General features: G+C 72.2%; 46 protein-coding genes and 2 pseudogenes (2 of these 48 only partly in view). 27 read left to right on the top strand and 21 right to left on the bottom strand.

Annotation, left to right across the window (positions count from 1 at the left end):
- The 5 genes from AB0K14_RS09100 to AB0K14_RS09120 all read left to right on the top strand — a co-directional run.
- Positions 1–894: the 3' portion of a LacI family DNA-binding transcriptional regulator gene (locus AB0K14_RS09100; protein WP_360451217.1), read on the top strand. 135 nt of this gene lie to the left of the window's left edge; the window shows 894 of its 1,029 coding nt (coding positions 136–1,029); its start codon lies off the left edge, out of view; it ends in the stop codon at positions 892–894.
- A gap of 227 nt (positions 895–1,121) precedes the next feature.
- Positions 1,122–4,148: a glycoside hydrolase family 2 TIM barrel-domain containing protein gene (locus AB0K14_RS09105; RefSeq protein WP_360451220.1), complete on the top strand. Its 3,027-nt coding sequence runs from the start codon at positions 1,122–1,124 to the stop codon at positions 4,146–4,148.
- The gene (locus AB0K14_RS09110; RefSeq protein ID WP_360451222.1) at positions 4,148–6,859 is read left to right on the top strand and encodes a Tat pathway signal sequence domain protein; all 2,712 of its coding nucleotides are present in this window, start codon (positions 4,148–4,150) and stop codon (positions 6,857–6,859) included. The genes AB0K14_RS09105 and AB0K14_RS09110 overlap by 1 nt, the downstream gene beginning before the upstream one ends.
- A 298-nt stretch (positions 6,860–7,157) precedes the next feature.
- Positions 7,158–7,835, top strand: a complete 678-nt coding sequence (locus tag AB0K14_RS09115; protein ID WP_360451224.1) for a response regulator transcription factor — start codon at positions 7,158–7,160, stop codon at positions 7,833–7,835.
- Complete coding sequence (locus AB0K14_RS09120; protein ID WP_360451227.1) at positions 7,832–9,265, top strand: HAMP domain-containing sensor histidine kinase; 1,434 nt, start codon at positions 7,832–7,834, stop codon at positions 9,263–9,265. The genes AB0K14_RS09115 and AB0K14_RS09120 overlap by 4 nt, the downstream gene beginning before the upstream one ends.
- Here the strand turns inward: AB0K14_RS09120 and AB0K14_RS09125 are convergent.
- The 3 genes and pseudogenes from AB0K14_RS09125 to AB0K14_RS09135 form a co-directional block, all read right to left on the bottom strand.
- Positions 9,262–9,696, bottom strand: a pseudogene (locus tag AB0K14_RS09125) (response regulator transcription factor); the annotation flags it as partial. The gene AB0K14_RS09120 and the pseudogene AB0K14_RS09125 overlap by 4 nt on opposite strands.
- 384 nt (positions 9,697–10,080) lie before the next feature.
- Positions 10,081–10,287, bottom strand: a pseudogene (locus tag AB0K14_RS09130) (response regulator transcription factor); the annotation flags it as partial.
- Entirely contained in the window at positions 10,284–11,450 is a 1,167-nt protein-coding gene (locus AB0K14_RS09135) for a sensor histidine kinase (protein WP_360451229.1), read from the bottom strand. The gene AB0K14_RS09135 and the pseudogene AB0K14_RS09130, both read right to left, overlap by 4 nt.
- 167 nt (positions 11,451–11,617) lie before the next feature.
- Between AB0K14_RS09135 and AB0K14_RS09140 the strand changes: the two genes are divergently transcribed.
- The 3 genes from AB0K14_RS09140 to AB0K14_RS09150 all read left to right on the top strand — a co-directional run bounded on the left by AB0K14_RS09140 (position 11,618) and on the right by AB0K14_RS09150 (position 15,071).
- Positions 11,618–12,550 (top strand): ATP-binding cassette domain-containing protein, encoded by a 933-nt coding sequence (locus tag AB0K14_RS09140; protein ID WP_360451232.1) that lies wholly within the window; start codon positions 11,618–11,620, stop codon positions 12,548–12,550.
- A gap of 287 nt (positions 12,551–12,837) precedes the next feature.
- Positions 12,838–14,298, top strand: coding sequence for an ABC transporter permease subunit (locus AB0K14_RS09145; RefSeq protein ID WP_360451235.1), 1,461 nt, complete (start codon positions 12,838–12,840; stop codon positions 14,296–14,298).
- A complete protein-coding gene (locus AB0K14_RS09150; RefSeq protein WP_360451237.1) occupies positions 14,295–15,071 on the top strand; it encodes an ABC transporter permease in 777 nt (258 codons plus the stop codon). The genes AB0K14_RS09145 and AB0K14_RS09150 overlap by 4 nt, the downstream gene beginning before the upstream one ends.
- Positions 15,072–15,080: 9 nt before the next feature.
- Here AB0K14_RS09150 and AB0K14_RS09155 read toward each other — a convergent pair whose 3' ends face one another.
- The 5 genes from AB0K14_RS09155 to AB0K14_RS09175 form a co-directional block, all read right to left on the bottom strand.
- Positions 15,081–15,461 (bottom strand): hypothetical protein, encoded by a 381-nt coding sequence (locus AB0K14_RS09155; protein WP_360451240.1) that lies wholly within the window; start codon positions 15,459–15,461, stop codon positions 15,081–15,083.
- 144 nt (positions 15,462–15,605) lie between these two features.
- Positions 15,606–15,962: a hypothetical protein gene (locus AB0K14_RS09160; RefSeq protein ID WP_360451242.1), complete on the bottom strand. Its 357-nt coding sequence runs from the start codon at positions 15,960–15,962 to the stop codon at positions 15,606–15,608.
- 3 nt (positions 15,963–15,965) lie between these two features.
- A complete protein-coding gene (locus AB0K14_RS09165) occupies positions 15,966–17,798 on the bottom strand; it encodes a hypothetical protein (protein WP_360451245.1) in 1,833 nt (610 codons plus the stop codon).
- Positions 17,795–20,587 carry an ATP-binding protein gene (locus AB0K14_RS09170; protein WP_360451247.1) on the bottom strand — a complete coding sequence of 931 codons (2,793 nt, stop codon included), beginning with the start codon at positions 20,585–20,587 and terminating at the stop codon, positions 17,795–17,797. Before AB0K14_RS09170 ends, AB0K14_RS09165 begins: the two co-directional genes overlap by 4 nt.
- 5 nt (positions 20,588–20,592) lie before the next feature.
- Entirely contained in the window at positions 20,593–22,449 is a 1,857-nt protein-coding gene (locus tag AB0K14_RS09175; protein WP_360451249.1) for a hypothetical protein, read from the bottom strand.
- Between the two features lie 169 nt (positions 22,450–22,618).
- On the opposite strand from AB0K14_RS09175, the gene AB0K14_RS09180 reads away from it, so the two are divergent.
- Positions 22,619–23,737: a glycosyltransferase gene (locus AB0K14_RS09180; protein ID WP_360451252.1), complete on the top strand. Its 1,119-nt coding sequence runs from the start codon at positions 22,619–22,621 to the stop codon at positions 23,735–23,737.
- Between the two features lie 7 nt (positions 23,738–23,744).
- Here AB0K14_RS09180 and AB0K14_RS09185 read toward each other — a convergent pair whose 3' ends face one another.
- Complete coding sequence (locus AB0K14_RS09185; protein ID WP_360451254.1) at positions 23,745–24,575, bottom strand: response regulator transcription factor; 831 nt, start codon at positions 24,573–24,575, stop codon at positions 23,745–23,747.
- Entirely contained in the window at positions 24,572–25,708 is a 1,137-nt protein-coding gene (locus AB0K14_RS09190) for a sensor histidine kinase (RefSeq protein ID WP_360451256.1), read from the bottom strand. Before AB0K14_RS09190 ends, AB0K14_RS09185 begins: the two co-directional genes overlap by 4 nt.
- A gap of 134 nt (positions 25,709–25,842) precedes the next feature.
- On the opposite strand from AB0K14_RS09190, the gene AB0K14_RS09195 reads away from it, so the two are divergent.
- The 4 genes from AB0K14_RS09195 (at position 25,843) to AB0K14_RS09210 (ending at position 29,960) form a co-directional block, all read left to right on the top strand.
- Entirely contained in the window at positions 25,843–27,036 is a 1,194-nt protein-coding gene (locus tag AB0K14_RS09195; protein WP_360451259.1) for a serine hydrolase domain-containing protein, read from the top strand.
- A gap of 46 nt (positions 27,037–27,082) precedes the next feature.
- Positions 27,083–27,454: a S4 domain-containing protein gene (locus tag AB0K14_RS09200; protein WP_360451262.1), complete on the top strand. Its 372-nt coding sequence runs from the start codon at positions 27,083–27,085 to the stop codon at positions 27,452–27,454.
- Between the two features lie 132 nt (positions 27,455–27,586).
- Positions 27,587–28,378: a pectate lyase gene (locus AB0K14_RS09205; RefSeq protein WP_360451265.1), complete on the top strand. Its 792-nt coding sequence runs from the start codon at positions 27,587–27,589 to the stop codon at positions 28,376–28,378.
- 226 nt (positions 28,379–28,604) lie between these two features.
- Entirely contained in the window at positions 28,605–29,960 is a 1,356-nt protein-coding gene (locus AB0K14_RS09210; RefSeq protein WP_360451268.1) for a tetratricopeptide repeat protein, read from the top strand.
- Here the strand turns inward: AB0K14_RS09210 and AB0K14_RS09215 are convergent.
- From AB0K14_RS09215 to AB0K14_RS09245, 7 genes are all read right to left on the bottom strand, one after another.
- Positions 29,950–32,211 (bottom strand): PQQ-dependent sugar dehydrogenase, encoded by a 2,262-nt coding sequence (locus tag AB0K14_RS09215; RefSeq protein ID WP_360451269.1) that lies wholly within the window; start codon positions 32,209–32,211, stop codon positions 29,950–29,952. The genes AB0K14_RS09210 and AB0K14_RS09215 overlap by 11 nt on opposite strands.
- 273 nt (positions 32,212–32,484) lie before the next feature.
- The gene (locus tag AB0K14_RS09220; protein ID WP_360451272.1) at positions 32,485–33,219 is read right to left on the bottom strand and encodes an ABC transporter ATP-binding protein; all 735 of its coding nucleotides are present in this window, start codon (positions 33,217–33,219) and stop codon (positions 32,485–32,487) included.
- Positions 33,209–33,940, bottom strand: coding sequence for an ABC transporter ATP-binding protein (locus tag AB0K14_RS09225; protein ID WP_360451274.1), 732 nt, complete (start codon positions 33,938–33,940; stop codon positions 33,209–33,211). Before AB0K14_RS09225 ends, AB0K14_RS09220 begins: the two co-directional genes overlap by 11 nt.
- Positions 33,937–34,959, bottom strand: coding sequence for a branched-chain amino acid ABC transporter permease (locus tag AB0K14_RS09230; RefSeq protein ID WP_360451276.1), 1,023 nt, complete (start codon positions 34,957–34,959; stop codon positions 33,937–33,939). The genes AB0K14_RS09225 and AB0K14_RS09230 overlap by 4 nt, the downstream gene beginning before the upstream one ends.
- Positions 34,943–35,821, bottom strand: a complete 879-nt coding sequence (locus tag AB0K14_RS09235) for a branched-chain amino acid ABC transporter permease (protein ID WP_360451279.1) — start codon at positions 35,819–35,821, stop codon at positions 34,943–34,945. The genes AB0K14_RS09230 and AB0K14_RS09235 overlap by 17 nt, the downstream gene beginning before the upstream one ends.
- Positions 35,822–35,827: 6 nt before the next feature.
- Positions 35,828–37,054 carry an amino acid ABC transporter substrate-binding protein gene (locus tag AB0K14_RS09240; RefSeq protein WP_360451282.1) on the bottom strand — a complete coding sequence of 409 codons (1,227 nt, stop codon included), beginning with the start codon at positions 37,052–37,054 and terminating at the stop codon, positions 35,828–35,830.
- Positions 37,055–37,139: 85 nt separating this feature from the next.
- The gene (locus AB0K14_RS09245) at positions 37,140–38,072 is read right to left on the bottom strand and encodes an EamA family transporter (protein ID WP_360451284.1); all 933 of its coding nucleotides are present in this window, start codon (positions 38,070–38,072) and stop codon (positions 37,140–37,142) included.
- 39 nt (positions 38,073–38,111) lie between these two features.
- Here AB0K14_RS09245 and AB0K14_RS09250 point away from each other — a divergent pair, with 39 nt between their 5' ends.
- The 13 genes from AB0K14_RS09250 to AB0K14_RS09310 all read left to right on the top strand — a co-directional run bounded on the left by AB0K14_RS09250 (position 38,112) and on the right by AB0K14_RS09310 (position 52,428).
- A complete protein-coding gene (locus AB0K14_RS09250) occupies positions 38,112–38,642 on the top strand; it encodes a CGNR zinc finger domain-containing protein (protein ID WP_360451287.1) in 531 nt (176 codons plus the stop codon).
- A 155-nt stretch (positions 38,643–38,797) separates the two neighbouring features.
- Complete coding sequence (locus AB0K14_RS09255) at positions 38,798–40,762, top strand: NPCBM/NEW2 domain-containing protein (protein ID WP_360451290.1); 1,965 nt, start codon at positions 38,798–38,800, stop codon at positions 40,760–40,762.
- A gap of 147 nt (positions 40,763–40,909) precedes the next feature.
- Complete coding sequence (locus AB0K14_RS09260; protein ID WP_360451293.1) at positions 40,910–42,166, top strand: ATP-grasp domain-containing protein; 1,257 nt, start codon at positions 40,910–40,912, stop codon at positions 42,164–42,166.
- Entirely contained in the window at positions 42,163–42,999 is an 837-nt protein-coding gene (locus AB0K14_RS09265) for a DUF364 domain-containing protein (protein WP_360451296.1), read from the top strand. Before AB0K14_RS09260 ends, AB0K14_RS09265 begins: the two co-directional genes overlap by 4 nt.
- Positions 42,996–44,054: a PLP-dependent cysteine synthase family protein gene (locus AB0K14_RS09270; RefSeq protein WP_360451299.1), complete on the top strand. Its 1,059-nt coding sequence runs from the start codon at positions 42,996–42,998 to the stop codon at positions 44,052–44,054. The genes AB0K14_RS09265 and AB0K14_RS09270 overlap by 4 nt, the downstream gene beginning before the upstream one ends.
- Positions 44,051–45,061 carry an enolase C-terminal domain-like protein gene (locus AB0K14_RS09275; protein ID WP_360451302.1) on the top strand — a complete coding sequence of 337 codons (1,011 nt, stop codon included), beginning with the start codon at positions 44,051–44,053 and terminating at the stop codon, positions 45,059–45,061. Before AB0K14_RS09270 ends, AB0K14_RS09275 begins: the two co-directional genes overlap by 4 nt.
- Positions 45,058–46,239 (top strand): MFS transporter, encoded by a 1,182-nt coding sequence (locus AB0K14_RS09280; protein ID WP_360451304.1) that lies wholly within the window; start codon positions 45,058–45,060, stop codon positions 46,237–46,239. The genes AB0K14_RS09275 and AB0K14_RS09280 overlap by 4 nt, the downstream gene beginning before the upstream one ends.
- Positions 46,236–47,042, top strand: coding sequence for a class I SAM-dependent methyltransferase (locus AB0K14_RS09285; protein WP_360451306.1), 807 nt, complete (start codon positions 46,236–46,238; stop codon positions 47,040–47,042). Before AB0K14_RS09280 ends, AB0K14_RS09285 begins: the two co-directional genes overlap by 4 nt.
- A 122-nt stretch (positions 47,043–47,164) precedes the next feature.
- Positions 47,165–48,703 carry an ABC transporter substrate-binding protein gene (locus tag AB0K14_RS09290; protein ID WP_360451309.1) on the top strand — a complete coding sequence of 513 codons (1,539 nt, stop codon included), beginning with the start codon at positions 47,165–47,167 and terminating at the stop codon, positions 48,701–48,703.
- Positions 48,700–49,644 (top strand): ABC transporter permease, encoded by a 945-nt coding sequence (locus AB0K14_RS09295; RefSeq protein WP_360451312.1) that lies wholly within the window; start codon positions 48,700–48,702, stop codon positions 49,642–49,644. The genes AB0K14_RS09290 and AB0K14_RS09295 overlap by 4 nt, the downstream gene beginning before the upstream one ends.
- Entirely contained in the window at positions 49,641–50,411 is a 771-nt protein-coding gene (locus AB0K14_RS09300) for an ABC transporter permease (protein WP_360451315.1), read from the top strand. The genes AB0K14_RS09295 and AB0K14_RS09300 overlap by 4 nt, the downstream gene beginning before the upstream one ends.
- Positions 50,408–51,880, top strand: coding sequence for an ATP-binding cassette domain-containing protein (locus tag AB0K14_RS09305; RefSeq protein WP_360451318.1), 1,473 nt, complete (start codon positions 50,408–50,410; stop codon positions 51,878–51,880). The genes AB0K14_RS09300 and AB0K14_RS09305 overlap by 4 nt, the downstream gene beginning before the upstream one ends.
- The gene (locus AB0K14_RS09310; RefSeq protein WP_364337779.1) at positions 51,877–52,428 is read left to right on the top strand and encodes a GNAT family N-acetyltransferase; all 552 of its coding nucleotides are present in this window, start codon (positions 51,877–51,879) and stop codon (positions 52,426–52,428) included. Before AB0K14_RS09305 ends, AB0K14_RS09310 begins: the two co-directional genes overlap by 4 nt.
- A gap of 36 nt (positions 52,429–52,464) precedes the next feature.
- Here the strand turns inward: AB0K14_RS09310 and AB0K14_RS09315 are convergent, their stop codons facing one another.
- Positions 52,465–53,313 carry an SDR family oxidoreductase gene (locus AB0K14_RS09315; RefSeq protein ID WP_360451324.1) on the bottom strand — a complete coding sequence of 283 codons (849 nt, stop codon included), beginning with the start codon at positions 53,311–53,313 and terminating at the stop codon, positions 52,465–52,467.
- A gap of 168 nt (positions 53,314–53,481) precedes the next feature.
- Between AB0K14_RS09315 and AB0K14_RS09320 the strand changes: the two genes are divergently transcribed.
- On the top strand, positions 53,482–54,693 hold the full coding sequence (locus AB0K14_RS09320) for a pectate lyase (protein WP_360451327.1): 1,212 nt from the start codon (positions 53,482–53,484) through the stop codon (positions 54,691–54,693).
- A gap of 49 nt (positions 54,694–54,742) precedes the next feature.
- Here the strand turns inward: AB0K14_RS09320 and AB0K14_RS09325 are convergent, their stop codons facing one another.
- The 3 genes from AB0K14_RS09325 to AB0K14_RS09335 form a co-directional block, all read right to left on the bottom strand.
- The gene (locus tag AB0K14_RS09325) at positions 54,743–55,990 is read right to left on the bottom strand and encodes a hypothetical protein (protein WP_360465222.1); all 1,248 of its coding nucleotides are present in this window, start codon (positions 55,988–55,990) and stop codon (positions 54,743–54,745) included.
- Positions 55,987–56,493 carry a SigE family RNA polymerase sigma factor gene (locus AB0K14_RS09330; RefSeq protein ID WP_360465219.1) on the bottom strand — a complete coding sequence of 169 codons (507 nt, stop codon included), beginning with the start codon at positions 56,491–56,493 and terminating at the stop codon, positions 55,987–55,989. Before AB0K14_RS09330 ends, AB0K14_RS09325 begins: the two co-directional genes overlap by 4 nt.
- Before the next feature lie 191 nt (positions 56,494–56,684).
- A protein-coding gene (locus AB0K14_RS09335; protein ID WP_360465216.1) for an ABC transporter permease crosses the window boundary here: on the bottom strand, positions 56,685–57,671 show its 3' portion. It continues 123 nt past the right edge of the window; 987 of the gene's 1,110 nt are visible here — the last part of the coding sequence; the start codon falls outside the window, past its right edge; the stop codon is at positions 56,685–56,687.

A 57,671-nucleotide genomic window follows, 5' to 3' on the forward strand; every position in this document is an offset into this window, starting at 1 on the left:
GGCTACCGGCCCAACGTGCTGGCCCGCAACCTGGCCAACGGCCGGTCCGGGCAGATCGCCGTGGTCGTGCCCTACCTGGACACGCCCTACTTCGCCGAGCTGTTGCAGGCCATCATCCCCAGGGCGCGGGAACGCGGCTACAACGTGCTGATCGACCAGACCGACGGCGACCCGGCGCACGAGCGCGAGCTGATCCGGCGCGGTGCGCGGGCGCTGCTGTTCGACGGCATGATCTTCAGCCCGCTCGGGTTGGCCCAGGAGGACCTGGACGACGGTGATCCGACGCTGCCGCTCGTGGTCCTCGGCGAACGGTCGTCCAACGGCACGTTCGACCACGTCGGCATCGACGACGTGGCGGCGTCCCGCGAGGCCACCGCGCACCTGATCGGCCTGGGCAGGCGCCGCGTCGCGGCGATCGGCGACCAGCCGTACCCGACCGGCGAGGCCGCCCAGCTGCGCACGCTGGGCTACCGGCAGGCCCACGCCGACGCCGGGCTGCCGGTGGACGAGTCGCTGATCATCCACACGCCGAGGTTCAACCGGGCCGACGGCTCGGGCGCGATGCGCGCGCTGCTGGACCGGGACGACCCGCCGGACGCCGTGTTCTGCTACAGCGACCTGGTCGCGCTCGGCGCGCTGCACGAGGTGCTGGATCGCGGGCTGCGCGTGCCCGAGGACATCGCGCTCATCGGGTACGACGACATCGAGGAAGGTCGCTACTCCAACCCGACGATCAGCACCATCTCGCCGGACAAGGTCACCATCGCGACCACGGCGGTGGAACGGCTGCTCGCGCGCATCGGCAGCGCCGAGCCGGTGCCCGGGATCGAGGTGCGCGCCGCGCACGAGCTCATCGCGCGGCAGAGCACCCTCGGACGCGTCGCCGCGCGGTGAACCCGGCCCGTCGCGCCACGCCGCGTGACCAGCCGCCCGAAGAAAGCGCTTTCCCGGCCTATTGACACCCACCTCTCGCGCCGGGAGCATCCTGTGTCGTCCTGTCGCTCTGCGAAGTTCTCTGATCGGTGTTGTTGATTACAACGCGTAGAACCGGGGTCCAAGTGGACAGACACAGGCATGTGCGCTTAGCCGCGGCCGTCGCGCTCCTCGTGGCATCAGGCCTGGTGACGATCCCGGCGGCGACCGGTGAGCCGGCCGCCGCGGCGCACCCGGTCCGCAGCGAGAACTTCGACGGGTCGTGGAAGTTCGCCCTGGCCAACACCACCGGTGACGACGACCCGGCGTTCGCCGAGGCGGACGAGCCGGGCTTCGACGACTCGTCGTGGCGCGCGCTGAACCTGCCGCACGACTGGTCGATCGAGCAGCCGATGAGGCCCGAGGCGGGCAGCGCCACGGGCTACTTCCCCGGCGGTCTCGGCTGGTACCGCAAGACGTTCACGCTGCCGCGCTCGACCGCGGGCAAGAAGGTCTCGCTCGAGTTCGACGGCGTCTACATGGACTCCGAGGTCTACCTGAACGGCGCGCTGGTCGCCGCACACCCGTACGGCTACACGGGTTTCGCGGTCGACCTGACCCCGTTGGCGCACACCGACGGCCGCACGCCGAACGTGGTCGCGGTGAAGGTGCGCAACAAGCTGCCGAGCAGCCGGTGGTACTCCGGCAGCGGCATCCACCGGCACGTCGACCTGGTCGTGACCGAACGGGTGCACGTCGCCCGGCACGGCACGTTCGTCACCACCCCGGACGTCGAGCGCGAGGTGCGGTCCGGCCACGCCACCGCGCACGTCCGCACCGACGTGGTCAACGACAGCGGCGCGCGGGACGTGACCGTGCGGTACCGCATCAAGAACGCCGACGGTCGCGTGGTGGCACATCACCGGACCGAGGTGCGCGGGACGACCGTCGAAGCCGACATCCGGGTGCCCGAGCCGACCCTGTGGTCGATGGCGGACCCGCACCTCTACACCCTGGAGACCGAGGTCGCGGTGGCGGGCAGGCGCGTGGACGCCACCAGCACCCGGTTCGGCTTCCGCTGGGTCCGGTTCGACGCGAACGAGGGCTTCTTCGTCAACGGCGAGTACCACAAGATCCAGGGCGTCGACCTGCACCACGACCAGGGCGCGCTGGGTGCCGCGGTGAACCGCGACGCGCTCGCGCGGCAGTTCGCGCTGATGAAGGGCATGGGCGTCAACGCCTTCCGCACGTCGCACAACCCGCCGTCGCCCGAGCAGGTCGAGCTCTGCGAGGAGCTCGGCATCGTGATGATGGTCGAGGCGTTCGACACGTGGCGCCGGCCCAAGCTCACCTACGACTACGGCCGGTTCTTCGAGGCCAACAGCACCGCGGACATCAAAGAAATGGTGCACGCGGCGAAGAACTCCCCCGCCGTCGTGCTGTGGTCGGTCGGCAACGAGATCCCGGACTTCTGGACCGTCCCGTTCGGCCCGGACACCGCCAAGCGCCTGGCCGCCGACATCCGCTCGATCGACACCAGCCGTCCGGTGGTGTTCGGCTCGGACGCCTACCGCCGGGTGCCCGCCACGGGTTCGGGCCCGGACCAGATCCTCAACGCCCTCGACGGCCTGGGCCTGAACTACAACACCGCGGGCGCGGTCGACGCTTTGCACGCCAAGTACCCGGACAAGTTCATCTTCGAGTCCGAGTCGTCGTCCTCGACCTCCACCCGCGGCTCGTACCAGGACCCGTCGCTGGTCAACACCGGCGAGAACCAGACGCCCGGCAAGCGCGAGGTGTCGTCGTACGACAACAACATGGCGTCCTGGACGTTGAGCGGCGAGTACGGGTTGAAGAAGGACCGGGACCGCAAGTTCTTCCTCGGCCAGTTCCTCTGGGCGGGCATGGACTACATCGGCGAGCCGACCCCGTACGACGGGATCTTCCCGGTCCGGACGTCGCACTTCGGCGCCATGGACACGGCGGGCTTCCCGAAGGACCTCTACTACCTGTTCAAGAGTCAGTGGACCACCGACCCGATGGTGCACGTGGTGCCGATGAACTGGACCGACCACCGGGTCGGCGACCCGGTCGAGGTCTGGGCGTACGCGAACGTCGACACCGTCGAGCTGTTCCTCGACGGCAGGTCGCTCGGGGTGCGGACGTTCGACCGCAAGAAGACGACCTACGGCAAGGAGTACCTGGAGACGACCGAGCCGTCCGGTGACGACAAGAACGTCACCACCGGCCCGTTCCCGGGCAGCTACACCAGCCCGAACGGCAGCGCGGGCAAGCTGCACCTCACGTGGACGGTGCCGTTCGCGCCCGGTGAGCTGGTGGCGGTGGCGCGCAAGGACGGCAAGGAGGTCGCGCGGGACACCGTGCGCACGGCCGGTGCGGCGTCGGCGGTGAAGCTGACGCCGGACCGCAAGGTCGTGACGGCCGACGGCAAGTCGCTGACCTACGTCACCGCCGACGTGGTCGACCGCCGCGGCGTGGTCGTGCCGGGCGCGGCGAACCGGGTCACGTTCTCCGTCACCGGCGGCAGGCTCGTGGGCGTGGACAACGGTCGGCCGGAGAGCGTGGAGCCGTACAAGGCGGACGGCATGACCGCGTTCCACGGCAAGGTGCTGGCGATCGTGCAGTCGGACGCGCGCAGCGGGCCCATCACCATCGAGGCGACGTCACCGGGCCTGCGGTCCGGCCGCACGTCCGTGCTCGCCCTCTGGCGCGGTGCGAAGGGGCCGGGAGGGTTGTCGCCGGTTCCGCCCGCGCCCGTGCCGAGCAGCGCTCCGGGCGTGGACGCGAGTTACAGCGGCCGGACGACCACGGTGCCTGCCGCGATGGTGGACGGCGACCTCACCACCCGGTGGTCGAACGCCTACGCCAAGCAGGCGACCCAGGTGCTGCCCGCCGTGTCGTCGGCGCACGCGAGCGACTGGGTTTCGGTGGCGTGGCCGCAGGCGCGGGAGGTCGACGGGGTGACGTCGTACTTCACCGTGGACGGCTCGCACCAGTTGCCCGCCTCGGTCCGGGTCGAGCACTGGGACGGCGTCGCGTGGGCGCCCGCGTCGAACGTCCGGGTCGAGTGGGCCACCGGCGCGGGTCAACCGAGCCGTGTCGCGTTCGACCCGGTGACCACGAGCCGGGTCCGGCTCACCATGACCAGCCGTGCGCCGGGGACCCCCAACGGGTTCCTCGGCATCGACGAACTCCAGGTGATCGGGGGCCCGTGATGGCGAAGGTGAACCGCCGGACGTTCCTGGGCGGGGTGGCCGCGGCCTACGCGCTCCCGCTGGGCACGGGCGGTGCGGCCGCGGCGCAGGCGGCCGAACCACCGCGCCAGGCCGCACTCGCGTGGCTCGAAGACGGTGCGCCCGCCACGCACGCGGGCACCACCTGGGGCGTGCCGTGGCCGCGCGGCGCGTTCGCCAAGGACCAGACGTTCTCGCTGGTCACGTCCTCGGGCGAGCAGGTGCCGGTGCAGACGTGGGCCACCGGCGTCTGGCCGGACGGCTCGCTGAAGTGGAGCGCGCACGCGATCAGCGGACCGACCGCCGCCGCCGGGTACCGGCTGGAACCGGGCCCGGCACAGGCGCCCGCGCAGGCGGTCACGGTGGAGGACAAGGCGCAGCACGTCGTCGTCCGCACGGGCGTGATCGAGGTGACCGTGCGCAAGAGCGGCCGGGACCTGGTCGAGCGGATCGTGCGCGGCGGTCAACCGGTGGTGCGGCGCGGGCACCTGGTCTGCCTGCGCCAGGACCACGACGAGGACGAGGACACCGGCGGCGCGAAGCGGGAGAAGTTCGTCAGCGCCGTGCGCAACGTCATCGTGGAGCAGAGCGGTCCGGTGCGGGCCGTGCTGCGCGTCGACGGCGTGCACCGGGGCGTGTCGAAGCGGCGTGAGTGGCTTCCGTTCACCGTGCGGTTCTACTTCTTCGCGGGCACCGACAGCATCCGGATGACGCACACGTTCGTGTGGGACGGCACGGAGGACGACTACCTGCGCGGCCTGGGCATCCGGTTCGAGGTGCCGATGCGGGACGAGCTGTACGACCGGCACGTCCGGTTCGGCGGCGAGGAGGGCGGGTTGCTGCGCGAAGCCGTGCGCGGCGTCACCGGGCTGCGGCGCGATCCCGGTGCGGCGGTGCGCAACGCCCAGGTGGCCGGCCGGAAGCTGCCGCCGACGTCCACTTGGGACACGCGCGTGAGCGGCCGGCTGCACCTGATCCCGGCTTGGGGCGACTACAGCCTCAGCCAGCTCACCGCGGACGGGTTCGCGATCCGCAAGCGCACCAAACCCGGCCACACGTGGGTGGACGTGGACGCGGGACGGCGGTCGCCCGGTTTCGGCTACGTCGGCGGCGCGAGCGGCGGGATCGCGTTCGGGCTGCGCGACTTCTGGCAGCTGCACCCGACCCAGCTCGACGTCCGCGGTGCCGCGGGTGACGCGGCCGAGGTGACGGTGTGGCTGTGGTCGCCGGAAGCGCGGCCCATGGACCTGCGCTTCTACCACGACGGCCTGGGCATGGACACGTTCCCGGAGCAGTTGGAAGGCCTCCAGATCACCTACGAGGACTACGAACCGGGCTTCGGCACCGCCTACGGCGTGGCGCGGACCAGCGAGCTCACCCTGTGGGCGCTCGGCGCCACGCCGGACGACGCGAGCCTGGCCGCGATGGTGCAGGCCGTGCGGACGCCGCCGTTGATCGTCGCGCCGCCGGAGCACCTGCTGGCGGCGGGCGTGTTCGGCGACTGGTCGTTGGTGGACCGCTCGACCCCGGCGCGGGCCGCGATCGAGGACCGGCTCGACTTCCTGTTCGACTACCACCGCGACCAGGTCGAGCAGCGCCGCTGGTACGGGTTCTGGAACTACGGCGACGTGATGCACACCTACGACGCCGACCGGCACCAGTGGCGCTACGACGTCGGCGGCTACGCGTGGGACAACTCGGAGCTGTCCACGGACCTGTGGCTCTGGTACGCCTACCTGCGCAGCGGGCGGGCGGACGTGTTCCGGATGGCCGAGGCGATGACCCGGCACACCGGTGAGGTGGACGTCTACCACCTCGGTCCGTGGAAGGACCTCGGCACCAGGCACAACGTGCTGCACTGGGGGTGCAGCGCGAAGCAGCTGCGGATCAGCACGGCGGCGAACCGGCGGTTCTACTACTTCCTCACCGCCGACGAGCGGGTCGGGGACCTGCTGCGCGAGCTGGTCGACGCGGACCGCACGTTCGTCGCGCTCGACCCGCTGCGCAAGATCCGGACCGAGCCCTACACACCCGACCCGAAGGCGCTCGCGGTGGGTCTCGGCACGGACTGGGGCGCGCTGGCGGCGGCGTGGCTGACCGAGTGGGAACGCGGCGGCGACCCGGTCGCGCGGCAGAAGCTGCTGGGCACGGTGGAGGACATCGGTGCGCTGAAGAACGGCTTCATCACCGGCGAGGCGTTGTACAACCTGGAGACGGGGCGGTTCGCCACCGACCGGGTGCAGGTGAGCGTGTCGCACCTGTCGGCGGTGTTCGGGTTGGCGGAGGTGTGCAGCGAGCTGGTCGACCTCCTCGGGCAGCCGGCGTTCGAGCGGGCGTGGTTGCAGTACTGCCGGTTGTACGGCGCGACCAGGGAGGAGCAGCAGGCCGAGGTCGGCGGCTCGTGGAGCATCGGTTTCCGCCAGATGCACTCACGGCTGACCGCGTACGCGGCGGCGCGGACCGGGGACGACGCGCTGGCCCGACGCGCGTGGGACGAGTTCTTCGCGGGCCAGGACGGCTACGGTCCCGGGCTGCCGTGGCGGTCGACCAGGGTCGAGGGCCCGAACGCGCTGCGGCCGGTGGACGAGGCGGCGTTCGTGTCGACCAACGCCTCCGCCCAGTACGGGCTCGCGGCGATCCAGAACCTGGCCCTGGTGGGCGACAAGCTCCCGCCGCAACGGGTGGACCGGTAGGGGGCCGGAACGAGGGTCCGCTATTCGCAGGTTCGCCGCTCGCGGGTCCGCCGCTCGCGGGTCCGCCGCTCGTGGGTCCGCCGCTCGCGGGGCCGTTCGTTCGTGGGTCCGCCGTGCCCCGGGTGCGCTGGGAAACACCCGGGGCACGGCCGGTCGCCGCCCCCCTTGCCTTTCGGCGACCGGCGTGGACCCCCTCCGGACCACTGACACGACTATGGGGCACGGCTGCTGAAGCAAACCTGAAGGAACCTGAAGCGGACTTCAGCTCCGCCGGTCCACGCCACGGCATAGTTGGCGCATGCGGGTACTGGTGGTCGAGGACGACCGGCGCTTGGCCGAGCTGCTCAGCCGCGGTCTCACCGCGGAGGGGTTCGCCGTCGACGTCGAGCACGACGGCCGCGACGGGCTGTGGCGGGCCACCGAGCACGCCTACGACGTCATCGTGCTCGACGTAATGCTGCCGTCCCTGAACGGGTACCGCGTGTGCGAACGGCTGCGTGCCGCCGGGGTGTGGACGCCGATCCTCATGCTCACGGCCAAGGACGGCGAGCTCGACGAGGCCGAAGGGCTGGACACGGGCGCGGACGACTACCTGACCAAGCCGTTCTCCTACCTCGTCCTGGTCGCCAGGCTGCGCGCCCTGGTCCGCCGGGGTGGGGTGGCTCGGCCGACCGTGCTGCGCGCCGGCGACCTGGAACTGGACCCGGCGCTGCGGTCGTGCCGCCGCCGTGACGTGCCGATCGCGTTGACCGCCAAGGAGTTCGCGGTGCTGGAGTACCTGGTCCGCCACCGCGACCAGGTGGTCACCAAGGCGGAGATCATCCAGGGGGTGTGGGACTCGGCGCAGGACCCGGACCCGAACCTGGTCGAGGTCTACATCTCCACCCTGCGGCGCAAGGTCGACGCCCCGTTCGGGCGGCGGAGCATCACCACCGTCCGGGGTGTCGGGTACTGCGTGCGGGGTGACGGCGAGTGAGCGGCCGGCGGTCGCTGCGGGTCAGCGTGACGGTGGTCGCGACGGTGGTGATCGCCCTGCCGCTGCTCGGCATCGCCGCCGTGGCCGCGGTGTTCCTGCGGGACCAGGCGATGCGGTTCGACACCTCGCCCGCGAAGATCAGCCTGATCTGCGTGGCGGGCAGGCTCACCAGCCCGTTCCCGCCGCCGGAGAAGCGGCAGGTCGCGGCCCCCGTGTCGCTGGGGGCGCGCTGCGCGGGCGGCGCGCACGAGATCGCGATCACGTCGGAGCGGATCGGGACCTTCGCCGTGGAGGGCATCGCGGACAGCGACAAGGTGGTGACCTACGAGGCCGAGTACAGCTCCGTGGCGCAGATCCCGGAGCTGTCGCTGTGGCCGTTCACCGATCCGCGCGGCATCAGCTACCGGCAGGTGCTCGACACCGGCGTGAGCCTGCCGAGCAGGCCGGTGTCGAGCCTCGGCGCGTGGCGGCAGGACCTGATCGACGCCCAGACGTCGCTCAACCAGCACGTGCTCGGTCTGGTTGCCGGAGCGTTGCTGCTCACCGGGCTGTTCGCGATCGTGGTGTGGTTGGCCACTGGGCGGGTGCTGCGGCCCGTGGAGGCCATTCGGCGGGAGGTCGCCGACATCACCGAGCACGACCTGTCGCGCCGGGTGCCCGTGCCGGGGACGCGCAACGAGATCGCCCGCCTGGCCGGCACGGTGAACACCACGCTGGACCGGTTGCAGGCGGCGGTGGAGGACAACCGGCGGTTCGTCGCCGACGCGTCGCACGAGCTGCGCAGCCCCATCGCCGCGCTGCGGGCCGAACTGGAGATCGCCCACGCCCACCCGGACCTGACGGACTGGCGAGCGGTGGTGGACGGCGCCCTGCACGACACCTACCGCCTGCAGCAACTGGCCGGTGACCTGCTGATGCTGACGCGGCTCGACCACACGGCGTCGATGGCCTCGAACAACGTGGTCGACCTGGCCGAGCTGGTGCGCGCGGAGGCCGCGCGCCGCCGTTCCGACCACGTGCTGACCACCGACCTCGTCGAGCGGCCGGTTCCGGTGCGCGGCAGCCGGTCCCTGCTGGCGCGGTTGTTGGGCAACCTGCTGGACAACGCCGAACGCCACGCCACCTCCCGGATCACGGTGCGTTTGGCCGTGGTCGGTCCGCTCGCGCGGCTGGACGTGGTGGACGACGGGCCGGGGATTCCGCCCGAGCACCGCGAGCGCGTCTTCGAACGCTTCACCCGCCTGGACGACGCTCGCACCAGGGAGACCGGGGGCACCGGCCTGGGTCTGCCCATCGCGCGCCGCATCGCCCAGCTGCATCGCGGAGCGCTGGACGTGGTCGACGCGCCGGGCCACCGCGGCACGCGGCTGACCGCCGCGTTGCCCGTGCTGCCGGTGTCGTCGGTGTCGTCGGTGACACCTGACGCCTAGCTGCGGGAGCGCGGCACGACCAGTCCCGACTCGTAGGCCGCGACCACCGCCTGGGTGCGGTCGCGCAGGCCCAGCTTGTTCAGCACCCGGCTCACGTGCGTCTTCACCGTCTCCTCGGTGACCACGAGCCGGGCCGCCACCTCCGTGTTCGACAGGCCCTCCGCGATCAGCCGCAGCACCTGCGTCTCCCGTGGAGTGAGGGCCGACAGGCCGGACCCGGACGTGGCCGGCTCGGGCCGCAGGCGGGTGAACTCGCTGATCAGGCGACGGGTCACCGTCGGCGCCAACAACGCCTCCCCGGCCGCGATGACCCGCACCGCGTCGAACAGCTGCTCCGCGGTCACGTCCTTGAGCAGGAAGCCACTGGCACCCGCGCGCAACGCGTCGTAGACGTACTCGTCCAGGTCGAACGTGGTGAGAATGAGAATCCGCGGCCCATCCTTGCCGCTCTCACCACCCTCGCCACTCCTCCCGCCCTCGCCGCTGCCACCGCTCCTCCCTCGCTCGCCGCTGCCACCGCCTCCTCCTCCCCCGCCGCCACCGGCCTCATCACTCCCCCCGCTCCTGCCGCTTCCGCTCTCGCCGCTTCTCCCGCCCTCTCCGCTGCCACCGTTCTTCCCTCGCTCGCCGCCGCCTCCCCCGCCGCCACGGGCCTCAACGCTCCTCCCGCTTCCGCCGTCCCCGCCGCTCCTTCCTCTCTCGACCTCCCCGCCTTCGCCGCTTCTCCCGCTCGCGCCCTCACCGTTCCGCCAACCCGGGCCGCTGTCACCGCTTTTCCCGCTTCGCCCGCCCCTGCCGCTCGCGGCACAGAGTCGGCGGGTGGCTTCGATGCCGTCCACACCCGGCATCCGCACGTCCATGAGCACGACGTCAGGTGTCAGCTCGCGGCAGATCTGCACCGCCTCGCCGCCGTCGGAAGCCGTGCCGACGACCGTGAAGTCCGGTTGGGTGTCGAGCAGCGCGGCGTACCCGGTGCGGATCACCTGGTGGTCGTCGGCGACCACGATTCGGACGGCGCTCATCCGTCCGCCCTCGCCGGGAGGCAGGCCTCGACCACGAACCCGCCCCCGCCCGCCGGCCCTGTGCGCAACCGACCCCCAACAGCCGCCGCGCGTTCGCGCATACCAGTCAACCCGTGCCCGCCGGGCGGTGTCGTGGCGGGCGGACCGGGCCCGTTGTCCCTGATGCGCAACCGCAAGGCCTCCTCGGTGTAGTGCAGCTCCACGTCGACCGCCGCGCCGGGCGCGTGCCGTCGCGCGTTGGTGAGGGCTTCCTGGATGATCCGGTAGGCGGCCAGCTCGACCCCCGGGTCGAGCCCGGCCGGTGCGCCGGAGACGATGAGCCGCGCACCGGCGCTGGACGTGTCGCGTGCGTTGTCTAGCAGTTCGGTGAGCTGCTGCAACCCGGGCTGCGGGTGCCGTTGCGCGACCTCCTCCGGCGCGTCCTCCCGCAGCACGCCCAGCAGCCGCCGCATCTCGGTCAGCCCGGCGCGCGCGGTGTCGCCGATCTCCGACAGCCGCTGGGCACCGGCGGCCGGCATGCCGGGCGTGGTCAGCCTGGCCGTCTCCGCCTGCACGGCGATCATCGAGATGTGGTGCGCCACGACGTCGTGCAGCTCTCGTGCGATCCGGGCCCGTTCACCGCGCGCGGTGTGCTCCCGCAGCCTCCCGGACACGGCCTGCCGGGCGGCGCGGTGCACGAGCGCCTCACCACGTGCCCACCGGGCCATCCCGACCCAGGCCGCCGCCGGTCCCAGCGATGCGGCCAGCACGGTCAGACCCGCTTCCCACGAGGCCTCACCCCAGAGGGCGAGCACCAGGTACGGCGCGGCCAGGCAGGTGGCCAGGACCTGCCCGCCGGCTCGGCCGAGCCGGTACAGCACGACCAGCTGCGCGCCCAGCCCGGCCACGGTGAGGCTGTGGAACAGCCCGAGCGACAACATGCCCGCGGCCGAGACGGCGATCGCGGCCGACCTCGGCGGCAGGAACACCGACGGCCCGGTGGTGGCCAGGGCGAGCAGGCCGAGCACCAGGACCAGCTGCGCGTCCACGCCGCTGGTGACCGCGCGCAGGGCCGACTCGGTGACCGCCGCCGAACCCAGCAGCGCCCCGGCCACGACCGGGGCGTGCGGGATCGCGGCGATCCGCCGTGTCCAGCCGCCGTACCGGTCGCTTCCTCCGCTCACGTGGATCATTGTGGTCGCCGGCCCGGGTCTGCGCGTCACTCGCAGGTGGTGAAGTTGCCATCCCCCACGAGAGGGACTGCAACGCCGGTCATCCCCCACGCCAGCCACTCCGAAAACGGCTCTCCGGCGTGACGACCACGAACACCCCGCTGCCTAGCCTTTCTCCCATGGAAGCAACCATCGAAGTCTCCGGGCTGCGCAAGCGGTACGGGCCGACCGTGGCGCTGGACGGGATGACGTTCACCGTCGCACCGGGGAAGGTCACCGGGTTCGTCGGCCCCAACGGCGCCGGGAAGTCCACCACCATGCGGGTGGTCCTGGGCCTGGACTCGGTCGACGAGGGCCATGCGCTGGTCGGCGGCCGGCCGTACCGGAGCCTGCGGCACCCGTTGCGGCAGGTCGGTTCCCTGCTGGACGCCTCCGCGTTGCAACCGAGCCGCACCGGCCGCAACCACCTGCTGTGGTTGGCGCACTCGCAGGGTCTGGGCGCCCGGCGGGTGGACGAGGTGGCCGAGCGGGTCGGGCTCACGTCGGCGGTCCGGCGCAAGGCGGGCGGCTACTCGTTGGGCATGCGGCAGCGGCTGGGCATCGCCGCGGCGCTGCTCGGCGACCCGCCGGTGCTGGTGCTGGACGAGCCGGTCAACGGCATGGACCCCGAGGGCATCCGGTGGATGCGCGGTTTCCTGCGGTCGCTGGCCGCCGAGGGTCGGGCGGTGCTGGTGTCCAGCCACCTGATGAGCGAGTTGCAGGACACCGCCGACCACGTGGTGATCGTCGGCCGGGGCAAGGTAATCGCCGACGTCGGCGTGGCGGAGCTGATCGAGGCCGCGTCCGGTGAACGGGTCACCCTGCGCACCAGCGCCCGCACGCAGGCGGTGACGGTGCTGGCGCGGGCGGGCGCGACGGTCGCCGTCACCGGGCCCGAGGCACTCACCGTCTCCGGGTTGTCCGGTGAACGCGTGGTGGCGCTGCTGGGCGAGAACGCGGTGCCGTTCTCCGAGGTGTCCGCACACCGCGCGTCCCTCGAAGAGGCCTACATGGAGCTGACCAGGGACGCGGTCGAGTTCCACGCGACCTCGACCGAGGAGGCGGCAGGATGACCTACCAGTCGCGGGAACGCGCCGATCAGGACGGCTCCGAGCAGGACGGCTCCGGACAGGACGGACATCAGCGGAACAGGTCCGGGCAAGACGAGTCCGGGCATGACAGCTCCGAGCAGGATGGAAGTCAGCGGTACAGATCCGGGACAGACGGGCTCGGGCGGGACAGGTCCGGTCAGGATGAGTTCGGGCAGGACGGATCCGACCGGAACCGATCCGACCGGAACGGATTCGGGCGGAACGGATTCGGGCAGGCGCTGCGCGCCGAGTGGACGAAGCTGCGCACAGTGCGCGGCTGGGTGTTCGGCTTGGTGGCGGCGGGGTTGGTGATCGTGCTGATGGGGTTGTTCGCCGCGGCGGCGAGCAACTTCTCGTGCAGCGGCCCTGAAGGCAAGCCGTGCGCCGGCCGCACGCCGACGCTCGGCCCGGGTGGCGAGCCGGTGATCGACAACTTCTCGTTCGCGCACCAGGCGTTCACCGGTGACGGCAGCATCACCGCCCGCGTGCGGTCGCTGACCGACGTGTCCATTCCGGACGGCGAGGAGCCGGTGGAGGACATCCAGCCGTGGCGCAAGGGCGGCATCATCATCAAGCAGAGCACCACCCCCGGGTCGCCCTACGCCGCGTTGACGCTGACCGGCGGCCACGGCGTTCGGCTTCAGCACAACTTCACCGGCGACGTCGCCGGCACGCTGCACGCGATGCCGAGTTGGCTCCGTCTTACCCGGTCGGGTGACACGATCACCGGCCACGAATCGCCCGACGGGGTGAACTGGCACCTCGTCGGCGCGGTCACCCTGCCCGGGCTGCCCTCGACCGTGCGGGCCGGGCTGTTCGCCACCTCACCCCAGTACGAGGTGATCAGCCAGTCGTTCGTCAGCACCACCGGCAACAGTTACCCGACGCGGGCGACGGCCGAGTTCGACCGGATCGACCTCCAGGGTTCGTGGCCCGCCCGGGAGTGGACCGCCGAAACCATCGGCGCCCTGGGCGGGCCGGGAGCGGCACCGGGTGTCGACATCGAGGAGACCGCCGACGGCGTCACGGTGAGCGGGTCGGGCAACATCGCACCGATCGTGGCCGGTCGCGGTGGGCTGGGCAGGACGATCGAGCGCCGGCTGGTGGGCGCGTTCGCCGGGCTGATCGCGATCATCGTGGTCGCGGCGACCTTCATGACCTCGGAGTACCGGCGCGGTTTGATCCGCACCAGCCTGACCGCGAGCCCGCGGCGTGGCCGGGTGCTGGCGGCGAAGTCGGTGGTGATCGGGGTGGTCACGTTCATCACCGCGCTGGCCGCCGCACTGGTCGCGGCGCCGCTGGTCCGGGCGGTGGAGCTGGACAAGGGGTTCTTCCTGTTCCCGGTGCCGACCGCGACCGAGCTGCGGGTCATCGTCGGCACGGCGGCGTTGCTCGCGGTGGCGGCGGTGTTCAGCCTGGCCGTCGGCACGGTGCTGCGGCGCAGCGCGGGTGCGGTGGCCGCCGTGGTCGTGGCGATCGTGCTGCCGTACGTCCTGGCGATCGCGGGTGTGCTGCCGGTCGGACCGTCGGATTGGCTGCTGCGGATCACACCGGCCGCCGCGTTCGCCGTGCAGCAGAGCCTGCCGGAGTACGCGCAGGTCGCCGCGAGCTACACGCCCGCGGACGGCTACTTCCCCCTCAGCCCGCTCGGCGGTTTCGCGGTGCTGTGCGGCTACACGGCGGTCGCGCTCGGCGTGGCGGTCTTCGTGCTGCGGTGGAGGGACGCGTGACCGAGGTGTTGCGCGTGGAGTGGACGAAGCTGCGCACCGTGGCGGGAACGGCGTGGCTGCTGGCCGCCGTGGTGCTGCTGACCGTGGCGCTGGGCGTGGTCGCGTCCACGTCGGTCGGCTGCTCGGGCCTGGGCTGTGGGCAGGACCCGGCGAAGATCAGCCTGACCGGGATCGCGTTCGGGCAGGCCGTGGTCGTCGTGCTGGCCGTGCTGGCGGTCGGCGGCGAGTACAGCACCGGGATGATCCGGGTGACGTTCGCGGCGGTGCCGCGCCGGTCCGCGGTGCTGATCGCCAAGGCAACCGTGGTCGGTGCGCTGGTGCTCGTCGCGGGAGCAGTGGCGGTGCTCGTGTCGGTGCTGGCCGGGCGGCTGATCCTGCCGGGCAACGGTTTCACCGAGGCAAACGGTCACGCGGTGCTGTCCCTGGCCGACGGGTCGGTGGTCCGTGCGGCCGTCGGCTCGGTGCTGTACCTGGTGCTGGTGGGGCTGCTGAGCCTGGGAGTGGCCACCGCGGTGCGTGACGCGGCGGCGGCCATCGGCATCATGCTCGGGCTGCTGTACCTGTTCCCGATCGTCGCCGCCGTGGTGTCCGATCCCGACTGGTTCAAGCGCTTGCAGCGGATCAGCCCGATGACTGCGGGCCTGGCGATCCAGGCCACCAAGGACGTCGACAGCCTGCCGATCAGCCCGTGGGCAGGACTGGGCGTGCTCGGCCTGTGGGCTGTGGGAGCGCTGCTCGCGGGCGGCCTGCTGCTCCGGCTGCGCGACGCCTGACCGCAGTCGCTACTCGGGCCGCCGGTTCGGCCTGGGCAGCAGCAGGTGCACCGCGAAGGCCGCCACGGTCGTCAGGACGACTTGGTAGAGGATCGAGAGCCGCGGGTCGCTGCCCACGGTGAACACCGCGTCCAACCCGGTCGTCACCACACCGGCCAGGGTCAACATGCCGGTGACGTGCCAGCCGAAGAAGCCCGCCGTCCAAGCCACCAGCGGCCACCGGTTGCGGTCGGGGCGTCGCAGCACCAGGTAGGTGGAGAACGCCGCGGCGGCGTTGAAGGCCACGCCGACGATCTGCAATTCGACGGGTTCACCCGACAACAGCGTGGCAAGCGTTTGCGCCACCACCAGCGCGATCACCGACCAACATCCGACCTGAGTCTTGTCCACCTCCGGGATGCTAGGTCAACACGGCCGTCGGCGGACGAACGCCCGCGTTTGTCCGCCGTTCGGCGCACGGCATCCCGGCCATGCAAGTCCGACCTCGGCACGGCATAGCCGACCGGTCAACGCGCCTGAGGGCGTCGGGCGAGGTCAGGCGCGGCCGTAGGACTTGTCCTTCACCACGACGCCCTGTTCGTCCCATTTCCGGTGGAGGAGCAACTTGCCGTCGTCGGAGAAGTGGCGTTCTTCGGCCGGGGTGCCGTCGGCGTACCAGGTGCGGTACAAGCCGACCGGCTTGCCGTGATCGACGTGCCACTCGGCCGACAACCGGCCATTGGCGTGCCAGGACTGCCCTTGACCGTGCTCGACACCGTCCAGGTATGACGTGACCGAGGTGATGCGACCGTCCCGCTTCTTCTCGACCACCTCACCGGTGTACGGCTTTCCTTGGCGGTAGGCCCGGTCTCCTGAATCCTGCCAGTCGATTTCCGACTCGTCGACGCGCATGTGTCACTCCGGGGGAAGCGGCTTGTTGTCGGGTAGATGCCGATCGCCTTCGAACCTACCACTGCCGGATTGGACGCCGACCAATAGCGCATCGCAATTGCCGCAGAGCGGAGCGCTGGACAAACCGTCTTCCGCCGGGTCTTTGGTCATCATGACGTCGACCCGGAATTCGTCGAGCACGCTGATGGGGAGGTGTTCGTCGGTGCCCAGTTCTCCGTCGGCGCGCAATCGTTCCTCACGGGCGAACAGGGCCTCGTTGACGCCCTTCACTTCCGCGTGCCGCAACGGCAGGTCGCCCGACGGGAATTCACGGGTCGCCGGAGAGCCGTCATCGTTGAACTGCTGAACACCGTCTTGGTAGACCGGGTACTCCCCGCGCACGCTCTCCCGCTGCTCGATCAAAGCCGGGTGGGTCTCATCGTCCTGCAACTCGGTGCCCCGGCGACCGTTGGTCGTTTCGAACACCTCGCCGGTTCGCTGGTCCAGCGTCCAGGAGACGCAGTTCCCGGTGGCGGAGCCGGGTACGTCGTTCGGGTGGTCCGGGTCGTACTTGGCGGCCATGAACTCGTCGCCACGACGTTGAGCGAGGTCGCTCATCCAGTCATTGACCGGCTTGTCGTCAACGTGGCTGATCAGATCAGTCTCGGAGTCTCGCGTCAGCCGTTCCTCGGGCAGGGTGCCCAGCGATTTGGACTCGGGGTCGACGTCGACTGCCTCGTCGTACGGCTTGTCGCGCTCATTGGGCTGTTGTTCTGAACCCTCGGCGGTGGCGTCGTCCTCGGCAGGGGGCACCTCAAGCGAGTCCTCGGTGTCGACGGATGTCGCGACCGGGAACTCGCCCGGAACGCCGGCGTCCTCGCCGACCACGTCCTCGTCCGCCGACGCCGGCGGCACCTCGGCATGGGTCTCGCTCTCGATCTCGGCCTGCGACTGCGCCGCCGACGCGGCTTCCTCTGCGGCCTGTGCTTCGTCTTGCGCCTGCGCTTCCTCGGCTATCGCCTGTTCTTGTGCGTCCGCCTGCTCTTGCGCGTCCGCCTCCGCCTTGGCTTCCGCTTCGGCTTTGGCGTCCGCTTCGGCTTTGGCGTCCGCTTCCTGCTGGGCGTCAGCCTCCTGCTGCTGGGCGTCTTCTTCCTGTTTCTGCTGCGCTTCAGCGTCTTCCTGCTGCTGCGCGTCCTCCTCCTGCATCTGCTGCGCCTCAGCATCCTCCTGCTGCTGAATGTCCTCCTCTTGCTGCTGGGCGTCAGTTTCCTGCTGCTGGGCGTCGGCCTCCTGCTGGGCGTCAGTCTCCTGCTGCTGGACGTCCTCCTGCTGCTGAGCGACGTCCTCCGTCTCGGTCTCCGTGGCCGCTGTGGTCTGTGCGTCGTCCTCGGCTTCAGGCGGAGTGTCGGCTTCTGGCGGGTCGGCCGCGTCCTCGTTGACAACCGGCGGGTTCTCGGTGGCGAGGTCCTCGGCGACCGGATCTGCGGCCTCGGACACAGGAGGTGGTGTTGTCGGTTCGGCTTCCGGAGGCGGTGGTTGGCGGTCGTCGTCGGCTTCGACGGTCGGGCTCTCGTCCTCTGTGGACGCTTCCGACTCCACAGGGGTCGTGGCTTCCTCTGCCTCGACCATCGCCGAACCGGCACCGGCGTCGGCACCGGGGTCCGGTGATTCGGGTGAGCCCTCCTCTACCCCGGCATCCGCCGAGGAGGTCATCGCGTCACCCGCGCCCGAGGTCGTTTCCGTCGCTGAAGACTCCTCCGCCGCGGACTCGACCATGGCCTCGCCGGCACTGGCAGGTGGCTCCGCCGGCGGTTCCGGCGGGGTGGTGTCGGTGGTCTCCGGGCTGTCGCCACTCATGTCGGCTTGCCGCGGAACCGGATCGGCCAGTTGCCGGGGAACGGCTCGAACAGGGGCAGCACCGCCCGCAGGGCCTGCACCGGATCCTCCAGGCCCGAGTACTCCCTGGTTGCCGCAGTCAACGCGTCCGGACGGTCACGGCCGATGAAGACCCGTTCCAGGTCACGTTCGGCGTTGCTGCGGCGCAGGAGTTCGGCGTACTGCTCGTCCCGCGTCCGACCCGCGAGCACCAGGCCCCGCTCGGCCCACGACGCCGTGTCCGGGTGCGCCTCGGCGGTCTTGGTGCGATGCAGGGCGACCAGCACGTCGTGCCACCGGTACGGACCGGCCTGCCACTCGACCTCCACCCCACACCCCGTGCCGCCGCCGGCCAACCGCTCCCTCGCCCGAACGGCCACGTGCGCGGCCAAGTGGTCGGGGTCGTAGAACGGCACCAGGTCCCGGTACCGCACGTCGACCGCCCGCTGCGCCAGCAACCCGACCGCGCGCTCCAACTGCGGCAGGTCGCCGTCGAGGCGGGCCAACCAGCCACCGACCGGCATGGGCGACGGGTAGCCGATCACGTGCGACAGCACCAGGAGTTCCACCCAGGTGGTCAGCTCCGGCTGCTGCGCCACCTGCCAGGCCTCGCTGATCTCCCGCAACGTGCACGGCGTCGCACGGCACTCCGGCCGGCACGCCACCGTGTGCATCCCGACACCCCGCACCGTCCCCAGCGGCACGTCGACGGACTCGCGGTCCTCACCGAGCGGGATACCGAGCAGCACCGGGCGGTCCATCCCGTCGGCGAACACGGCCGCACGGCCGGGCGGCAGCGACACCACGTGCCGCGACTGCACCTCGTCCAGGTTCATCGTCGCGCCCACCGCCTCCCGGTCGTCCGCGGCGGGCAACCGGTGCACGATCTTGAGCGCGGTGTTCTTCAGCACGTCCGGGATGATCTTGGCCGGGATCTGCTCGGCGATCACGACACCCTCGCCGTAGGCGCGGATCTCCGCCAGCAGCGCGGCGAACATCTCCACCGCGTGCGACGCGGGACTGCCCGGCAGCACGTTCTTCAGCAGCCGGTGCGCCTCCTCCACCACCGTCACGTGCCGCAGCCGCACCGGACCGGGCACCCGCCGCATCCGCAGGTGCTCGACCAGCCGGATCAGCACCGCGCCGATGAAGAACGCCTTGTCCTGGTCGTTGCCGACGTCCTCGATCTCCAGCACCACGTTGCGCCGCAACAGGTCCGCCACGTCCAGCGGCAGCCCACCCTCGAAGAACCGACCGGGCGTGCCCAGCCGCAACGACCCGAGCCGCACGTCCACGAACCCCCGGACGTTGGCGCTGATCTCCTTGCCGTACCCGATCTCGTCCACGACCCGGCGCGCAGAGTTCTGCAGGTCGCGCAGCGTCGGGTACCGGGGCGCGGCCCGCGGGAACCGGCTGCTGCTCAACGTCAGGTTCCAGCCGTACTCCTCGTAGGAGCGGGTCAACGCCTGCGCGAGCACCTGCGGGAACGGCTCCTCCGCCTGGAACGCGGCCAGGAACAGCTCGCGCACCAGGTCGACGTGCGTCTGGAGGGGGAACCCCGGCTCGGGTTCGAGCGGGTTGAGCCCCAGCGGCACAGCGCCGGGATCGCCCGGCCGGATCACGGCCACCTCGCCGTCGGGCCACAGCCGACCGGCCATCCGCGCGTACTCGGCCTTGGCCGGCTCGATCACCAGCCACGGCACCCCGGCCCGGTGCAGGCCTTCCAGCAGGTGCCGGACCGTCTGCGACTTGCCCGAACCGGTCGCGCCCGCGACGAACACGTGCCGGTTCACCGTGCCGGCGCCGACGCTGAGCTCACCGACCGGTCGGCCGGCGGTGTCGAGCACCGAACCCAGCGGGATCGACCCCGCCACCTCGGAGGTCAGGTCGAACTCGGCCCGCTCCACCAGCCGCACGCCGGGCACCTCGCGCACCGGCGGCCGGGCCAGGATCGACAGCAGCTCGGAACTGCCCGAGAACGGCGAGGACGCGCCGTCGACCGCGCGCACCGGTGCGGCGTCGACCTCGTCCAGCGAACCGACGTCCGCACCGGGTCGCAACGCGTACGGCAACTCGTCCAGGTCACCGGAACTGCACAGCAACGCAGCCGCGCGACGCGCGTTCGACTCGGTGTCGGCGCCGACGAACACGTGCACGTTCCACATGCCGCTCACCCGCGCCCGCGACAGCTCCCGGTAACGGCCCTCGGCGCGTTCCAGCGCCACCCGGTCGGACTGCGAGTTCTCGCGCTGCCGCAGGCGCGGCACCTCGTTGGCGATCGACAGCAGCTCGAACTCGACCGCGTCGGAGGGCACGGGCTCGGCCACCACGACCCAGGCGAACGGCTGACCCATGAACACCACGTAGTCGTCGAAGCCGCCGCGGCGCTGGGGGATGCCGTTGCCCTCGTCGCCGGGCAACCACAGCGAGTCCGCCTGCCCGGTGCACCGCAGCCACGCCCCGAACTCGCCGAACAGCTCCTCGACCTCGTCGCCGGGCACGGGTTCGCCCACGCTGCCCGGCGGGTAGAGCAGCGCGTCGTCGCCCGCGGGCGGGAACCGCGGCCGGCCGCCGACCAGCACGTGCACCCGTTCCGAACGCGGGCGCCGCAGCCACGCCGTCGCCAGCACCGGGCGGTCCGCGCCGGAGCCGGCCAGTTCCACGTGGGCGGCGGTCAGCGCGGCGAACAGCTGAGCCGGACGCGGGTCCGGGTCCATGCCGCCGGGCACGGCCAGCACCCGGTGGAAGTTCACCCCGTCGAGTGGACGCACGGCGGTCAGCCGAGCCGCGGGTGCTGCGAGACCTTGTCCAGCAGCACGATGCCGGGGTTGCAGTCTCCGAGCACCGCGCGCCGCCCGGACTGGGCCGACTCCACCATGATGAACGAGGTGACCGGTAGCGCCTGGATCGACGTGGGTTCCACCGAGAACTCGTAGACCCGGCTCTCCGTGCGGCCGTCGGTGGTCGAGTCGGCCTCGGCGTAGCTCTCCGTGTTCTGCCACGTCGACGTGCGGGTCCGGGTGACCGACGAGTTGAATCCGCTGCTGTAGGACGACGTCCCCCCGCCTTCGCCGGAGAAGCCGCTGGAGCTGGACGAGCTGTGGCCGGTCGTGCGGGCCACGCTGTCGGACCCGCCGAGGCTCACCGCACGACCCTCGGTGATCGTCTTGCCGAACTGGTAGGTGAGCTGGCTGAGGGTGAACTTGTGCTCGCGGCCGATGTACTCCGCGGCGACGGCGGCCTCCTTGCCGTTGCCCAGCCGCATCACCACGGACACGCTGTCGGCCGAGCCGAGCAGCTGCTGGAGGTCCTCGTCCAGCCGGTGCATCATCAGCACCAGCATCACGCCGGTGCGCTCGGCCTGGCGGGCCAGCTCGCGCAACGCCGACACCCCGACCTCGTCCGCGCCCGCGATCACCAGCACCCCCGAACCGCGGCCGCGCGGCGTGTTGCGCAGGTCGTGCAGCACGCGGTGGAACAGCAGCCGGTCGATCAGGTCCTTGCGGCGGCGGTGCGAGCTGGTCGTCTCGATCACCGCGACACCGCGTCGCGGCCAGTACGACTGGAGCGACGCGCCACCGGCGGGCGTCACGTCACCGCGCACGACCAGGTCGAGGACGCTGGACAGGAACTGCAGTTCCTGGCGGGTCTGGTCGGTGTGCACGACCACGTCGACGGCCGCGTTCAGCTGCCCGACCTCGGCGGCGGTCAGCGGCCCGCCCGGTCCCCCGTCGTAGATGCGGCGCAGCACCTTGAGACCGGCCGCGAGCCTGGCGAACGTGGCCGGTTCGACCAGCCGGTCGAGCACCGCGACGAACAGCTCGGCGTCGAGCGCGCGCAGGTCGGGGCCGTTGCCCGCGGGCCGCATGGTCGACACGGCCTCGGCCAGCAGCTCGGCCAGCTCCTCGCTGCCCAGGCCCTCGACCAGGTCGAGGTCGGCGAACCGCTCGGGCAGCTCCAAGCCGGTCACGGGCAGGTCCTGCGCCGTCGACACGGCCGCCAGACCGCCCGCGACCTGCTGTTCGGTGAAGTCGAGCACGAACACGCCGTTGCCCTGCTCGAGCAGCGCCGCGCCGAACGTGGCGAGCAGGCTCGCCCAGCCGTCCTCGGTGCCGCCGAACACGTCGATCCGGCTCGGCCTGCCCCGCAGCACCAGCGGGTACCAGCGCTTGGTCGACACCCACCGCATGAGCTCGGCGGCGTTGTGCGCGTTGACCCGGTCCTGCCAGTGGGACGTGGCGCGCTGGTAGTCGTGCCAGAGGTTCTCCCGGTACGTGCGGTACTCGCGGCGGACCTTGGCCGCGCTCATCCGCGTCGAGACGATCGGCACGACCAGGATCACCAGGCCGATGCCGCACAGGACCAGGGCGCCGGGCACCGCTTCCGGTCCGGTGGACAGCACGAACAGCAGCAGCATCAGGCTGGGGACGAGGACGAGCAGGCCGCAGCCGATGGCGGCGCCGGGCACCCGCTGCTGCATCCCCGCGGGCACCGGCGGCTCGTACCAGCCGGGCGGCTGGTTCGCCTCCGGGCTCGGTGTGATCGGAGCGGGCTCGACGTGCTCCCAGCCGAGCCGGTCAACGGTCACGGACAGCCGGTCGACCAGACCGCTGTCGAGCGTCCCTTCGGGCACGCGTCCACCTCCACGTAGGGTCATGGGACCGTACCGAAGGGTCGCCGGAGGGCGGCCGGGAATCGACCAACTCGCCCTGAACGGACTGGGCCGATCACCTCCGTCCGACGCTGAGTGGGCATCCGGTATTGGATCGCGGAGGCCCGGCGGTGCGATCTAGGGTGGCCCGATGCGCGTGCTGTTCACGTTCGCCGGCGGGTTGGGCCACTTCCAGCCGCTGGTCCCGCTCGCCTCAGCGGTGGTTGCCGCCGGCCACACCGTCGCGTTCGCGGCCGGTTCGGCCCGGCGGGGCGCGATCGAGGCGGCCGGGTTCACCGCGTTCGCCGTGGGTGGCGGTAGCGACGAGGTCCGGGAACGCCTGCCGCTGGCGGCGCCCGACCGGGACCGGGACGACTACGAGCTGCGCGAGGGCTTCGTGCGGGAGGGCGCCGGGCTGAGGCTGCCGCTCTACCTCGACCTGTTCACCCGGTGGCGGCCGGACGTTGTGGTGTGCGAGGAGGTCGACTTCGGCAGCGTGCTCGCCGCCGAGAAGCTCGGCCTGCCCTACGCGAACGCGCAGGTCATCGCGTCGGGTTCGTTCGTGCGGCCGGAGGTGATCGGCGAGCCGCTCGCCGAGCTGCGCGCCGCGCACGGCCTGCCGCCCGACCCCGACCTGGCCATGCGGCACCGGCACCTGCTGCTCTCGCCGTTCCCGCCGAGCCTGCGCGACCCGGCGTTCCCGCTGCCGGATACGGCTTTCCCGATCCGGCCGCCGGTCGGTCCGCTCGGCCGGGCCGACACGCCGACCGTGTACTTCACCCTCGGCACGGTGTTCAACACCGAGTCCGGTGATCTGTTCAGCCGGGTGCTGGCCGGGCTGGGCGAGCTGCCGGTCGAGGTGGTGGCCACGGTCGGCACGCACGTCGACCCGGCCGAGTTCGGCGAGCAGCGGCCGGGTGTGCGGATCTCCCGCTTCCTGCCGCAGGCCGAGGTCTTGCCGCACTGCGACGTGGTGGTCTCGCACGGCGGCTCGGGCAGCGTCGTCGGCGCGCTCGCGCACGGCCTGCCCATGGTGCTGCTGCCCCTCGGCGCCGACCAGCCGCAGAACGCCGAGCAGTGCGTGCGGCTCGGCGTGGGCAAGGAGTTGGACCCGGTCGGCGCCACCCCCGGTGACGTGCGGGACGCGGTGGCCGAGGTGTTGGCGGATCCGGGTTACCGGCGGGCGGCCGAACGGGTGCGGGCGGAGATCCTGGCGCTGCCGGAGCCCGAACGGGCTGTACCGCTGCTGGAGCGGCTGGCCGGCGCGTGATCCGCCGTCACCTCGTCCGGTCCCGGTTCGCCGCGGTCGGCACGATGAGGCCGCTCTCGTAGGCGACCACCACCGCCTGCGCCCGGCTGGACAGGCCGAGCTTGCCCATCATCCGCTTGACGTGCGTCTTCACCGTGGCTTCGCTGAGCACGAGCCGCTGGGCGATCTGCCCGTTGGTCAGCCCATTGCCGACCAGGCGCAGCACCTCGGTCTCCCGCGCGGTCAGCGCCGCCAGCTGCGGGGCGCCGATGGCGGTGGCCCGGTGGTGCTGGGCGTAGGTCTCGATCAGCCGGTGGGTGATGTGCGGCGCGACCAGGATGTCGCCCGCCGCGATGGTGCGGACCGCGGAGATGATCCGCTCCGGCGGGGTGTCCTTGACCAGGAACCCGGAGGCGCCCTCGCCCAACGCGGTGTAGACGTACTCGGGCAGGTCGAACGTGGTCAGCACGATCACCCGCGGCGCGCCTTCGCGGTGTCCGGCCTCGTCCCGGTCGGCCTCGTCCCGGTCGGCCTCGTCATCGGCGACGTGCTGGTCGGCGTCGTGCTGGTCGGCCTCCTCATCGGCGTCGTGCTGGTCGGCGGGGTGCTGGTCGGTCTCGCGCTGTCCGGCCGCACGGTGGTCGGCGAGGATGCGGCGGGTGGCGGCGATGCCGTCCAGCACCGGCATCCGGATGTCCATCAGGATCACGTCGGGCGAGGTCCGCGCGGCGGCGGCCACGGCCTGCTCGCCGTCAGCGGCCTCGCCGACCACCTCGAACCCCGGCGCGGCCGTGAACAGGGCGACCAGGCCCGCGCGGATGAGCGCCTGGTCGTCGGCGATGAGCACGCGGATCGTCACCGGGCCGCCACCTCGTGCATCGGCAGGCGCAGGACCACGCCGAACCCGCCGTCGTCCGTCGGACCCGCGGTGAGCACGCCCCCGTACAGCTCGGCGCGTTCCCGCATGCCGCGGATCCCGTGCGACGGGTGGTCGTCGCGCGACGCGTGGTCCGCGGCCGAGACGCCGCCGGTCCGGGCCGCCCGGCCGTTGTCGGTCACCTTCAGCACGAGCGTCTGCTCGCCGTACTCGACGTCGATCCGCGCCCGTGCCGGCCCGGCGTGCTTGAGCACGTTGGTCAGCGACTCCTGCGCCACCCGGTACGCGCACAGGTCCGGCCCCGGCTGGAGCTCGCGCGGCGCACCGGTGACCACCACGTCCACCGGCAGCCCCGCGCCCCGCGCGCGTTCCACCAGCTCGTCGAGCGCCGCCAGGCCGGGTTGCGGGCGGTAGTCGTCGTCCTGGTCGACCCGCAGCACGTCGAGCAGCCGGCGCAGCTCGGTCAACGCCTCACGGCTGGTCTCGCCGACGGTCGTGATCGCGTCGCGCGCGGTCGACAGGTCGGTGTCCAGCACGTACCGCGCCACGCCGGCCTGCAGGGAGATCACCGACATGTGGTGCGCGACGACGTCGTGCAGCTCCCGCGCGATGCGCACCCGTTCGTCCGCCACGGCCCGCGCCGCCTGCTCGGCCAGCCGCTCGGCGCGCTCGGACCAGCGCCTCGTGCCCTCGCCCAGCATCCAGGCGCCCACCACGACCAGCACCGACTGCGCGACCTCCGACCACGCGACCACGGCGACCGGCACGTACGCGATCACCACCACCGCCGTCGTCACCAGGAACACGACCGCGGCCACGGGCCGGGGCCGCAGGGTGGCCACGGTGAACATGCCGACCAGCGCGCCGATGCCCGAGCTGGGCAGGCCGCCGTACCCGAACAAGCTGTACGCCGTCAACGCGCCCAAAACGACCGCCACCGTGGCCACGGGCGCGAGCTGGCGCAGGGCGATCGGCGCGACGGTGAGCGCCGCCAGCACGTACGCCGGCAGGCTGATGCGCCCGCCGGTGTGGCTCACCGCGGTGATGACGGTCAACGAGGTGAGCACCGCCGCGAGCAGCACGTCCAGCCGGATCGGGTTGAGTTTCGCCAGCACCAGGCCAAGGTAGTCGGCTGCCGCCCGGGCGTCGCCACCCCCAGGGCGGATCTTCCCGTACCCCTCAGGGGGTACTCCGAGATCCCTTCCTGGGGCGACGACGCAAGCCCGCCGCGCACCTAGCGTTCGGTGCTGTGAAACGACTTCCTGTGACAGCGATGATCGCGGTGCTGGGGCTGGGCCTCACGGCGGGCGCCGCCCAGGCCGAGCACCGCCCCGACACCAGGACCCTCCAGCGGCACGCCGACGCGCTGCTCGACCAGGGCGCGCCCGGCGTGCTGGTCGAAGTGGACACACCGCGCGGCGACGTGCGGGTGCGCAGCGGCTACGGCGACGTCGACCGGCGCACGCCCGTGCCGTGGCAGGCGAAGTTCCGCATCGGCAGCTACACCAAGACGTTCGTGGCGGCGACCGTGCTGCAACTGGTCGGCGAGGGCCGGATGTCCCTTGAGGACACCGTGGACCGGTGGCTGCCCGGTGTCGTCGCCGGCAACGGCAACGACGGCACGAAGATCACCGTGCGGCAGCTGTTGCAGCACACCAGCGGCCTGTACAACTACGTGGGCAAGATGCCGGAGCTGTTCCTGGAGAAGGAGTTCGAGCGGATCCGGTACCGCACCGTGGAGCCGGAGCGGATGGTCGCGCTGGCGGTGCAGCAGCCGCCGGACTTCGCGCCCGGCGCCGACTGGAACTACTCCAACACCGGCTACCTCCTCGCGGGCATGATCATCGAACGGGTGACCGGCAACACCTGGCAGCACGAGGTGCGCACCCGCATCGTCGACCCGCTCGGCCTGCGCGACACGTACCTCCCCGCCACGTCCCCGGTCGTGCCCATGCCGCACGCGGTGGCCTACGAGCGGTTCCCGGAGAAGGGGCTGGAGGCCGACCCGGCCGACCCCCGTTACGGTCGCGCGATCGACGTGACCAGGTACAACCCGTCGTGGGGCGGCGCGGCCGGCGACATGATCAGCACCACCGACGACGCCAACGCGTTCCTCAAGGCGCTGATCGGCGGCGAGGTGCTGCGGCCCGCCGAGCTCGCCGAGATGACCGACACCGTCCGCACGCCCGCGCTGGACCCGGCGTGGCCGGGCGCCCGGTACGGGCTCGGGATCATGTGGATCCCGAACTCGTGCGGCGGTCACTGGTCGCACGGCGGGGACATCCCCGGCTTCAAGACCCGCAACGGCGTCACGGCCGACGGCCGGCGCAGCGTGACGGTGTCGATCAACACCGACTCGATGGTGCCGGTGCCGGGCGCGCCGAAGCCGGGCAAGGACGTCACGGTGGACCTGGTCGACCACGCGCTCTGCGGCATGAGGTGAGCGGGTGACATGGCCTGCCGGGCCACCGGCAGGCCATGATGTACCGGTGGAGTCCACCCGTGTGGACCGCTGGTTGTGGGCGGTCCGGTTGACCAAGACCCGTTCCGATGCCGCGGCGGCCTGTCGGGGTGGTCACGTGCGCGTCAACGACAGGCCTGCCAAGCCCGCCACGTCGGTGTCACCGGGTGACGAGGTGCGTGCTCGGGTGGGTGACACGACCCGGATCGTGGAGGTCGTTCGGGTGATCCAGAAACGCGTCGGCGCGGCCGACGCGGTCGGCTGCTTCCTGGACCGGACGCCTCCACCGCCCAAGCCCACCGACGCGCCCGCTCCCGTCGCACGGCGGGAACGCGGCGCCGGGCGTCCCACCAAGCGCGAACGCCGGGTGCTGGACAAGTTCCGCACCGGCCAAGCCTGATCGGGCCTTTCAAGAATGTGAACCACTCGACCGCGGAACGACCCTTCCGACCACGGACTTCGAATCGTTGACAGGTCCGAGCGACCGCTTGTAACGTTTCAGTTCCGCTGCCGCCCAACGGGAGGCAAACAAGTGCACAGGAAAATGATCGGACGGCTGCTCTCGGGCGCCGCGGCATTCGCTTTGGCCGCGCTGCTGACCACCGCCGTCGCGCCGAGCGGTTCGGCGGCCGGGAGCACGTTCCCCGCGCCGAAGGGCTCGCAGGGGGTCAGCACCAAGATCAAGGTCGGCAGCACGCCGTACGACGGCGGGCTGAAGCGGTTCTACGGCACCGGCGCGCTCGGCGACGGCGGCCAGGACGAGGGCCAGAGCCCGCTGTTCGAGCTGGCCAACGGCGCGACGTTGTCCAACGTCATCCTCGGCACGCCCGCCGCCGACGGCATCCACTGCCTGGGTACCTGCACGTTGAACAACGTGTGGTGGGAGGACGTCGGCGAGGACGCGGCGACGCTGAAGGGCTCCTCGTCGTCGCAGAAGATGACGGTCAACGGCGGCGGCGCGCGCAAGGCGTCGGACAAGGTGTTCCAGCACAACGGGCCGGGCACCATCCACATCCGCAATTTCCAGGTGGACGACTTCGGCAAGCTGTACCGGTCGTGCGGCAATTGCGGCACGCAGTACAAGCGCAACGTGATCCTGGAAAACGTGACGGTGTACTCGCCGGGCAAGGTGCTGGCGGGCATCAACACGAACTACGGCGACACCGCGCGCTATTCCGGGATCACCATCGTCGGCGACAGCAGCCGGAAGATCGTGATCTGCGAGAAGTACCGCGGCGTCACCAGCGGTGAGCCGACGAAGATCGGCAGCGGTGCGGACGGCACGAATTGCCTCTACGGCTCGTCCAACATCACCTACCGCTAGTCGCCGGCCACGAGCCCTCCACCCGCGGCCCGGGTGGAGGGCTCGTGCGCGGACTGGATGGCGGAACCAAGAGTGAGCCGTTCGGGTGAATCGACTGATGTACGCCTAACGGGCTATCGAGCCGAGACGATCAAGGAATCGGGAGGGGACGAGGTACCGGGTCCGGACGAGGTCGCGGTGTCGACCTCGGAGCCGACCGTCGCGATCGACGGCGAGGAGGCGCGCGATGTCCGGCAAGCGGAGGTCCGAGCGGAACGGACGGGTCGGCCTGGCGCGCTGGCGGCTGCGGGAGGGCGACTCGGCGTCGGCCGCGGGCCGGTTGTCGGAGGCCCTCGACCTGTACGCCGTCGCCGCGTACGAGTTGGACGGCCTGGACCGCCGCGACGGCGAGGTCGCCGCGCTGCTCGTGCACGCGCTGGCCGGTCACGGGCGGGCGGACCTGGAACTGGGCAACCCGCGGCGCGCGCTGGAAACGCTGAGGAGCGCCCTCGCGCTGGCCGAGCCGAACAGCGCCGTGCACGCCGGAGTCCTCTCTTGTCTCGCGTACGCGCTGCGCGAAGCGGGAGCGCTGGACGACGCGGTCTCGACGTTCACCGAGGTGCTGGCCATCCAGCGGAAGGTCGACCGGACCGGTGCGACGGTCGTCGGCACGCTCAACGACCTGTCCCACGCGCTCAGGCTGCACGGCCGGGCGCAGGCCGCCGAACGGGCCGCCCGCGAGGCGGTCGAGCTGGCCGAGCGGATCGCACCCGGCGGCCCCGCCGCGGCGATCGGCCACCACCGCCTCCGCCAGGCCCTGGACGACCTCGGTCGGGCGGACGAAGCCGAAGCGCACCTGACGCGCGGCATCACCCTGCTGTTGCGGCACGCGCCCGACGCGCCCGCGACCGCCGACGCCATCAACCGGTGGTGCGAGGCGCTGCTGGCACGGGAGGGTCCGCACGACGCGCTGCCCTGCATCGACCGACACCTGGCCGTGATCGAGCCGGACGCGCCCGGTGCGCCGGTGGTCGGCGTGCTGCGGCTGTGGCGCGGCATCGGCCTGGCCTCGCTCGGCTCCGACGAGGCGGACACCGAAGCGCTGCGCGAGTTCGAGGCCGCCGAACGCGTCCTGGCCGGGCACCTCGACCAGGCGGGGCGAGTCGCCTGGGCCAGGGTGGACCGCGCGAAGTTGTTGTTGTGGCACCAGGCCGCGAACGCCGCCGAACCGCTGCTGCCGGCCGCTCGCGCGCACTTCGCCGCCGCCGGTGACGAGCACGCCGAGGCCGAGGCCGCGAAGCTGCTCGCGTGCACGACGTTCGAACGGCTGACCGCGAACGGGCGCGGCGGCACCGTGGAGGCGTTGTCCGCCGCACGGCGGGCGGCGGACGGTCTCGCCACAGCACAGCAGTACGACGACGCCGTCGACCTGCTCACCCGGGCACTGTCCGCGGTGGACGTCCCACCGTGCGACGCGGAGACCAAAGAGGCCGTCGCGATCACCGTGAGGGCGCGTGAGCGCGTGCTGGCGCTGGCGGGGACGCGGCACCGGGCCGACGCCGCGTCACCGGCCTGGCGGTCGAGAAACCGGCCTAGCGGTTGAGGAACCGGCGGTACTGCTCGGCCACCACCTCCGCCGACGCGGCGACGTCCAGGAACATCAACGAGTCCACCCGGCACGTGCAGGGGTTCCGCTCCGCGGTGTCCTGCGGGAAGCTGCCACCGATCTTGATGCCCCTCGGGTCGGTGGGTGACGTACCCGTGCCGTCGACCTGCCACGGGTCACCGGGCACGGTGTAGAACCCGGGCAGGGCCTTGCCGTCGCGGTAGAGCGCCATCCGGCCGGTGGTGAAGTCGAACGTGGCGGCCAGGTGCACCCAGCGGTTCGGCGGCAGCACTTCCGACCAGGCCGGCGCGGCGGCGTAGGTCTGGGACGCGCCACCGTCGATCCGGCGGCCGAGGGCGACCAGCCGGAGCTGACCGTCGACCTCGAACGCCTCGATCAACGCCCGCACCGCGTGCCCCTCGGAGTCACCGCTGAGCAGGCCGGCGAGCCCGACAGCCCCGTGACCGGGACTCGGGTTCGCGCCGGTGAGCTTGAACCAGCCCATGATGGTGGTCCCCGTGGCGCCGTTGAACGCCCTCAGCGACTCGGCGCCGTCCGCGTCCCACACGCCCGCTTTCCAGTCGTCGTTCGCACCGGGTTGCGGGCGCAGGTCGAGGGCGTTGTTGCTGCCGCGGAACGCGCCGTCGTCGACGCGCATCCGATCGCCGCCGTTGACGAGCCGGAGCAGGGTGCGCGACTCGCCGAGGTCGATCTCACGGGCGTCGTCCACGGGGAACGGGTGCTCGAAGTCGTAGTGCGCCACCAGGTTCCGGGCGACGGCGGGCGTCACCTCCGACCGCGGGACCTCGCGCGTGCCGACGACCTGCCAGATCCGGCCGTCGGTCTTGGACAGCAGGTACAGCTCACCGGCGGCGTCCGTGCCGAACCGCAGGTCCACCCGGCCGTCGCCGACGAGGTCGGTCATGCGCTTCTCGTTGCCGTCGGTGTCGAACACCTTGAGCTCGTGCAGCGGGGCGGTGGGCCCGCCGCGCCTCATCCTCGACACCTCGGTGTAGAAGACGCGGCCGTCCACCAGGTCGCCGAAGACGTACTTGCCGCGCAGGCGCGGCACGGCACGACCGCGGTAGACCTGGCCGCCGGAGATGGCGTGACCGCTGTCGGACGTGCACGGCCAGCCCGCCGGCGGGTCGTGGTCGTAGGCCGCCACGGGGTAGGTGTACCCGTACCTGTCGTCGTCGGCCGGGAGCGGGTACAGGTGGCACTGGTCCTCGTGGCGGTAGGCGAACGCGCCCTCACGCCTGCTCCAGCCCAGGTTGTCGCCCGCGCGGAGCTCGTACACGGCCTCGATCGAGTGCTGGCCGATGTGACCCAGGTAGAGCGCGTGGTCGCCGCCCCGGTCCCAGGCGAACCGGTGCGGGTCGCGCATGCCGTAGGCGTAGATCTCGCCGAGTGCGCCGGGCGTGCCGACGAACGGGTTGGTCGCCGGGATGCCGTACCGGCCGCCGGGGCCGCCGGTGCCCGCCGGGTCGATGCGCAGGACCTTGCCCGCCGGGTTGTCGAGCCGTTGCGGCACGTCGGAGGTCACGCCGAGGCCGCCGTCGCCGACGGCCAGGTACAGCAGGCCGTGATCGGGGTCGCCGGGCCGGGCGGTCGGGTTGAAGTCGATCTGCTGCACGGCGTGGATGTGGGTGGCGAAGCCGTAGCGGAACAGCTCGCGCCGCGTCCCGGTGAACACGTCGGCGGCCGGGTCGGCGGCCGTCCACTCCGACACCACGCTCTGCACGACGGCCCCCGGCTGGTTGGGGTAGGTCGGCGTCTCGGTGTCGATCGCGGCCCTGCCCTCGGTGTGCACGGTGTAGAGCTTGCCGTTGCGGGCGAACCCGGGGTGGAAGGCGACGAACCCGAACCCGCTGCCCATGCCTCGGCCGGAGAAGAAGTTCGGGAAGCGTGCGGCGAAGTCCAGGTAGACGTGCGGTGCGCCGCCGTCGTCCAGCAGGTACAGGGGGCCGTTGAGGTCGGGGACGTACCGCCGGCCGGACCCGTCGGGCACCTCGCCGACGAAGTTGATCCGGTTGTGCCGGTTGAGCCGGGTGTCGGAGGTGGGCGGGGTGGGTGACGACGCGGGTAACCGGGCGACCTCGGCCAGCACCAGCCCGAGCCGGGACCGGATCGGGTCACCGGGGATCGGGTCGGTCACCGGGTCGTCCGGTCCTCCCCACGCCGGCACGGCGGTCGACACCACCACGGTGACGGCCGCCACCGAAGCCCACCACCTGCGCTTGCGCATCGCTGTCTCCTCCCCTGGAGGCCCGGAAATGTCGGACCTCGTCGGTAGAATGGAATCCAGGGATCCCCTGGGCGGCGACCCCTGCGAAGCACTGTGGTTGCCCGGCGATGCCGCCGATGTCTGCGACTCCCGACAACCTCTGTGACCCGGACGAACTCCGCGACCGCCGGAGACCGCTGCGACGCCCGGAGACCGCTGCGACCCCGGTGATTTCCGCGACCTCCGCAACCCCCGGCGACGTCTGCGACTCGGCGACTTCGGCGGGGTGCGCGTTCACGGTTCGTTCCTGGCCCGGCCGAGGTAGAGGTCGCCCAGGCGGGGGTCGGTCAGCAGGGTGCTCGCCGGGCCGGAGACGTGCACCCGGCCCAGGTCGAGCACGCAGCCGAGGTCGGCCGCCTCCAGTGCGCGGCGGGCGTTCTGCTCGACCAGCAGCACGGCGGTGCCCGCGTCGCGCATCCGGGTGATCTGCTCGAACACGGTCGCGGTGGCCTTCGGGTCCAGGCCCATCGACGGCTCGTCCAGCAACACCACCCGCGGGCTGACCATGAGGGAGCGGGCGAACTCCACCTGTTTCTGCTGGCCGCCCGACAGCGCCCCGGCGAGCGCGTCCCAGCGGTCGCCGACGACGGGGAACAGGGTGCGGACGAAGTCGACCCGTTCGGCCACGACGGCCTTGTCCCGCACGGTGTACGCGCCGAGCAGGACGTTCTCCCCCACGGTCATCTCGCGGAAGACGCTGTGGCCTTGCAGCACGTGCGACAGGCCGGCCGCCAACAGCGCCTGGGGCCCTCGACCGGTGACGTCACGCCCGCCGAGCACGATCCGCCCGGCACGCGGCGCGAGCAGCCCGCTGGCCACCTTGAGCACCGTGGACTTGCCCGCGCCGTTCGGACCGACCAGGCACACCACGGACGCGGGCGGCACGCGCACGGTCAGGCCGCGCAGCACCAGCGCCGCACGGCCGTAGCCGGCCTCGACGTCCACGAGTTCGAGCAGGTCAGCCGCCAAGGTAGGCCGCCAGCACGCGGGGATCGGCACGCACCACGTCGGGCGGGCCCGCGGCGATCGGCCGGCCCCGGTCGAACACCACCACGTGATCGGACAAGCTCATCACCACGTCCATGTTGTGCTCCACGATCAGGAACGTCCGGCCTTCCGCGTTGAGCGACCGCACCAGCTCGCCGATCCGGTCGATCAACGCCGGGTTCACCCCGCCGGCGGGCTCGTCCAGCAGGATCGTCTCCGGCTCCGCCATCAGCACCCCCGCCAGTTCCAGCAACTTCTGCTGGCCGTAGGACAGGTCGCGCGCCTCCACGTCGGCCAGGTGCTCGATGCCGACGCGCGTCAGCCACCCCATCGCCCGGTCCACGTCGGACTTCAGGCGTGCCGGGGCCAACGCGCGCAGCACCGAGCGGGGTCGGACCGCCACCAGCAGGTTCTCCACGGCGGTCAGGCGCGGGAAGACCCGGCACAGCTGGAAGCTGCGGCCGATGCCCGCGTGCGCGACCTTGTGCGCGCCCCGTCCGGTGATGTCGCGACCGTGGTAGGTGACCGTGCCCGCGTCCGGTTCGACCATCCCGGTGACGCAGTTGAAGAACGTCGTCTTGCCCGAGCCGTTCGGCCCGATCAGGGCGTTGATCCGGCCGTGCCGGAACGTCACGGTCGCGTCGTCCACCGCCCGGACCCCGCCGTAGGACTTGGTCAGGCCCTCGGTCCGCAACCCCTTCACCGCCGCACCTCCCCGGCCAGTTCCTCCTGCGTGACCTCGCGGATCGACGCCTGTCCCGGCCGCAGCCGACCCACCAGCCCGCGCACGGCGGGGATGATCCCGTCGGGCAGGAACAACACCACCACCGCGAGCAGCACGCCCATCGCGACCAGGTGCAGCTGCGTGTCGCCGTACTGGGCCTTGAAGAACTCGGTGGCGTAACCGACGACGACCGCGCCGACCAGCGGCCCGAACAGGCTCCGCACGCCGCCGAGCAGGCTCATCAGCACCATGTTCGAGCCGACCAGGATGGAGAACTGGAAGATCGGGTCGAGGAAGCCGAACCACAGCGCGTACAGGCCGCCGCCCAGCGCGGTGAAGAACGCCGACAGCACGAACGCCGCCAGCTTGTACCGCACCGTCGGCACGCCGAGCGACCGCGCCTTGTCCTCGTCCTCCCGGATCGCCTTGAGCCCCAGGCCGAAGCGCGAGCGGTCGATCAGCCACCAGCACAGCAGCATCACCGCCAGCAGCACGGCGTGCAGGTGGAAGAACCGCTGGTGCTGCTCGGGTCGCAGCACGCCGGCGTCGAACGGGCGCGGCACCCGCAGCCCGTCCGACCCGCCGGTCACCGATCCCCAGCTCTGGAACACCAGCAGCAGCACCAGCACCACCGCGATCGACACGATGACGAACGAGGCGCCGCGGACCCGCAGCGCGGCGACGCCGATCGGCACCGCGAGCACCGCCACCACCGCCCCGCCGAGCAGCAGCGCGACCCAGGGGTTCACGTCGGCGCGCAGGATCAGCAGGCCGGTGGCGTAGCCGCCGAGACCGGAGTACGCGGCGTGGCCCAGCGAGATGTAGCCGGTGAACCCGCCGACGAAGTTCCACGCGGTGGCCAGCACCGCGTAGCTGATGATCACCACGCCGACCGACAGCACGAACGGGTCCGCCGCCAGGCTCGGGAACGCCACCAGGAACGCGGCGAGCACGACCAGCCCGACGGCCTGCCAGACCACCTCAGAACCGCTGCGCAAGGCGGCCTCCGAAGAACCCCTGCGGACGCAGGATCAGCGTCACGAACAGCGCGGCGTAGAAGAACGTCTGCGCCCACGTGGTGCCGAGCGGGAGCTGGAGCAGGTTCTGCCCGATACCCAGCAGCAGCGCCGCGATGGCCGCGCCGCCGACGCTGCCGAGCCCGCCGACCACGATGATCGCCATCAGCGGGCCGATCCAGTGCCAGTGCAGCGACGGGTAGATGGTGGAGTCCAGCGCCAGCGCGGTGCCGCCGACGGCCGCGGTGGCCAGGCCGAGCCCGAAGCCGAACCCGGCGACCCGGTCGGTGTCCACGCCGAGCAGCCTGGCCGCCTCGCGGTGCTGCATCGTGGCCCGCAACGCCTGGCCGAACCGGGTCGCCTTGAGCAGCACGTGCAGACCGGCCAACGTCACCACGGCCAGTCCGAACGCGATGAGCTTGACCAGCGCGACGCTCGCGCCGAACAGCTCCAGCCGTGCGCCGGAGTAGGACAGCGGCACCCGGCGGTGCGTGCCGCTGAACACGAAGCCCAGCGCGCCCTCCACCGCCAACGCCACCGCGAACGTCAGCAGCACCGACATCATCGTCAGCGTGGCCGGCCGCAGGCGCGCCACCAGCAGCCGCTGCACGGCGACACCGACCACGAAGAACAACGGCACCGTGGCCACCAGCGACAGCATCGGGTCGAGTCCCGTGCCGACGGTGAACGCCCACGCCAGGTACGCGGCCAGCACCAGGAACGCCGAGTGCGCGATCATCACCACGCGCATCACGCCGAAGTAGAGGGTCAGACCGGCGGCGAGCAGGGCGTAGAGACCGCCCATCAGCACGCCGAGGACGAGGCTCTGGAAGACGAGGGACACCCGACCTCACCACGCGGGCTTCGGGTAGACCAGCTCGGCTTCCTTCGCGTCGGCGGGCAGCACGATCCGGATTTTCCCGCCGACGTACTGCTGGATGAGGTGCGCGCCCTGCGGTCGACCGGCCGCGTCCCACCGCAGCGGCCCGACGACGGTCTGCACCTCGTTGGCGTGCAGCCAGTCGATCATCTTGCGCTGGCACTGCTCTGAGGGGTCCGCGCAGCCGGCCGCGGTCACGGCGGCGGCGACGACCTGCCCGGTGGTCCAGGCGTTGGCCTCGTCCTCGGTGGGCGCGGCGCCGTGCTCGCGGGTGTAGAAGTCCACGAACTCCCGGTTGGACGGGTAGGCCGCCTCGGGTGTGTAGCCGGTCGGGGACAGGATGCCCTCGGTCTGCGCGCCGATCGCCTTCGGGAACTCGGGGTTGGTCGGCGCGGTGGAGAACGCGGCGAGCTTCGGCTGGTAGTCCAGCTGGCGCAGGGCCACGATCAGGTTCACCGCGTCCTGGTACTGCGTGCCGCCGACCACGACGTCCGCGCGCGAGTCGGCGATCTTCGCGGCGATGGAGCCGAAGTCGGTGGTGTTGGGCGGGTACACCTCGTCCACCACCGTGCGCACGCCCGCGGCGGCCAGCTTGTCCTTGAGGCCGTTGGCGGTGCCCTGGGCGAACGGGTCGTCCATCGCCGCGTACGCCGCCGTCTTCGGCCGGGTGGCTTCGGGCATCGCGATGATCGCCTCGGCCAGGTGGTCGTAGTGGTCCTGGGCCACGGCGGGCGCGGCGTAGAAGAGGTTGTCGAAGCCCTGCTCGAACACCTCGCGCGCGGCGCCGGCCGGTTCCACGAACAGGAAGCCGTAGTCGCGCGCCACCTGGGCGGCGGGGATGACCAGGCGGGTGGAGAACGGTCCGAAGACGAGGTCGACGCCGTCGGAGTTGATGAGCTTCTCGTAGTCGGCGGCGACCCGGTCGGCGTTGGACTGGTCGTCCAGGACGATCAGCTCGACCTGGCGGCCCAGGAGCCCGCCGCCCGCGTTGACGTGGTCGGCCCACGCTTCGTAGCCGCGCTGCACGCCCTTGCCCGGTTCGGAGAAGTCGCCGGTCAGCGGGAGCGAGACGCCGATGCGGATCGGCCCGTCGTCGCCGGCTCCCCCTTCGGCCGGTCGTCCGCCGAAGCACCCGGAGAGCAGCAACGCCGCGGCCGCGCCGAGGGCGCCGATCCGGCGCCCGTTCGCGATGTCCATCGTCCACCCGTCGTCGAGGGATGAGGTAAGCGCTTTCCGAGCATAGGAACCCCGCCGTGATGTGACAAGGACCACCGAAGTGCGGCTACCGCGGTTCGCCCAGCTTCACGGTCACCACGCCGCCGAGGATCAACGTGCCGCCGACCAGCTGGACCACGCCCGGCGCCTCGCCCAGCAGCAGCCACGCGAACAGCAGCGCCGTCACCACCTCGGTCAGCGCCACGAACGACGCCAGCCGCGAACCCAGTCGCCTGGTCGCGGCGATGCCAGCGACGTACGCGAGGGACGCCGTCACGACGCCCAGCGCCAGCACGGGCAGCCACCACGCCACGGCGAACCCGTCGAACGCGACCGGTTCGGCGGACACCTCGAACGGGACGATCCCGACCGCGCCCGCCACCAGCAGCACGACACCGCCGAGCAGCAACCCGCCGGCGGCCAGCACGGTGCCGGGCAGCCCGTCACCGTCGCGGGCCGAGAGCACGAAGTACACCGCGGCGCCCACCATCGCGCCCAACGCCCACAGGACGCCCGCGGCACTCACCCGGGCGCCGGAGACGACGTCGAGGACCAGCAACAACCCGATCAGCCCCAGCACCGCGCCGAGCACCGTCAGCCGGGTGGGCCGCTGACCGTGGCGCAGCCACAGCCAGCCGACCACGGCGACCGGCGCGGTGTACTCGACCAGCAACGCGACACCGACCTCCATCCGCGCGACGGCGTTGAAGAAGGCCAGTTGGCAGCCCGCGACCGCGACCAGCCCGTACGCCGTGATCAGCGGCGCGGTGCGGCGCAGCAGGTGCCACCGGCCACGCAGCTGGACCACCGCGATCGGTGCCAGCACGGCCGCGGCGAGCAACACCCGGACCGCCACCGCGGCCGCCGACGACCACCCCGCGTTCATCAGGCCCCGCGCCAACGGCCCGGACAAGCCGAAGGACGACGCGGACAGCAGCGCGAAGCCCAACCCGGCGCGCAACCGGCCGGCCACCAGCGTGTCATGTGTCATCGTCGCCATGACTCATGACGCTATGGACCGCGGCGGTAATCTGTCAACATGCTCTTCACCCATGACACGACCACGTCGCTCATCGCGGCGGTGGCGTTGGTGAACTCGGCCGAGGAACCGGACACGATGACCGCGCCGGCCCAGCTGGACGCGTTCTTCGCCGAGCACGGCTACACCGGCTCCCGCACCCACGACCAGGCCGAGCTGGAGGCGATCCGCGCGCTGCGGGCGCCGCTGCGCCGACTCCTGACCAGCGACCGCGACACCGCCGTCGGGATCGTGAACGACATCCTGGCCAGGCACCAGGTCGTGCCCCGGCTCGTGCGGCACGACGGGTTCGACTACCACCTGCACGTCTCGGACCCGGAGACGCCGCTGGCCGACCGGATCGCCGTCGACACGGCCATGGCGGTGGTCGACCTGATCCGCGCCGACGAGATGAGCCGCCTCGCGGTCTGCGCCGACGACACCTGCGACGGCCTCGTGCTCGACCTGTCCCGCAACCGCTCCCGCCGCTACTGCAGCACCACGTGCGGCAACCGGATCGCCGTCGCGGCCTACCGCGCACGCAAGGGCTGACCGGCCACCTACCGGGGCCCCGAAGGACACTCCGAACTTATTACCACCTAGAAACTAACCCTTGAGAACGCCACTCGCGACCGGTTAGCGTCAGCGCCGCACCTCGGCCGGCGCCGGTGACCTCCCGGTGCTTCCGAGCACCAAGGAGGGTGTTCATGCGTCGCGCATTAACGCTGCTCGTCTCTGCCCTGCTCCCCCTCGCCGCCGCCCCCGCGGCCATCGCGGCACCCGAACCCGCCGAGGCGCGAGCCGTGTCGGCGTCCACTCCGCCGATGGGGTGGAACTCGTGGAACAAGTTCGGGTGCGACATCGACGAAGACCTCATCCGGCAGACCGCGGACGCGATCGCGTCGTCGGGGATGCGTGACGCCGGGTACACCTACGTCAACATCGACGACTGCTGGATGGCTCGCGACCGCGACGCCCGGGGCCGGCTGCAAGCCGACCCGGTGCGCTTCCCCGGCGGTATCAAGGCGTTGGCCGACTACGTCCACGGCAAGGGCCTGAAGCTGGGCATCTACTCCTCGGCGGGCACGCACACCTGCGCGGGTTACCCCGCCAGCCTCGACCACGAGGAGGTCGACGCGCGGACCTGGGCCGACTGGGGCGTCGACTACCTCAAGTACGACAACTGCTTCAACGAGGGCCGCCCGGCGCTGGACCGGTACCGCGCGATGGGCGAGGCACTGCGCAGGACCGGCCGCGACATCGTCTACAGCCTGTGCGAGTGGGGCCAGAACCGGCCGTGGGAGGGCCTGGGCCGACAGGTCGGCGGGCACCTGTGGCGGACCACCGGTGACATCTCCGACAACTGGACGTCGGTGATGGGCATCCTCGACCAGCAGGTCGGCCTGGAGCGGTACGCGGGCCCGGACGGCTGGAACGACCCGGACATGCTGGAGGTCGGCAACGGCGGCATGACCGACGCCGAGTACCGCGCCCACTTCGCGCTGTGGGCCGTGCTCAACGCGCCCCTGATCGCGGGCAACGACATCCGCGCGATGGACGACGCGACCAGGCGCATCCTGCTCAACCGCGACCTGCTGGAGGTCGACCAGGACTGGTCGGGCGCCCAGGGCCGCAAGGTGCGTGACGACGGCGACGGCGAGGTGTGGGCCAAGCCCATGTCCGACGGCTCGGTCGCGGTGGTCCTGCTCAACCGCGGCGCGGGCAACGCCGCCGTCGGCGCGACCGCCACCGAACTCGGCCTCCCGTCGGCGCGCTCGTACCGGGTCAAGGACCTGTGGAGCAAGGAGCAGCACGCGAGCGCGGGCATGATCCGGGGCGCGGTGCCCTCGCACGGCGCGGTGGCGTACCGGGTGTGGCCGGGCGCGACCAAGGCGGCCCCGTTGACGTCGTTCACGCTCACCGGGCCGGAACTGGTCGAGGCCGACCGGCCGTTCACCGTCTCCGCCGGCCTGGTCAACGACGGTACTTCCCCGCTGCTCGCGGCCCGGGTGCAGATCCAGGTGCCGGACGGCTGGGTGCTCGACGGCAGCCCGCTGCGCGAGACGGCGTTCGTGCGCGCCGGCGGCAGCTTCACCGCCACGTGGACCGTCACGGCCCGGCCGATCGCGGCGGCCGCGACGGTGCGGATGACCGCGGCGGCCGGCTACCGCACCACGGCGGGCGCGCAGTCCCGGTGGAGCGAGATCGCGCCTCCTCTGGTGTCCGCGCCGCCCACGGGGGCCAACAGCGTCTCCGGCCTCCCGTTCGTGTCCGAGGTCAACGGTTGGGGTCCGGTGGAGCGGGATCGCAGCAACGGCGAGCAGTCGGCCGGGGACGGGCGGCCGATCACCGTCGGCGGCGTCCAGTACGCGACCGGCCTGGGCGTGCACGCGCCGTCGTCCGTGCGGGTCTACCTCGGTTCGGCCTGCTCGACGTTCTCCGCGCTGGTCGGGGTGGACGACGAGAAGGACGGCCGGGGCAGCGTCGTCTTCCGCGTGCTGGGCGACGGCGAGGAACTCGCCGTCACAGCAGTACTGCCGGGCGGTGCGGCGGCGGTGCCGGTCGACGTCGACGTGACGGGCGTGCGGATGCTGGACCTCCAGGTCGCCGATGGCGGGGACGGCAACGACTCCGATCACGCCGACTGGGCGAACGCGACCATCACCTGCTGAACCGACCGTGTGGCACCGCCCCGCACGGGGGCGGTGCCACACGGTGGGCGCGGTGAGTCACATCACCCGATTGGCGGCCTCGCGGCTGGACCGATAATGATTACCATTATCCGACCCCGGTCCCGACGCCCCTTCGGAGGAGCACGCGTGGCGCACTTGTTGATGATCGAGAGCTGGGTCGGCGCGATGAGTTCGCTGCTGCCGCGGGCGATCCACGAGTCCGGCCACCGGTTCACGTTCCTCACCCGCGACCTGCCGCACTACCTGCGCGCCGCGCCGACGCACCCGCACCCGTTGCTGGCCGCGGAGAACGTGCTCACCGCCGAGACCAACGACCTGCCCGCGCTGCTGTCCTACGTGGAGCGGATGCACGACGTGCTGGCGTTCGACGGCGTGATCTCCTCCTGCGACTACTACCTCTCCACCGTCGCCGCGGTGGCCGCGCACCTCGGCCTGCCCGGATCGGACCCCAAGGCCGTCGAACGCGCCTACCGCAAGGACCTCACCCGGACGACCACCGCCGCCGCGGGCGTGCCGGGCCCCCGGTTCGCGCTCACCGAGGACTGGCACGCGACCGCGAAGGCCGCCGCCGAGCTGGGCTACCCGCTGGTCGTCAAACCGGTCGACCTGTGCGCGGGGATGCACGTGCGCGAGGTGCGGGACGAGGCCGCGCTCCGCGAGGCGTACCTGGCCCTGGAGGGGTTCCCGGTCAACGCGCGCGGCCAGGAGCGGGTGCCGACGGTGCTGCTGGAGGAGCTGCTGGTCGGTCCCGAGGTGAGCGTGGAGACGGTGACCGTGGCCGGCACGACCTACGTGGTCGGGGTGACCGACAAGAGCCTGGCCGGGCAGCCGTGGTTCGTGGAGAGCGGCCACATGTTCCCGGCCGCGCTGAGCGACGCCGACCGGGACGCGGCCGTGGACACCGCGGTGAGCGCGATCGACGCGCTCGGCCTGGACCGGGCGGTGGCGCACACCGAGGTCAAGCTGACCGCCGACGGACCGCGGCTGATCGAGGTCAACCCGCGCCCGGCGGGCAACCGGATCACCGAACTGGTCCGCCGGGTCACCGGGATCGACCTGCCCTCCGCGTTCGCCGACCTCGCCGTCGGCCGCCAACCCGACCTGCGGCCGCGGGAGACCGGTGTGCGCAGCGCCGCCATCTCGTTCCTGCTGCCGCCGCGCTCCGGGGTCGTGGCGGGGATCGACGGCGTCGACACCCTGGCCGCGAACCCCGAGGTCGTCGACTGGGCGGCGAAGCCCGCCGGCCACCGCGCCGGTGAGCCGACCAGCAACAACAGCTACCTCGGGCACGTCATGGTCACCTCGCCCGACACCGATGCCCGTGACCGCGCGGAACGAGCCGTCGGCGCGCTGGCGGTGCGCTACGCGGAGGGCGACGCGTGACCGCGCAGGCCGACCGGCGCCCGCTGTCGGGCGTCACGGAACTCGTCGCGCTGGCGCGCGCGGGCGCGCTCGGCCCCGATCCGGCCGAGTGCCGGGTGAGCGTCGCGTTCACCACGAGACAGGGCGCGCGGCACGTCTCGCGCGGCCGGGCGTACCGCAACACCGTGGTCAGCGTGCGGATCGGTGACGCGGTCGGCTCGTGCGCCGTCGAACCCGACGAGGCGGACGACGCGGCCGTGACCGACTGCGTGGGCGAGAACGTCGCGGACCTGCTCACCCACCCCGACGCCGCGATCCGCACGGCGGTGCTGGACGCGTACCTGATGCACGCGCACCCGCACCACCTCGCCAACGCCCGGCACGTCGTCATCGGGTCCGGTGACTCCCTGGCCAAGTCGATGGCCCGCGCGTCGGCCGTGGTCGACCTGCTGGACGCCGAGCCCGGGCAGCGGGTGCTGGTCGTCGGCGTGGTGAACTCCCTGCTGCACCACCTGCGCGCCCGCGGTCTGCGGTACGTGCCGTGCGACCTCAAGGGCGGTCGCACCGAGTGGGACGAGCCGATCGTGACCGACGCCCAGGCCGCCGTCGAGGACTGCGACCTGGTGCTGGCCTCCGGCATGACGGTCGGCAACGGCAGCTTCGAACCGCTGCTGCGCGCCGCCGTCGCCGCCGACCGGCCGCTGGTGGTGTTCGCCCAGACCGCGAGCGCGATCGTGCCGTGGTTCCTCGGCTCGGGGGTCACGGCCGTGTCGGCGGAGCCGTTCCCGTTCTTCTGGCTGCACGGCGGCCCGACCACGCTGCACCACTACCGCGCCCCCGGACGGGTCCGGTGACCGCACGGCGCAACCCCCACCTGTTCGACCTGCTCGGCAACACCCCGGTCGCCCGCATCGACACGCCGCTGCCCCACCGGCACGGCGGGTTCTGGGCGAAGCTGGAGTGCCTGAGCGCGGGCGGGATGAAGGCACGTTCGGCGGTCGCGATGCTGTTGGCCGCACGGGAGCGCGACGAACTGGCACCCGGCGCGGTGGTCGTGGAGTCGACCAGCGGCACGCTCGGCCTCGGGTTGGCGTTCGCCGGCCAGGCGTTGGGGCACCCGGTGGTGCTGGTGGTCGACGACGAGTTGGAGCCGTCGATGCGCGCGCTGCTGCGCGCGCACGGCGCGCGGCTGGAGGTCGTGGACCGGCCGCACCCGACCGGCGGCTGGCAGCAGGCCCGGCTGGACCGGCTGCACGCCGTGCTGCGCGGGCTGCCCGGCGCGTACTGGCCCGACCAGTACAACAACCCCGACAACCCCGCCGGGTACGCGGGACTGGCGCGGGAGCTCGCGGCGCAGCTCGACCACGCGGACGTGCTGGTGTGCAGCGTCGGCACGGGCGGGCACAGCGCCGGCGTCGTCACGGCCCTGCGCCGGTACTGGCCGGACGTGCGGCTGATCGGCGTGGACACGGTCGGCTCGACCATCTTCGGCCAACCCGCCCGGTCGCGGGTCATGCGGGGACTGGGCAGCAGCATCCACCCGCGCAACGTCGCCTACGAGCAGTTCGACGAGGTGCACTGGCTCGGTCCGGTCGAGGTGGTGGACGCGTGCCGCCGGTTGGCGCGGGACTGCTTCGTCACCGGCGGCTGGAGCACCGGCGCGGTCGCCCTGGTGTCGGCGTGGGTGGCGCGCGTCGAGCCGGGCGCGACCGTGGTGACGATCTTCCCGGACGGCCCGCACCGCTACCTGGGCACCATCTTCGACGACGACTTCTGCCGGGCGCGGGGCCTGCTGGGCACGCCGGAGGACCGCCCGGTGGAGATCGCGGACACCGCCGGGATCGAGGTCACCAGCTGGGCCCGGTGCCGGTCGGTGTACGCGCCCAAGGCGGTCGGGGTGCCGGCGTGAGGCTCGACTGGACGGTGTACGGCTTGCTGTTGCGGTCGCCGCTGCGCATCTCGCGGTCGGTGATGGCCCGTCGGGACGCGGTGCGCGTGGTGGTCGAGCACGACGGGCTGCGTGGTCACGGCGAGGTGGTGACCAGCCAGTACTACGGTCTGGACGTGGAGCGGATCGTCGGGCTGCTGCGCGGGCTGGCGCCCGTGGTGGCCGGTTGCGACGGTCCCGAGGACCTCCGGGAACGCCTGCCCGAGCTGCCGCCGGGTGTGCTCGCCGCCGTGGACACCGCGCTGCACGACCTGGAGGCGTTGTCGCAGGGGCTGCCCGTGCACGCCTCCGTCGGCATTCCACAGTGGACGGACGTGCCGACGGCCCGCACGATCGGCATCGGCCCACCCGCCACGGCCGCCGCCGAGGCCGCCGGACTGGCCGGGCGCGGGTTCACCCTGCTGAAGGTCAAAGTGGGCGGCGAGCACGACGTGGCCGCGGTGCGAGCGGTCCGCGCGGCCGCGCCGGACGCCCGGCTCGTCCTCGACCCCAACGGCGGGTGGACCGCCGAACAGACCGTGCGGGTGGTCGAGCAGCTCACCGGCGTCGACGCACTGGAGCAGCCGCTCCCGCCCGGCCGCTGGGACGAGCTGGCGTGGCTGCGCGAACGCTGCCCGGTGCCGTTGATCGCGGACGAGGACGCGGCCACCGCCGCGGACGTGCGGGCGCTGACCGGCCTGGTCGACGGGGTGAACGTCAAGCTGGCCAAGTGCGGCGGGATCACGGCCGCCCGCGAGATCATCGCCGTCGCGCACGCGTGCGGGCTGGACGTGATGCTGGGCTGCCTGGTGGCGAGCTCGCTCGGCATCGCACCGGCGGTGCACCTGACCGGACACGCCCGGTGGGTGGACCTCGACGGACACCTGCTGCTCGCCGACGACCCGTGGACCGGGATCGGCGGTGAGGACGGCACGCTGCGGCTGTCCGGCGCGCCCGGTCTCGGCGTGCTCCCGAAGGCCGCCCCATGAGGCGTTTCCCGCTGCCGGTGCGCGTGCTGCTGGTCAACCAGTTCGGCGTGAACACCGGTTTCTACCTGCTGATCCCCTACCTGGCCACGCACCTGGGCGACCTCGGCCTGTCGGTGGCCACGATCGGGCTGGTGCTCGGCGTGCGGACGTTGAGCCAGCAAGGGATGTTCCTCGTCGGCGGCTCGGCGTCCGACCGGCTCGGGCCGCGCCGGGTCATCATCGCGGGCTGCGCGGTCCGCGCGGTCGGGTTCGGGTTGTTCGCGGCGGGCGAGTCGATCGCCGTGCTGCTCGCCGCGTCCGTCCTCAGCGGACTGGCGGGCGCGTTGTTCAACCCGGCGGTGCGCGCCTACATCGCCGAGGAGTCCGACGACCGGGCGGGCGCGTTCGCCCTGTTCAACGCCTACGGCCAGGCGGGCGCGCTGACCGGGCCGCTGCTGGGCGGGCTGCTCATGCTGTGGGACTTCCGGATCGCCGCCCTGGTGGCCGCCGGGATCTTCGCCCTGCTGACCGTCGCGCAGGCGGTCGTGCTGCCCCACCGGCCCGCCGCGGCGCACGAGGGGACCGTGCTCGACGACTGGCGGGAGTGCCTGTCCGACCGCCGCTTCCTCGCCTTCACCTGCGCCCTGACCGGCATGTTCGTGCTGCAGAACCAGCTCTACCTCGTGCTGCCGCTGGAAGCACGCCGGCTGTCCGGCTCGTCGTTCGCCGTCGCAGCGGTGTTCCTGGTGTCCACGGTGGCGACCTTGCTGTTCCAGGTGCGCATCACCAGGGCGCTGGACCGGTTCGCGCGAGGACGGGCCATCACGCTCGGGCTCGCGGTGATGGGGCTGGGGTTCCTCGCCACGGCGGCCGGCCACGTCGTCCCGCTCGGCGGCATCACGCCCGTGCTGGTGGCGGCGCTGCTGTTGTCGGCCGGTGTGATGATCGCGCAGCCGTTCGTCTACGAGCTGATCCCGCAGTTCGGCCGCACCGGCCTGGCGGGCACGTACTTCGGCGTGTTCTACCTGGTCTCCGGACTGGCCGCGGCCCTGGGCAACGCGGCCATCGGCTGGGTGTTCGGGTGGTCGGCACCGGTGGCGTCGCTGCTGTGCGTGGGCGTCGGGCTCGGGTGCGCGGCGGCCCTGGCCTGGCTGCACCGCCGCGGCGTGCTGACCGCGAACCGAGAGGTGGCCCGATGAGCGAGAACCTGCTGACCGACAACCCCGGCCTCTACGAACAGCAGTTCCCCGACCCCGACCACGTCGCCGCCCGGTTCGCGCACGACGTCGTGACCCGGTTCGGGGCCGGCCGTTCCGAGGTCGGCCGTCTTGGGGCGGGGCGCACCCTGCTGGACGTCGGCTGCGGCACGGGCCGCGACGCCGGCCACCTGGCGGGCCTGGGCCACGAGGTCGTCGGGCTGGACAGCTCCGAGCGCATGGTCCGGCACGCCCGCGCGCACCACCCGGCGGCCGAGTTCGTGCTCGGCGACATGCGGACGTTCGACCTGGGCCGCCGGTTCGACGTGATCACGTGCCTGGACAGCGCGCTGCTGTACTGCCACACCAACGCCGACCTGGACGACTTCCTGCGCCGCTGCCGCGACCACCTCGAACCGGGCGGCCTGCTGGTGGCCGAGATGCGCAACGGCGCGTTCTTCCTGGGCAACACCGAACTGCTCGACGGCGTCCGCAGCCGCACGGTCGTCTGGGAAGGCGTGTCCTACACCTCCCACACCAGGCTGTGGATCGACCACGCCGCCCAACTGCTGCGCCGCCGCCGCGAGTGGTGGTGGCCCGGCGCCCAGCCGCTCGTGCAGCGCTCGGCGTGGCGGCTGCTGTTCCCGCAGGAGCTGCGGTACTTCCTCGACCACGCCGGGTTCGACGTGCTCGCCCTGTTCGACTCGCCCGGGCCGCGCACCGACGAACCGTGGGTGCCCGACGCCGAGTTGCGCGAGGACCTCTTCGGAGACCGCCTGCACCTCGTCGCGCGCCTGCGCCACTGAGCCCGCGCCGCTGAGCGCGTGCCACCGAGTCCTCGTCACCAAGCCTGCGTCACCGAGCCCGTGCCACGAAGCCTGCGTCACCACGCCTGCGCCACCAAGCCTGTGCCATTGAAGGGAAAGACATGCATTCGCTGAACCGCCGCGGTTTCCTCGGCCTCACCGCCGGCCTCTCGATCGCCGCCCTCGCGGGATGCGGGACCGCCGAGGGCCCGACCTCCGCCGCGTCCACGCCCCGCAACGGCGGTCGGCTGCGCGCGGCGTTCGCGGGCGGTGGGGCCAAGGAGGTGCTGGACCCGCACCTGGCGAACCTGTTCGTGGAGGCCGCCCGGTCCAAGGCCCTGTACGACAAGCTCGCCGACCTCGGCCCGGACGTCGCCGCGCAGCCCAGACTCGCCGAGAAGTGGGAGCCGGACGCCGGCCTGACCCGCTGGCGGATCACCCTGCGGCAGGCCGCGTTCCACAACGGGCAGCCCGTGCGCGCGGACGACGTGCTGGCCAGCTACGCGCGCATCCTCGACCCCGGCCGCGCGTTCCGGGCCAAGTCCAGCCTGGCGTTGATCGACCTGCCGAACAGCCGCGCGGTGGACGACCGGACGGTGGAGTTCGCGCTCAAGCGGCCGTTCGTGGAGTTCCCCAACGTGCTGGCCGCGTTCGGCGCGTACATCGTGCCCGCCGGCACCGAGGACTTCACCGCGCCGGTCGGCTCCGGCCCGTTCAGCTTCGTGTCGTTCGAGCCGGGCAAGTCGGTGCTGCTCAAGCGGCACGACGGGTACTGGGAGGGCGCGCCGCACCTGGACGAGCTGGAGTTCGTCATCGCCAACGAGGAGTCGGCGCGGGCGAACGCGCTGCTCGGCGGCCAGGTCGAGTACGCCCACGACCTCACCCCCACCACCGCGCGCAGCCACGCGGCCGGTGACCGGATGGCGATCCACCGGGCGCCCAACAGCGCCGTGCAGGCGTTCGCGATGAAGCTGGACCGGCCGCCGTTCGACAACCGCGACCTGCGGGAGGCGTTGTTCCTGCTGGCCGACCGGCCGCAACTGGTCGAGTCGGTGCTGGCGGGCAGCGGCCAGGTGGGCAACGACCTGTTCGGCAAGGGCTACCAGCACTACGCCGACGACATCCCGCAGCGCACCCGTGACCTGGACAAGGCGAAGTTCCTGATCCGCCGGGCCGGCGCCGAAGGCCTGACGGTCAAGCTGGACACCTCCACCGCCGCAGCCGGGATGGTCGAGGCCGCCACGGTGTTCGCCGACCAGGTCAAGGGCTCCGGGCTGACCATCGAGGTGGTCACCGGCAACAAGGACAGCTACTGGTCCGACACGCTCAAGAACGGTTCGCTGTCGAGCTTCCGGTCCGGCGCGATGCCGATCGAGACGCACATCGCGCAGCGCCTGCTGACCGGTTCGGGCACCAACGTGACCAAGTGGGCCAGGCCCGAGTTCGACGCGCTCTACGACAAGGCGGTGTCCACGGTGGACGCGGCCGAACGGGACGCGGTGTACCGGGAGATGCAGCGCTCTCTGCACACCGAGGGCGGCTACCTGATGTGGGGCTTCGCGGACTGGATCGTCGGCGCCGCCCCGAACGTCGGCGGCATCTCCACCGCGCCCGCGAACACGCTGGACTGGGCGCGGTTCGACAAGGTGTGGTTGGGATGAGCCTGCGCCGGTACGCCGCCCGGCGGCTGGCCATCGGCGCGGTCCAGGTGCTCGCCGTGGTGACCCTGGTGTTCCTGCTGGTGCAGGCGCTGCCGGGCGACGCGGCGGTGGCGTTGGCCGGCGACAACCCGGACCCGCGGCGGATCGAGGAGATCCGGGCGGCGATGGGCCTGGACCGGCCCGCGCTGGACCGGTTCGGGTCGTGGCTGTGGGGGTTGGCGCGGGGCGACTTCGGCGAGTCGTTGATCTCCGGCCGGCCGGTGGCCGAGTTCCTGCACGACGGGCTGGGGCCGACGCTCGTGCTGGCGGTGCTCGCCCTGGTGCTGCTGATCCCGGCAGCGGTGCTGCTGGGCGTGCTGGCGGCGTTGCGCGAGGGCGGGCCGTTGGACCGGGCGGTCACGACGGTGACCGTCGGTCTGCACTCGATCCCGGAGTTCGCGCTGGCCGTGGTGCTCATCGCGCTGTTCGGGGTGCAGTTGCGGTGGCTGCCGCCGACGGCCGTGGGCGCGGACCTGCTCGGGCAGCCCGCCGTGCTGGTGCTGCCCCTGGTGGTGCTGGTGGCGCGGCCGTTGTGCTCGATCAGCCGGCTCGTGCGGGCCGGGATGATCGACGCCCTGGCGTCCGACTACGTCCGGCACGCGCGGCGGCTGGGTATCGGTGTCACGCGGGTCCGGTTCGCGCATGCGTTGCCGACCGCGCTCGCGCCCGCCGTGCAGCAGGTCGCGCGGACCACCGACTGGCTGCTGGGTGGCGTGATCGTGGTCGAGGCGGTGTTCGTCATCCCCGGCCTGGGCACGATCCTGGTGGACGCGGTCGCGGGCCGTGACCTGCCGGTCGTGCAGGGGCTGGCGGTGGTGTTCGCGGTGACCACGGTGGTGGTCAACCTGGTCGCGGACCTGCTCGTGTTCCGGCTCGCGCCGCGATCGGTGGCCATCGCGTGAAGGGCGTCGGCTGGCTGCTGTTGGTGGTGCCGTTGGCGTTGGCGCTGCTGGGGCCTTGGTTCGTGCCGGACGAGCTGACGCGCGGCGCGCCGTTCATGCCGAACTCGTCGCTGGGCACGGACTTCGTGGGCCGGGACGTGTGGCACCAGGTGCTCGCCGGTGGGCAGACGGTGGTGCTGGTGGCGTTGCTGGCGACGGTGTCCTCCTACCTTGTGGGCGTGCCGTGGGGCGTGGTGGCCGCGATGACCCGCCTGCGAATCGTGGACGAGGTGCTGATGCGGCCGCTCGACCTGCTGCTCGCGGTGCCGTCGTTGCTGGTGCTGATCCTGGTGGCCGCCATCGCCGGACCCGGGCTGCCGGTGCTCGTCGGCGTGGTGGCGCTGGTCAACTTCCCCGACGTGGCGCGGATCTCGCGGGCCGCCGCGCTGGAGATCGCCGGGCGTCCGGCACTGGAGGCGATGCGGTTGCAGGGCGAGACGTGGTGGCGGACATCCATCGTCTACACCGGACGGTCGATGCTGCGGACCCTGGCCGCGGACCTGGGCGTGCGGCTGACCGGTGCGCTGTACCTGGTGGCGTCGGCCAGCTTCCTCGGCGTCGGTGTCGCGCCGGACGCCGCCGACTGGGCCGTCATGGTCGACCGCAACCGGGTGGGCCTGTTCATCCAGCCGTGGGCGGTGGTCGTGCCCGCGCTGCTGATCGTGGCGTTGTCGGTGGGGCTGAACCTGGTGTTCGACCGGGCGCTGCGGGCGGAGGCGCGGTCGTGACGCCGGTGGTGCACGTCGAGGGCCTGCGCGCGGTGGCCGGGACCCGGACGCTGGTCGACGGGGTCGGCTTCGCGCTGTCCGCCGGGCGGGTGGTCGCGCTGGTCGGCGCGTCCGGCAGCGGCAAGACCACCACCGGGCTCGCGCTGCTCGGTGAGCACGCGCCGGGGGTGACCGTGACCGGGCGGATCACGGTGGCCGGGCGGGTCGGGTTCGTGCCGCAGCAGCCGTCGGCGGCGCTGAACCCGGTGCGGCGGCTCGGCGGCGTGTTCCGGGAGATCGCCGCGCTGCACGCCGGCGACCGGGACGAGCTGATCGCCACCGCGCTGCGCCGGGCCAGGGTGCCCGTCGAGCTGCTGCGGCGCTACCCGCACGAGCTGTCCGGCGGGCAGCAGCAGCGGGTGGTGCTGGCGCAGGCGCTCGTCGGCGACCCGGCGGTGCTCGTCGCGGACGAGCCGACCACCGGGCAGGACCCGATCACGCGGGCCGAGGTGGTGGACGAGCTGTCGTCGGTCGTGGCGCAGGGGGTGGCGCTGGTGCTGCTCACGCACGACTTGGACGTGGTGCGCGCCATGGCCGACGAGGTGGTCGTGCTGCGGTCGGGCCGGGTCGTGGAGGCCGGTCCGACGGCCGACGTGCTCGACCGGCCGCGCTCGGACTACACGGCCGCGCTGGTCGCGGCACAGCCCCGCGTCACGGTGCCCGCCGGGCGTCCGGCCGTGCCGCCCCGGCTGCGGACGCGGTCGTTGACCGCACGGCACCGCGCCACGACCGTGCTGCACGACGTGGACGTGCGGGTGGGTGCGGGCGAATGCCTGGCGGTCGTGGGGCGGTCCGGCAGCGGCAAGACCACGCTCGCCCGGTGCCTGGCCGGGCTGCACGCCGGGTTCACCGGTGACGTGCTGCTGGACGGGCGTCCGCTGCCGCGGTCGTTGCGCCGTCGTTCGCGGTCCGAGTTGGCCGCGGTGCAGTACGTGTTCCAGGACGCCCGCGCGTCGTTCGACGCCCATCGCACGGTGCTCGACCAGGTCGGCCGGACCGCCGTGCGGCTCGGTGGGGTGGCCGACGCGCGTGCGGTGGCGTTGGCGGAACTCGCGGCCGTGGGGCTGGACGAGGCCACCGTGACCCGCCGACCGGCCGGGCTGTCCGGCGGCGAGCTGCAACGCGCCGCGCTGGTGCGGTCGCTGCTGGCCCGGCCGGACGTGCTGGTGTGCGACGAGATCACGTCCGGTCTGGACACCCTGACCCAGGCGAGCCTGCTCGACCAGCTCGCCGCGCTCACCTGCACGGTCGTGCTGATCAGCCACGACCTGGCCGTCGTCGCACGGCTGGCCGACCGCGTCGCCGTGCTGCACGGCGGGCGCGTCGTCGAGCACGGACCGGCGGGCGACGTCCTCGGCTCCCCCACCCACCCGGTGACCACCGGCCTGCTGGGCCGCTCGATGGAAGGAACAGAGGAGAAGAAGACATGACCTCGTACCACCGCGAAGTAGGACCATACGAGGTCCGGCGCGCTGCGGAGTCCGATCTGGACGGCGCGCGCAGCGTCATGCTGGACACGTTCTACCAGGAGTTCGGCTACGGCTACCGGCCCGAGTGGCACGGCGACGTGATCGACCTCGAACGCGCGTACCTGCGGTCCGAGCGGCACGCGTTGTTCGTCGCGGTCAAGGGCGACGAGGTGGTGGGTACCACCGGCGTGCGCGCCACGGCGCCCGCCAGCCCGCCGCACCCCGCCTGGTTGGCCGCGCGCTACCCGGACGGCAGCACGGCGCAGCTGTTCCGCGTGTACGTGCGGCCCGACCACCGCCGCGCGGGGCTGGCGCGGGCGTTGGTCGACATGGCCACCGGGTTCGTCGCGGCGACGCCGGGCTACGAGCGGCTGTACCTGCACACCGACACGCGCATCGCCGGGGCCGAGCCGTTCTGGCGGTCCGTGGCGGAGGAGGTGTACGACGCCCGTGACGGCGACCCCATCAGCTTCCAGACCCTCCACTTCGAGATCCCGTTGGCGCGCTGAGGCAAGTGCCGCCGGGCGGGCCGTCGGCCGGTCCGCTCAGCGGCCGCGCAGCAGGTCGGCCAACGACGTGGCGGGGTGCCCGGTCAACGCGGGGACGGCGTCGCTCACCTCGGCCAACTCCCCGTTCGCGATGGCGGTGTAGGTGGAGACCCAGGCGTCGACCTGCCAGTCGGGCGCGCCGTACCCCGCGCGTGAGCGGTAGGCCTGCTCGACGGTCTCCGGGTGGTAGGTGATCCTGCGCCCGGTGGCTTCGGAGAGCACGGCGGCGACACCGTGCAGCGTGAGCGCTTCCGGCCCGGTCAGGTCGTAGGTGCGGCCCGCGTGCGCGGCCGGGTCGGTGAGGACGGCGGTGGCGGCGTCGGCGATGTCGTCCTGCGCCACGACGGCCGCCCGACCGTCACCGGCGGGACCGCGCAGCACGTCGTCGTCACCCACCATGCCGGGCAGGAAGTCGGCGTAGAGGTTGTCGCGCAGGAACGTGAACGCCATGCCGCTGGCCCGGATGTGCTGCTCGGTGGCCCAGTGGTCGCGCACGAGCGTGAAGGTGGCGTCCGGCGCGGCGCCCACGAACGACGTGTAGACCAGGTGCCCGACCCCGGCCGACGCGGCCGCGTCCACGAAGGCGCGGTGCTGGTCGACCCGGTCGGCTGATTCGGACGCCGAGACCATGAGGACCGTCGGGATGCCGTCCAGGGCCCGGCGCACGGCGTCGCGGTCGGCGAACGCGGCTTCCGCGACGGTGGTCCCGGGCAGCCGCGGTGCGCGGGCGGGGTCGCGGACGAGCAGCAGCTGCGTGGTGCCCGCGTCCGCGAGGCGGCGGGCGACGCGCCCGCCGAGGTGTCCGGTGGAGCCCGTGACGGCGATCAGGGGTCGGTTGGTCGACATGCGGCCGGCTTCCTCTCGACGGTGATCGACGCACTTTCGTCGAATGAGTCGAAACAATAACCGAATTCACGTGCGTGAAAATTCTATTGATTCCGGCGTGGCGGGGTTAATGTTTTCTGGGAGCGCTCCCAGGACGGTATGACCACCCTGCTCGCAAGGAGGCGACGCATGAGTCCACGAACTGGTACGCCCAAGAGAAAGTTGACCGGTCGGTTCGCCGCGATCACCGCCGCGGCCTCGGTGACGGCGATGGCCGCGGCAATGGTGGTGGCGGGCGGTCAGAGCGCCTACGCGGCCGTCGGGTGCCGCGTCGACTACACCGTCACCAACCAGTGGGGCGGCGGGTTCAGCGCCAACGTCACGATCACCAACCTGGGTGACGCCCTGTCGAACTGGACCCTGGAGTGGACCTTCACCGCGGGCCAGCGCGTCGACCAGATGTGGGGTGGTGAATTCAGCCAGTCGGGCAGCACGGTGACCGTGCGCAACGCGAGCTGGAACGGTTCCCTCGCCACCGGCGCGTCCACGACGCCCGGCTTCAACGGCTCGTGGTCGGGCTCCAACCCGGCACCGACCTCGTTCAAGGTCAACGGCGTGACGTGCACCGGCTCGCCGACCGGCACCTCCACGTCGACCTCGACCTCCACGTCGACCTCGACCACGTCGCGCACGACGACCACCACGACCAACCCCGGTGGCGGCGGTGACGGCAGCGGCCCGTGGCCCACCGACACCGGCAGCGTGCACACGCCCACCACCCGCAACGCCGGCACCTTCTTCGACGGCGGGATGAAGCGCTACTACGGCATCGGCGACGGCGGCCAGGGCGAGAGCCAGGACCCGATGTTCGTCGTGGCCAACGGCGGCACGATCCAGAACGTCATCATCGACGCGCCCGCCGGCGACGGCATCCACTGCGAGGGCTCCTGCACCATCCGCAACGTCTGGTGGAACGACGTCGGCGAGGACGCCGCGACGTTCAAGTCGAGCAGTTCCTCGGCCACCTACCTGGTCGACGGCGGCGGCGCGAAGTCCGGCGCGGACAAGGTCTTCCAGCACAACGGCGCGGGCACCGTGACCATCCGCAACTTCCAGGTCCACAGCAGCGGCAAGCTCTACCGCGCCTGCGGCAACTGCTCCACGTCCTACCAGCGGCACGTGGTCCTCGACGGCGTCACCGCCCGCACCACCAAGGTGCTGGCGGGCATCAACACCAACTGGGGCGACACCGCCCGCTTCTCCCGCATCACCGTCTACGGCAGCACGACGATCTGCGAGAAGTACCAGGGCGTGCCCAAGGGCAGCGAGCCGAAGAAGATCGGCGAAGGCGCCGACGGCGTCAACTGCCTCTACTCACCGTCCGACATCACCCAGCGATAGCGGTGAACGGTGGTGCGGGCACGATTCCCGTGCCCGCACCACCGTTGTCTCACCAGTGCAGGGCCGGCAGTTCCGCGATCCGGATCAAGTCCGCCTCCCCCAGCGGCACGGTGGGCCGGGTCGGGGTGTCGGACCGACTGCCGTCGTCGGCGACGTTCGACGTGTGGATGGTGATCCAGGTGCCGTCCGCCGCCCGGGCGTTCAGGAAGAGCCTGGACCGGCCGCCCTCCGTCTGGGTCTCCACCGCCGCCTTGCGGCCGCCGGACAGGTCGACCAGGCGGCACGTGGCCCGGCCGCCGCAGTCCACCGCGCCGTCGGACGGCTTCTGCAGCTCCACCATCACCCAACCGCTGCCCGCCGCGTCGGTCAGGTTGGCCATCGCCCGGTAGCCGCCCTGCCTGATGCGGAACTTCAACGCCCCGTCCCCACCGGGCACCGGCTCGGCCCTGAGCCCGGCGGGCAGCGCGCCCGCCAGCACCGGGTCCAGTTCGGCGGCACGGCGGTCCGACGGCGCCGCGGGCACCGGCCGGCCCGCCCACTGCACCTTCAGCTGGGGCGCGGCGGCGATGGCGATCAGCTGGTCGTCGGTGAGCACCCTGGTCGTGGACCCCATGCCGCCGGTCTCCATGACGTGCACGTACGTCCCGTCGGTGCGCCACACGTCGGCGCTGACCAACGTCGCCTCCGCGCCCGGCTCCACGATGACCCGCGCCGTGGACCCGTCCGGCAACGTCCTGGTCGAGCACACGGTGTCCGGCCCGTAGCGCACGCACTCGCCCGGCGGCTGGCCACCGGCCGACCTGACGTAGACGATGACCGTCCGATCACCGGTGAGGGTGAAGTCGCCGCCCCAGCTCTCCGCGATCGCGCACAGCTGCAACGGGGTCGCCTCGACCCCCGGCGGCAGCGGCAGCGCGAACTGCTTGAACGCGTCGGTGAGCCGACCCGACTCGGCCAGCTCCGCGGGCGTCGCGGTGCCGCGCGGCAGGTCGGGGAACCCGCCCGTCATCGCGGGCACGGCGCAGCCCGGCGAAGCCGCGACGGTCGTCGTCGCGGTCGTCGTCGGCGCCGTCGACAGCTGATCGGCGGGCGGCGCCGAGGTCTGCCCGGCGCTCCCGTTCACCGCGAAGGTCACCGCGACCACCGCGACGATCCCCGCCGCGGCCGCGGACAGCACGCCGAACCGCCGCCGTGCCCGCCGCTTGCGCCCGTCCTGGACGACCCGGTCGAACTCCACGCCCAGCTCCGGCTCGTCCGCCAACGCCGACCGGATCATGTCGCGCACCTCGTCGCTCACGAGCCCTCCCACAGCACGGTCCGCCTGGTCGCCAGCGCACGCCTCAGGGCGTCCAAACCCTTGGACACCTGGCTCTTCACCGTTCCCTCGCTGCAGCCCAGGGCCGCCGCCGTCTCCGCCACCGGCAGGTCCTCCCAGTACCGCAGCACGACCGCGGCCCGTTGCCTGGGCGGCAGCGCGGCCAACGCGCGCCGCACGTCCATGGCTTCCTCGACCCCCGTCGACGCCTGGGCCACCTCCGGCACCGCCTCGACGACCGTCTCCGGCCGCCTCCCCCGCCACCGCGACTCGTCGATGACGGCCCTCACCAGCACCTTGCGCACGTACGCGTCGACCCGTCCGTCCCGGTCCAACCGCCCCCAGTGCACGTAGACCTTGGCCAGCGCCGTCTGCGCCAGGTCCTCGGCCCGGTGCCAATCACCACACAGCAAGAAAGCGGTCCGTCGGACGACGGCCACCCGTGCCTCGAAGTACGCCCGGAACTCTCGGTCCCGATCGTCCACGTGACACCTCCTCCACTCGGTCACCCCCTATACGGCATCCGACTGAGGCCCGTTGCCCGTAACTTTGCGTGACCACGGCGAAGGGCCCGCACGCGCCCCCGCACGCACGGGCCCTCCGAGCCGCCCGGCTCCCCGATCAGCCGGCCGGTCCGACCCCGATGGTGTCCACGACCCCGTGGTCACGACGGCCGTCACTCCTGACGCGCCCACGCCTTGCTCAGGGCGAGCTTGCCGCCGGTGTGCAGCAGCGACCTGGAGTACACCCGGCTCGCCAGCACCACGATCAGCACCACCGACCCGGCCAGCAACCCCAGCGCCACCAGCGGTTCCCACACCGCCGCCTCGCCGGCGAACAGCCGCACCGGCATCGCGATGGCCGACGAGAACGGCAGGAACGACAGCACGGTGAGCACGGTGGCGTTGTCGAAGAAGAACATCACGCCGAAGTACGGTCCCATCACCAGGAGCATCACCAGGCCCATGCTCGAACCCAGGTCCTCCTGCCTGCTGACCAGCGACCCGGCGACCGCCCACATCGCGGCCAGCAGCACGAACCCCAGCACCATGAACGGCACGAACCAGCCCAGCCCGGGCGCGATCGCGGCGAGCAGCTCCGAGTGCCCGCCCAGCCGCAACGCGACCGGCGCGGCCACCGCGATCACCAGCACCTGACCGATCGTCAGCAGGGCGTGCCCGAGGATCTTGCCCGCCAGCAGCGCGCGCACCGGGACCGTCGCGACCAGGATCTCCACGATCCGGGTCTGCTTCTCGGTGACCGTGCTCTGGGCGATGGCCGCCCCGCCCATCCCGAACATGAGGAACAACAGGGCGAACACCATGCTCGCGAGCTGCAGCTGACCCCGACCGACCTCGCCCGGGTCGAGCAGGTCGACCGGCGGCGCGGTGCGCAGCGCGGCCACCACGTCGGTCGGCGGGTCGTTCAGCGTCAGCACGCGCACCCCCGTGGCGGACTCGCCGGTGGTGTCCGGCACGACCGCCGCCTCCACCTCCTCCGCGCGGATGAGCGCCTCGGCGGCGGCCACGTCGGCGACCTCGCGCACCTCGAGACCGCTGTCGGTCAACGCCTCCGCGGCCCGCGCGCCGACCGCGGCGACCTTGGTCTCACCGCTGTCGAACACGGTCGGCAGGATCGACGCCGCGAACAGGCCCACCACGAT

The sequence above is a fragment of the Actinosynnema sp. NPDC050801 genome (genome assembly GCF_040673975.1).
Lineage (GTDB): Bacteria > Actinomycetota > Actinomycetes > Mycobacteriales > Pseudonocardiaceae > Actinosynnema.

Bases quoted from the DNA above. Each gene is read 5' to 3' on its own strand.
- AB0K14_RS09110 (WP_360451222.1), top strand. From the start codon at position 4,148: ATGGCGAAGGTGAACCGCCGGACGTTCCTGGGCGGGGTGGCCGCGGCC.
- AB0K14_RS09115 (WP_360451224.1), top strand. From the start codon at position 7,158: ATGCGGGTACTGGTGGTCGAGGACGACCGGCGCTTGGCCGAGCTGCTC.
- AB0K14_RS09140 (WP_360451232.1), top strand. From the start codon at position 11,618: ATGGAAGCAACCATCGAAGTCTCCGGGCTGCGCAAGCGGTACGGGCCG.
- AB0K14_RS09160 (WP_360451242.1), bottom strand. From the start codon at position 15,962: ATGCGCGTCGACGAGTCGGAAATCGACTGGCAGGATTCAGGAGACCGG.
- AB0K14_RS09165 (WP_360451245.1), bottom strand. From the start codon at position 17,798: ATGAGTGGCGACAGCCCGGAGACCACCGACACCACCCCGCCGGAACCG.
- AB0K14_RS09180 (WP_360451252.1), top strand. From the start codon at position 22,619: ATGCGCGTGCTGTTCACGTTCGCCGGCGGGTTGGGCCACTTCCAGCCG.
- AB0K14_RS09210 (WP_360451268.1), top strand. From the start codon at position 28,605: ATGTCCGGCAAGCGGAGGTCCGAGCGGAACGGACGGGTCGGCCTGGCG.
- AB0K14_RS09215 (WP_360451269.1), bottom strand. From the start codon at position 32,211: ATGCGCAAGCGCAGGTGGTGGGCTTCGGTGGCGGCCGTCACCGTGGTG.
- AB0K14_RS09240 (WP_360451282.1), bottom strand. From the start codon at position 37,054: ATGGACATCGCGAACGGGCGCCGGATCGGCGCCCTCGGCGCGGCCGCG.
- AB0K14_RS09245 (WP_360451284.1), bottom strand. From the start codon at position 38,072: ATGGCGACGATGACACATGACACGCTGGTGGCCGGCCGGTTGCGCGCC.
- AB0K14_RS09250 (WP_360451287.1), top strand. From the start codon at position 38,112: ATGCTCTTCACCCATGACACGACCACGTCGCTCATCGCGGCGGTGGCG.
- AB0K14_RS09255 (WP_360451290.1), top strand. From the start codon at position 38,798: ATGCGTCGCGCATTAACGCTGCTCGTCTCTGCCCTGCTCCCCCTCGCC.
- AB0K14_RS09280 (WP_360451304.1), top strand. From the start codon at position 45,058: ATGAGGCGTTTCCCGCTGCCGGTGCGCGTGCTGCTGGTCAACCAGTTC.
- AB0K14_RS09285 (WP_360451306.1), top strand. From the start codon at position 46,236: ATGAGCGAGAACCTGCTGACCGACAACCCCGGCCTCTACGAACAGCAG.
- AB0K14_RS09290 (WP_360451309.1), top strand. From the start codon at position 47,165: ATGCATTCGCTGAACCGCCGCGGTTTCCTCGGCCTCACCGCCGGCCTC.
- AB0K14_RS09295 (WP_360451312.1), top strand. From the start codon at position 48,700: ATGAGCCTGCGCCGGTACGCCGCCCGGCGGCTGGCCATCGGCGCGGTC.
- AB0K14_RS09310 (WP_364337779.1), top strand. From the start codon at position 51,877: ATGACCTCGTACCACCGCGAAGTAGGACCATACGAGGTCCGGCGCGCT.
- AB0K14_RS09315 (WP_360451324.1), bottom strand. From the start codon at position 53,313: ATGTCGACCAACCGACCCCTGATCGCCGTCACGGGCTCCACCGGACAC.
- AB0K14_RS09320 (WP_360451327.1), top strand. From the start codon at position 53,482: ATGAGTCCACGAACTGGTACGCCCAAGAGAAAGTTGACCGGTCGGTTC.